Raw genomic sequence first — 57,671 nt, forward strand, 5'->3', positions numbered from 1 at the left:
GCCGGTACGTCCGCCGTCAAGCAGGCCGTTTACCTTGGCCACGGTAAGCAGCGAGAGGTAGCCTTGCAGCTTCACATCGCCGGATGCCTTGCTCAGGATGGCGCGTACCTGCTGGGAGTTGAGCACGGTTTTCGAAGCGCCCGATGGCGAAACTTCGTTCAATGCCTTGATCTCCGCTTCCGAAAGGGTGGTCGACACCTCTTCGGCTGCTTTGGTAACGCTCGCAGGAATGCTTGCCGACGTAACCGACCCCAGTGAGTTGTTCAATTCCAGGGTTTTAGCCGATGGCTCCACTTTGCCGGGCACCAATTTAATGTCCGGTGTTTCTTGCAGTGTGGTAGGGGCCAGTTCGAGCTTGTCGAGCTGGTTGGAAAGCTCGGTGTTGGCCGGTTCGAGTGAATCCGCTTCTTTATCCTTACAGTCATAAAGGAAGAATGTAAGGAAAGTCAGAAGGGTAAGTAACCGCAGTGTACGTGTTTTCATTACGAGTTAGATTTAGTGAAAAGATATTTGGCGGATTATTAATTGGTTTAATAGGTACAGTATTCTCCCGTGTCAGAAAGCTCGCGAAAGCCTGACCAAATGCTGGCTGATTACCGGATGTAAGCAGTCGGGTGTTTCCGTAGGCACAAACATGCCATGCAATGCCCTCTCAGGGCACGCCGCACAAGCGAACGGATACGCCTATATGTTTTCTGTCATGCCATGGTACAACCCGGTTGGTCGTTGTGCATGATCAGCGTCGCACATGCCTTTCCCGCATTCCGAAAGGAATTTCCGCAATTATCAGTAGGAGGAAGATGGTAGGACATTCCCGCAGCGGGCGTCCGTAAAAAAGAATAGCTAACAAGTAGGGTAGGTGTTTTCCGGCGCCCTGAACGGGGCGGCCCGGAGCAAGGCCGTATGGTGCCTTGAGGCGAAAGCCAGAGAAAACGATTTTCCATCATGTTCGTAACGTTGAGTAAGTTATTATCAGACAGAGTTTCCGCTCAAATTTGGAATTCCACCACCATTGTAGATGTTATTTTACTATAAACTACATTCATGTAAAATAAAATCTACAACAAGTTTAAAGCATTTGATTTCAATTTCAAAATAAAAATATCTCTACAAGTGTTTAAGTATCTGTAAATCAATATGATATTTTTGTATTGAGCTGAATATTTAAACTTGTTCTTTTAAAAGTCACATCCCGGCCGGGGTGCAAACCGGCCGCTTTTGGGGTGGTTTTTGTAGTATAAGCTTTACTTCACCGTTGGCGTGTGCCGCTCATCAATATTCGTTGGTATTGGCGTCCGTCGGCGATAGGATCATTGGCAATTCTCGCTTTTTTCAAAATGAGTGACTATATTTTAATGATCGGATGCTTTTTCTGGCAATTCCTGAATACCTAAATCCTAACCAACACCTTATGAACCTTTCTAAATTGCCCAGGCTCGCCTGGTTTACTGTCGCTATGCTGCTTGCACCGGTGTTCGCGGGAATGGCGTACTGCCAGTCGATCGATCTCCTGCTGAAAGGCGGCCACGTGATCGACCCGAAAAACCGCATCGACGGCGTCATGGATGTGGCTGTCACCGCCGGCAAAATCACCCAGGTTGCCGCCAATATTTCTCCTGCGGACGCCAAAAAGGTCGTCGACGCGAAAGGAATGTACGTTTCGCCCGGTTTTATCGACATGCATGCCCATGTTTTCAACGGCACCACGCCCGACGCCTACATTGCCAACGGGAATACCAGCGTGGCGCCCGACGGGTTTACATTCCGCACCGGGGTTACCACGGTAGTAGACGCCGGGTCGTCGGGCTGGCGCAACTTCAAAACATTCAAAGCGCAGACGATCGACCGGGCACAGACACGCGTCCTCGTATTTCTCAACATCGTGGGAACAGGTATGGCGAGCCGCTTCGAAGAGCAGGACCTGGACGATATGAATCCCATCATGACGGCCAACATGATCAAAAGACTGTATCCCAATATCATCGTAGGCATTAAATCAGCGCATTATTGGGGCGATTACAGCCAGGTGCAGCGCGCCGTGGAAGCCGGTAAGCTTGCCGACGTGCCCGTCATCGTCGATTTCGGCGAGCACCGGCCGCCATTGTCCATCGAGAAGCTTTTCCGTGAATACCTACGCCCCGGCGATATCTTTACACACACCTACGCGCACGGTCCCGCCGACCGCGAAACGGTGGTGGACGAGCAGGGCAAGGTGAAGCCGTTCGTGCTCGAAATGCAGAAGAAAGGCATTGTATTCGACGTCGGTCATGGCGGCGGTGCATTCGCGTGGCGCCAGGCAATCCCATCCATCAGGCAGGGATTTTTGGCGAATGTCATCAGCACCGACCTCCATACCGACAGTATGAATGGCGGTATGAAGGGGCTTGATAATGTCATTTCCAAGTTCCTGAATATGGGCGTACCGCTTTCCGACGCCATTTTACGCGTCACCTGGAACCCCGCGCAGGTTATCAAAAGGCCGGAACTGGGTAGCCTGAGCATCGGCTCGGAAGCCGATATTACGGTTTTCTCAGTCCGCAAGGGCGACTTCGGCTTTATCGACGCACGTCGGCTGAAAATGAAAGGGGACAAAAAGCTGGAAGCCGAGCTTACGATCCGCGCCGGCAAGGTGGTGTGGGACCTGAACGGCATCAGCGTGGCCGGGTGGGAGTCTGAAATGCAGGGTAAATAAGTATGGAAAGAATGATGGATTCCCTCCGCATCACTGCGTGGCTGGCATGGGTGGCATGGCTGCTACCAGGCCACATCGCGGCGCAGGATTATGATATGCTGATCAAAAAAGCGCACGTGATCGACCCCGCCAATACATTGAACGGCGTCATGGACGTCGCCGTGAGCCAGGGTAAAATCGCCCGGATAGCACCGGTGATCGACGGTAATGCTACACAGGTGATCGATGCGGACGGCCTTTACCTCACACCCGGCTTCATCGACCCGCATACGCACGTGTTCGTGGGCACGCAGGCGGGGTTGTTCGCCAATGGCGTCAATAGTGTTTCGCCCGACGATTTTACGTTTCGTTCCGGCGTGACGACGGTCGTCGATGCCGGCACTTCGGGCTGGCGGAGTTTTCCGGTGTTCAAAAAGCAGGTGATCGACCAGTCGAAAACACGTATTCTGGCATTTCTGAATATCGCGGGCGGCGGCATGACGGGCGCAGATCACGAGCAGGATTTGCAGGATATGAACGTAGATTCGGCGGTGGCGGTAATGCGGCAGTTCCCCGACGTGATTGCGGGCGTGAAAATCGGACATTATAATGGAAAAGACTGGACGCCGTTCGATCACGCATTGAAAGCAGCCGGGCAGGCAGGCAAGCCGTTGTTTGTAGAGTGTCATTTGCCGGAATATTCACTTGAAGACCAGCTCGCAAAAATGCGTCCCGGCGATATGATTACCCATACTTTTGAAAATATCAAAGAACGGATGCCCATTATCGGGGACGACGGTCGTGTGCGTCCATTTGTGGAAGCGGCCCGCAAGCGCGGCGTCCTGTTCGATCTCGGGCATGGCGGCGCGGGTTTCTGGTTCGATCAGGCGATGCCGGCCGTGAAGCAGGGTTTTTACCCCAACTCTTTCGGTACCGACCTGCACCGGTTCAGCATGAACTCGGCAATGAAGGATATGGCCAATGTCATGTCCAAATTCATGGCCATGGGCATTCCGCTTGAAAGAGTAGTGGAAATAGCCTCATGGAATGCCGCCGGGGCAATCGGCCATCCCGAATTGGGAAATTTGAAAGAAGGTAATGCGGCTGATATTGCGCTCTTCCGGGTGCGCGAAGGCCGGTTCGGTTTTATGGATTCAGCCGGGAGCGGGATCACCGGTACCCGCAAGCTGGAAGTCGAAATGACCCTCCGGCAAGGGAAAGTCGTGTGGGACCTGAACGGCCTGGCGGCAAAGAAAAAAGCTTTTTAAACATACTCACCATGCATCCTCATATGAAATTCAAAAGGTTGGGCATAGGCCTGAGCCTTACCCTGCTCATTCTGGCGCTGATTGGCGCACAGCATTTACACCGCGAAAAACTTCCACCCGGCGATCCCGACAATGGCGGCCTCACGACACCCGAAGGTTTCGAAACGCTCGTCGTGGCCGACAGTACCGGGCTCGCACGACACATTGTGGTCAACGGCAACGGCGATATTTACATTAAGCTACGCTATTTCGGCAAAGGCCAGGGCGGAGGTACCGTCGCTTTGCGCGATACAAATGGCGACGGAAAAGCCGATATCATGCGTAATTTCGGCAGTTACCAGGACCATAGCAGCCTTGCCAACGGCATCACGATCCGCAACGGCTACCTCTATTACAGCTCTTCGCTGGCCGTTTACCGGAGCAAACTCATACCCGGGCAGCTGCTGCCGGACGAAAAAACCGAGCTGATCCTGAAAGACGACCATGAGCACGGTGCCCATTGGCATATCACCAAACCCATGGCCTTCGACGACCAGGGCAATATGTTCGTGCCGTTCGGAGCGCCGTCGGATGCGTGCCAGGACATGGTGAACTCGCCGGGCGGTAAGCCGGGGAGCCCCGGAGTGGATCCTTGCCCCGAACTGGAAAAGCACGGCGGGATCTGGAAATTCAGCGCCGACAAGCCGAACCAAACGCAGTCCGACGGTACATTATATGCTACCGGGCTGAGGAGCATCGTAGGCATGCGCTGGAACCCTGCCGACAAAAACCTGTATGCCGTCGTGCACGGCCGCGACAACCTGCACCGGCTTTTCCCCGAGCTATTCACCTCCTGGCAAAGCGCCGTTCTGCCTGCCGAGGAATTTGTAAAAGTGACGCAAGGCACCCACGTAGGCTGGCCGTACTATTATTTTGACCAGATGAAGGGTAAAAAAATGCTTAACCCCGAATACGGAGGTGACGGTAAAAAAGAAGGCGAAGGTGCGAAATACCAGAAACCGCTTTTCGGTTTTCCGGGGCATTGGGCGCCTAACGACGTGCTTTTTTACCAGGGCAACCAGTTTCCGGCGCGGTATAAAAACGGTGCATTCATCGCATTTCACGGCTCCACCAATCGGGCGCCTTACCCGCAGGCAGGCTATTTCGTGTGCTTCGTGCCCTTCAAGGACGGGAAGCCGACGGGCAATTGGGAGGTGTTCGCGGACGGCTTCGCGGGCGTGGACCCGATCATTAATGTAAGCGACGCGAAATTCAGGCCAATGGGACTTGCCGAGGGCCCGGACGGCTCCCTGTACATAACCGATTCGCGGAAAGGAAAAGTCTGGCGTATGATGTTCAAAGGCGACAGAAACGCTTTTGGGAACAAACAACTTGCCGCGATGGAGCAGCACAAGCAGCTCGCGCACATACGCACGCCCGACGAGGTCGCCGATAATCTGGATGTGAAAACCACGGAACTCGGCCAGCGCGTGTACAATACCTATTGCACGCCCTGCCACCAGCGCAACGGCCTCGGCGACGGCAGCCGGTTCCCGCCACTGGGTGGTTCGGAATGGGTGACGGGCAACAAAAAGCGGCTGATAGAAGTCGTGGCGAAAGGACTCGAAGGCCCGATACAGGTCGCCGGAAAGCCCTATAACGATCTTATGCCCAAGCACGACTTCCTCAAACCCGAGGAAATGGCGCAAGTGCTGACCTACATCCGCAAAAGTTTCGGCAACGACGCCGACGCCATATCGGTAAGCGACATCCAGCGGGTGTTAGGTACAAAATAGAATGCCACAAAAATGGCCGCCAGAGTTGCTCTGGCGGCCATTTGCATTGCGGAGGAGTACATTTCAGGGCATCGCCACTTTCTTCGTGAGCTTACCGCCGTTGCTGCGCTGCAGCGAGAGCAAATACAGGCCCGAAGCCAGGCTATTTTTAGGTTTTATCACAAATTCATTCCCGGAACGACCAAGCGTAAACCGGATCGCTTTTCCCGACAGGTCATAGAGGCTCACATGCGCTGGATCTTCGTTTTTGAGCAGGAAACGGATTTCGCGGTTCGGCACCGGGTTGCCCAGCAGCTCGAATGCGACGCTGCCGGTATGGTTGTCGACGGCGATCACGCGCGAGTACTCGGACGTGCCATCGGCATCCACCATTCGCAGCCGGTAATAGTTATTCCCACCCAAAGGCCGGGTGTCCAGGAAGCGGTACTGCGTGGTCGCCGACGAATTGCCTTTGGCCTGCACGCGGCCCAGCTGCACAAATTCACGCGAATCGACACTTCTTTCAATGTCGAAATGGCTCGCTCCGGCTTCCTCGGCGGTCGTCCAGGAAAGGCTCACGGCGTTGTCGAGCAAAGTGCCGTTGAAGCGCGCCAGGCTGACGGGTAAAATGGTGTTGATACCCTGGAGCGCGCAGTGAACGGGCGGGGTTTTCTTGTCGTTGGATTGCGAAGCCCACACATCGCCCGTAATGTCGGGCAGCGAAGTACAAGCGCCCGGTACCGTAAAACCAATGTTGTCCACCGTTATCCTGAATTTTCCCCCGCCGAGGTCCGTCTGGCTGATCGTCAGCCCCGCGAAGATGGGCGTAACGGTTTCGTCCGGGCCGTAGGTGGTCAAGAGGCTGACAGGATCGTCCGTGCTGATCGCCACGGTAGCCAGCACCGGTCCCAATTCACCTTTGTCAGGGCCATGTTTGTACTCGGGATTGGGGTAACTGCTTGTAAGCCAGAAATGAATGTAGGCGAACTTGTTTCCTTTGTTCTTGTCGAGGGTGAAGGAATACTTCAGGTTGATAATACAATTTTCACCAGAACTTGAAACACTGTTTAGTTCAATTAGCTGATCGCTTAAGGTACAGGCATCACCGAGCGCCACACCTGTGGAGAGACCTATAAAAAGAATCCACTCCAGAAGCAAAAGTTTTTTCATGATAGAGGACGTTTAGTAAGGTATTTGACATACATTAATATACTACCTAAATCTTGAAATAGTTAAAATGTGGATGGTTTGAAATATTAATTTCAAGAGAATGGGGTGTACGCATCTACGGTGTAAAACTACATGGAATAACGGTGTAATAGGTCGCGTGTGAATCTAGAAATAGTTGCTTGGAAAATAATCGGCATTATTTTATAATATTGAATATAAAGCATTTATGTAAAATTGAACTTATTCGTATCGATTTTATGATATTAATAAGACCATTTACAGATAAGGGTTGGTGGCTGATGCCTGGAACGTTCGGGTGAAATGCATATGTTGTAAAAGTTCAATTTTTAAATCGCTTTCTTCTTAGCGGAATACCATTTGTAATTCTTACAGGGATTGCTGCAAAACCTCTCCGTAATGCTGCACTCGTCCGCCGCGCATCACAAGGCCCTGTTACCGAAGGTGAATTGGTTACTGCCGCTTGATTATCGGTTTTGGAACCACAGCTTTCACCGCTCATTTTCAGCTCGTCAAACCGCCTGAGGGCAATCACAATTTTTCGCAGATCAGTCATGATAAAAACCATTTTTATCGGTACCGTGATGGTACTGACTATGTCCATGAGCTTCGCCCAGGCTCCGCAGCAGTTCAGTTTTCAGGGCGTCGCGCGCGGCGCCGACGGCAAGCTGGTGAGCAATGCCAACGTGGGCATACGCATTACCATCCATTCAGAAAGCGTTTCCGGCACTGTCGCCTACCAGGAAACGCACACGGCACAAACGAACGGCGGCGGAATTTTCAATATTCCCATCGGCGGCGGCGCGGTACTGGCCGGAACCTTCGCCAATATCCCGTGGAAAACCTTCGCGCATTTTCTGCAACTGGAAATGGATGCCACCGGCGGCACAACGTATACGGACCTGGGCACGACGCAAATGCTGAGTACACCCTATGCATTGCAGGCGAAAGAGGCTACGAAATGGAGCGATGGATTTCCCGTGGTGCAGAGGATGGAGTTCGGGCCGGATGCTGATCCGAACGACCCGGATGTCTTGAACGATCCCGACCTTCAGAAATACCTGTTACCGGCTATTGGAGAAGGCAACGTACTTATTTGGTATCCATTCCAGGGAGCATTCCGTGCTGGCGGCTCTGTCAATGGAAAATGGGAAAGGGCACAATTAGGGACATACTCTATCGGGTTTGGAAGCGACAATTTGGCAAAGGGCTTGGCAAGTCTTGTCTCTGGTATTGGTTCGTCTGCCGCAGGAGATTTTTCCAATGCAATGGGATTCAATACGACTGCGTCGGGGTACGGAGCTTCATCTTTGGGACTCGAAACGCAGTCGAATTATAAGGGAAGTTTTGTTGCAGGGATGTTTAACTTTCCCCAGGGTATCGGTGGTATCAATTCTCCGTCGGCAGATGATGCCATTTTTCAAATAGGCAATGGTACAGGCAATAATAACCACTCGAATGCGATTTCCATTCTAAGAAATGGGAACACAGGTGTCAAATTGGGTCAGGATTCGCCCGCATTTGCCTTGGATGTGGGCGGACGTATGCGGGTGAGGCACGCCGGATCGACTTCCGGTATTCACTTCAATAATTCTCAAAACGTCGCATATGCTTTTGTGGGGATGAAGACCGACGCACAAGTCGGTTTCTATATTAACAATGATTGGCGCTTTTTTATTGATAATGCCGGAAACGGCACATTAGGCGGCTCACTTTCGCAATCCTCCGACCGCCGCCTGAAACGGGACTTCCTGCCCCTTTCGGCCAGCCTTAGCAAGCTTACCGGCATTCGGGGTTACCATTATTATTGGAAAGACAAAGACCGGGACCAGTCGCTGCAAACGGGGCTGATCGCGCAGGAGGTGGAGAAGTTGTTCCCGGAACTGGTCAAGACGGATGAAAAAGGTTTCAAATCACTCAATTACATGGGCCTGATACCGCATTTGATTGAATCGGTGAAGGAATTGGCGAGACAAAATGCCGGACTGGAAGCGGAAAATGCAGATTTCAGGAACGATAACAAGGCTTTCCTCGAAAAACTGGCAGCGATGGCGGCCAGGTTGGATCGGCTGGAAATGCCAAAGGTAGTGGAGGCGACTAAATAGGTGAGAGACGGTAAGTAAACAAGCGGTATCCGTGTGAATGCCGCTTGTTTTGTTATACAGGTCGGTGGATAACTGATACCTCTTCCGACGCCAGCCCGATCGCCAGCCGAGATTGATCCTTGAAATTGAACACATGGCCATCCCGACGTACTTCGTCGATCAACGCGAAATCGAGGTCGCGGAGCAGCCAGCCTTCCTGCTGGGCGGGCATCGTAGCGATAATGCCTTCTTCGGGCATACCTTTATCGGGCGTCGTGTAGAAGCCGGCAAATCCATAGTTGATATCGACGGCAGGCGACCATAATGCATCGCCCACAGTTTGCGATACGACGGTGAATGCCTGGTTTTCCAGCGCGCGGGCACGGGCACCCACATGTACGCGTGTAGCGCCGCGGATGGTTTCCGTGCAGCTCGGTGCGAGGATCAGCCCGGCACCTGCTTCACACAGTTTCTGCGCGCCGAGTGGAAATTCAACGTCGTAGCAGATCTGAATACCGAATTTCCCCCACGAAGCTTCAAAAACAGTGAGCTGCTTAGGCGCGCTTTCGACGCCCCAACGCTCGTGCTCGAAGCGGGTCATGAAAAATTTGTCCTGGTACCCAGCCAGCCCGTTCGCCGAAAAAACAAACGCCCGGTTCAGCTTTCTGCCTTCTTCAATCACCGGAATGCTCGGCGCGACGATGGTCACGCCGTATTTCCGGGAAAGTACTTCGAATGCTGCGCAAAAATCGGCCTTTAATGCATCCAGCTCATAAACCTGGCGCCGGATGTCGTTGCGGATCTCCTGGCCGAAAATGCTGACGAGCTCCATAGCGCCATATTCCGGGAAAAGCAGCAGTTGCGCGCCCTGGGCCGCGGCATCGGCTATCCATCTTTCGGTATGGCGCTGCCACGAGGCGAAATCGGCGTGTTCGGTAATGGGATATTGCGCGGCGGCAATGGTGACCTGTTGCATGTAATTGTCAGTCGTTGAGCGGTTTGGTCCATAAAGTCATGGTTTTGGGTGTGGAGGACGTTTCTCCGAGATCAGGCCATTCCATGGTACTTTGCAACGCTGGCTCCTTGCGGTAACCGCGCTTGATCCAGAATGCATCGTTCGGCCGGTAATCTGCCGGTTTCAGCGGATGGTTTTCACCCCGGTCGACGGAGCAGAAACAGCTGATCGTGAAGTCGCCAAAACTCCGTGCATATGCTTCCCGTTCGTCGAAAAAGCGGTGGCCCAGGCCCAGGCTGCGGTAGGCGGGCAGGAGAATGCTTTCGCCGAAATAGAAAACAGTAGAAATAACAAAACCGGCGTCCTCGAACGGCTTTCTCACCTCGGCTGTCTCATCGGCCAGTGGAATGCAGGTAGTGGCGCCTACCATCTGCGCACCGTCATATACCGCGAAAAGGAACGACCGCTCCGATTGCAGATAGGTTTGCAAATAGCCTTTTTCATAGTCCACGCTGCCCTCGTACAGGTAAGGATAGTCGCGGAACACGGCAATGCGGAGCTGGGCAAGGTCATCGAAGGCCCCAGCCATGTCCGCGCCGGTTTTGGTTATAAATGTGAGCGGGGTACTCATGGTTTCGACACGAGTTCGATCCAGAGCGGCAGATTGTAATAGGTGGTAACCCGGCTGATTTTACCATCCGTCACTTCCAGGAACGCACCTGCCGGCAGCACATACGACTGCCCGTGTGCCTCGGGAAGGCCTTCTTCTGCCTGTTTGTAAATCCCGTTCACGACAAATTCCACGGCCACGCGCTTGCCTTCCGGTTCGCTGAAAAACACCATTTCCGTGAGCGTTTCCTCGTAGGCTTCATCCATTTTTTGGAGAAATGCCGTGAATTTTTCAAGACCGATGCGTACATCTCCCTGGTTGGCCTCGTGCCTCACCTCGGGGTGGAGCAGGGCGAGCATTCCCTCCCAGTTTTTCGCGTTGAAAGCGGCATAATATTGCTGTACGGTTGCTAGTGCAGTCATTGTTTTGGGTAGTTATATCAAAATAAAAATCGGGGCAAATATAAGGGGCAGGGCCTCAAAAAGGCTTTTTCGTCAGCGAAACCTGTCCGTTCGGGTCCTTTTTATATACCGCCAGCACGTTCGCGGCGAACTTCCTGTCGAAATGCGGCTCGGTGGCTTCGAGGCCGGCCGGGAAAGGTTTCGACGCCGGGAAAAAATAGACGGTCGTGGAGCCGTATTTCGTGTATGGCATCAGTTCACCATATTGGTTGAAATCGCTGGTGAGCGTGTCGGCCACCGTCACGGCGTAGATGCGCACGATGGGGCCGGTGTTGTTCGGGTTGCGGTACATGGCCACTTCCCGGAAACCGCCGGAGAGGTCGTCGACGGTCGGTTGCGAGGTGGAGTCGTACACAATGTAGCCGATGATGGCTGCCAGGACCAGGAGGAGGATGTTTTTCTTACTTTTAAAGAACATATCAAATCATTTGGACGGAACATAGAGCCATTTGCCGTCGGCTTCCCATTGCAGCACATACCGCTGGCCGTGGTAGTCGAATGCCTGGCCGGCCGGTTTTTCGGCAATCACGACATCGGGGCGGAAGGCCGGGTCTTCCCGCACGTGCGACGGATTGGCAACACGTACGTGTGCGAAAGTGCGTCCCGGTTGCCGCAGCAGGTACTGGTAGGCGTAGTCGAAACTGGCTTCTGTAAAATCAAAACCGATTTTTTGCGGATTGCGTGCGTTTACCTGTGCTAAAAATACCTGCATTTCGGGCCAATGTTCGCCCCATAGCAACCGGCCGGGCTCTGCGGACAGGACGCTTTCCTGTTTCAGGTTCAGGTTGGCGGCGTCTATGCGGATATTCAAATGCAATGCGGAGTTGATCGGCGGGAATACTTTCTCGAAGAACCATTTGGTGGACAGCAGCGGGTGCGAGGAGCTGAGCAATGCAAACGGCAGCGCCGCCAGCCAAAGGAAAAGTGTAAGGAATTTGGCACCCCAGGCAGGTAATACCGATCCGAAAACCAATCCTACTAACGGCGCAGCAAGCAGGAAAAAAGCGATATGGAGCCGTGAACCATAGATTTGATAACCGATAAAAAAACAGAAAATAAGGAAGCTCATGAAAGTGAGCGCGCCGTACCACCGGGCTGTTTTGGACAGCCGGGCCGTAAATAGCAGCGGAATGCAGAGGATGATAAGCCAGATGCCGAAAAAGTTGTGGGCAAAGTCCTCGTTGAAATTCAGCTTATTCATTTTAAAAGCCATGCCGGTGCCGGGCGCATTGATATCGACGCCCATGGCTTGGTGCACGTTTTCGAGTTGGCTTTGGAGGAAATTATTATAGCTGTTACCGGGTGAAATGAAGCCCAGATGCAGGAAAAGGTGTTTTAATACATTCGAAACATAATCGCCCGGACCGAAAAACGTTGTTTGGTTCCCCTTGCTGATGGTGCCCACCGGCGTGCCGAACAGCTCATAGGTCCGGTACCAGAACGGCACGTTGAGAACGAGCGTGAGGGTGAGCGACGCCGCTGCGAACCCGGCTATTTGCTTCCGCAGATCCTGCTTTCTGAGCATGCCAATGAGCAGGTAGATACCGAACGGCAAGGCGCAAAAGAGGAATGTCCCTTTGGTCATCATCCCTAGCGCACAGCAAATGGGGATGAGGTACAGGCTCGGCAGACGGTTGTTTTTTAGATAATCGAAGGCAAAAAATGCGGTGGCGACAATGAAAAAAGCTACCACAAGGTCGTTTTGCGTGGTCATCGATTCGAGGACGACGATCGGCAGCGTGGCGGCGAAGCATAATCCGACGCGAAGGGCTATCCTCGAACCGGAAAAATGACAGATAATCATCGAAATCAATGCGAGAATACCTGCCTGGCAAAACCACTGTACGAGCTCGAAATACCGCTCCGAGCCGGAGAGCAGAAAGGTGTGCAAATGGATGTATTCCGAAAACGGGCTGAATGAAATGGAGCGCTCGATGTGCGATGCGTAATGCGCCACATTGCCCTGCTGGACCCAGTAGCCGATCCTGCTCAAATGGTAGCTGAGTGAATCCTGGTTGTTCGGCACGGCAATCACTGCCACCACGAGCGTGATCGCATACAGCAGCACGAGCATCGCGACGGTCCGCAGCCCAAGGGTTTGGCAAAAACTGCGGAGGCCTTTGAGCCAGCTTTGCGCGATGGCTCCAACCGAAGCATTATGCGTTTTTCGAAGCCTGAACCATAGAAAGGATAATGCCGCATTATACAGCACCCAGCTTCCGGTAATGGCCGGCCGGTTAACCTGATTGAATGCACCCAGCAACTCGGTACTGACCGCGATAAACAGGAAAAGCAGAATCGCGCCGGAGAGCAGCGAACGGCGCAGAGGCTGCCCGGAATCCTGGTAAAATGCCAGGTAGCAGTTGGCCGTAGCCAGTAATAGCGCCGTTGGGATCAGTAGCATCATGGGCAAGAAAATAGGTCCTGTTCGGCAATCAGGAGCTTAAAGCTAACTATTTCGCGGCAAAGAAATCCTATTAATTCGGGGTAAGAGGGCTTTAACGGAGTGGAAAAAGCGGGCGGATTTGCCGGATAAGTTCCTGAACGGAAGACACTTTGAATGCCAGGTTTTCAAAGAATATTTCCGCTTCGAAACCGTCCGGCGTGTCGGCAGCGCTGATGCGGCAGGGCGCATCACGGTAGCGGCTGATGCCCAGACCTTCGCGTTCGAGCGCGCGCCTGGCCCAGAAAACCGGCCCTACGGCACCTTCGAGGTAGATTTGGGCGGTGTCTACCGGCCGATGGATAACAAAAGTGCCCGTCGCGCGGTCGAATGAGAAGCCGTTCCGGGCAAAGGTCGTTTCAAACGAGCCATTCAGCACCAGGTCTTCGGGTAACCCGGCCAGCAACGTACCGTCGGCGTGCATGAGCCATACTTCGTCGGCGGTTTGCAGGGCCAGGTCGAGCTCGTGTGTGCTCAGGAGGATCGCCTTGCGCGTGTCGCGTGCGAGCGTGTGCAGGAGGCGCATCATTTCGACCCGGTTGGGCAGATCGAGGTGTGCGGTGGGTTCGTCGAGCAGGATCAGCGGGGTGTCCTGGGCGAGTGCGCGGGCGAGCATCACTTTTTGCCTTTCGCCGTCGCTTAACTGGTGCATATGACGGTCGAGCAGGGGACTAATGCCGGCTTGTTCAATGCTTTGAGCGATTTTCGAATGGTCGTTTTCGCTGAGCGAACCGAGCCAGCCGGTGTAAGGTGTACGGCCGAGGACGACCACCTCACGGGCGGTGAGATTACCGGCGTCGATGCGGTCGGTGAGCACCAGGCTCAGTTTGCGGGCCAGTTCGGCGGGTTTCAATGCGCCGAGCGGCTGCCCGTCGATGATGATTTGGCCGCTTAATGCAGGCTGTAAACCGCCAAGTGTACGCATTAATGTTGATTTTCCCGCGCCGTTGGAACCGAGCAAACAGACAAGATTCCCCGGTTGAAGGCGTACGTCGAGCTGTGCGGCAACCGTCCGCTCATGACCGGACGAGCGGTAGCCGATGGCCAGCGCGCGGGTTTCGAGAATGGCGGCGGGGTTTATCATGAGAATGCGGAACGAAGGTTATTGCGGCGGATAATGATCCAGATCACGACCGGCGCGCCGAGTAGCGAAGTGACGACGTTGATCGGAATGACGGTTTGTGAGCCGGGAAGCTGCGCGATAATGTCGCAAAGCAGCAGCAGTACAGTGCCCGTAAGGCAGGTGGCGGGAATGAGCACGCGGTGGTTGGACGTGCCGAGCAGCGAGCGGGTAATGTGCGGAATGGCAATGCCTACGAAGCCGATCGGGCCGCAGAATGCGGTAATGCTGCCCGTAAGCAGGCTGGTACTGAACATGATCAGCAGCCTGGTGCGGCCCACGGTAAGGCCCATGCTTCTCGCGTAATTTTCACCTAACAATAAGGCATTAAGTGATTTGGAAGAGGCAAATGCCAGTAGCAACCCGGCGATCACGACCGCGGAAAGGACATATAAATGGTAGCCCGTGACGCCGCCAAGCGACCCGAACGTCCACATAATATACTCCTGCAACTGCTCAGGCTGGCTGAAATATTGCCAGATACTGATGATCGAAAGCGTAATGGTGCCGATCATGACGCCTACGATGAGCAGGATCACATTGTCGCGGATGCGCCCGGCGATGAGCAGGATGAGCGACAGCACCGCCGCCGAACCCATCGAAGCCATGCCGATGATGAGCCAGCTCCCCGAAATGCCCAATTGGCTGATCGCGTACATGCTCGCGCTGCTCCCGCCTGCGAGCATGACTGCCGCCACGCCCAGCCCGGCGCCCGCGGTAATGCCTAGCTCCGACGGTCCCGCTAGCGGATTGCGGAACAATGTCTGCATTTGCAACCCACTGACGGATAGTGCACAGCCAGCGAGAATGGCGGTGATGGCTTTGGGTAAACGAATTTTTTCAATGATAAAAAGCCACGCCCGGTTGTCCGATTCGCCGGAGGTGATAATGCGAAATACTTCCTTAAAAGGGATTGCCACGGAGCCCAGCATAATATCGAGGCAGAAGAGCGCCACCGCCAACACGCCAAGAAATACGAACATCGAGCCGCTTCTTTGATCGCCCTGCATCATCTGGGAAGCTGTTTGTAGTAAACAAACCGATGGTTCGGCAGCAGCTCGGGGTGAAAAATCCGGATCATATCGGCCAGCACCTTATGCGGGTTTACGCTGCCCGATTCGAAGAAATCGTTCGAGCCGGTTTCGCTTACGACGCGGTTGTAGCTGTATAGTTTGCCTGTTTTAAATGCCTTGAAATCGCCGTAGCGGGCATCGAGGGCGAGAATGGCCGGCTGGGTGTCGCGGATGTCGAAACCGACATTGAGCCAGAAATCTGCTTTGAGTGCAAATGGGTACACGGATTCGAAACTGAGCGGCAAGCTGCCGGCATCGGGCGTATTGTTCCACGGGTAATAGGCGCCCGCGTCTTTGAAAAAACGGGCCATATAGCTGTTTCCACCGGGTATAAACCATGCATCTTTCGTGTTCAGGCCGGAGAGTACCGACGGTTTGGGCGTTGCATTTGCCGCCAATGCCGTCAGTTTGCCATACTCGGATTCCACTTCGGCAAATTTTTCGTTCACGAGCGCCTCCTTATCCAGCAATGCGGCCATGAGTTTCACCCATTCGGCGCGGGCTAGGGGTGTCCGCTCGACCCATTCGGAATTGATCAGCACGGGAATGCCGGCCTCTTTCAGTAAACGGTAGTGATCCATCTTACCACCCGGGTTACCGATCGTCATCACTACGCCCGGATGCATCTCAATCAGTTTCTCGTCGTTCAGTCCCTGGTCGCGCCCTACTTCCACCACTTTTCCGGCTTTTATCATTTCCACGACTTTGGGCGAATACACATATTGCAGGCTGCCGAGGCCCGTCAGCACATTTTCAGCATCGAGGAAACCAAGTAACCCCACATGCATAGACGACATAGCGGCCAGGCTCTGCACCGGAATTTCGATATGCTGTGCACGCGGGTAACCCTGAGGCGCATTCGCCCCCTTTTTTTGCAGGATATATTGCAAAGTATCCCCCTTCTCACCGAACGGATTGATAATGCTGACGAGTTTGTAATCTTTGAAATACTGAATAGCAAATCCCTTTGCATGGAAAATCTCGGTTTTGACAAACTGCGTAGCCGTATCCGCAGCCGCTGTTTCACTACCATGGTCTCCGCCCGATGACGTGCAGCTGTAAATGAATAATGTCAGGAAAAGGAGCAAGTGGGGAATTTGCGGCATGTTGGTTGAATGTTTGAACGACCGGCGACCGGTCGTTCAAAATTACTCAAAGGCGTGGAAAATTCGAGGTAATGCTAAATGTAGGTCAGCATTTGCCGGACACGGCTCATGCCGTTTTGTATCGTATCCACTGATCTGGTGCCATGGTAGTAGCCCGCCAGATGAAGGTCATCATACACGTTCGCGAGAATGCGAAGTAGTTTTTTGTCATGCTTTGTCAACCGTATCATGTAGTCTTCAATGCTTTTCGGTTTTGTAAAATGAATTCCTTCCCGCTGCCTGAGGTATTCGTCCAAAATCAGCAAAGCCGCCGAATAGGCCGTGCCGGAAGCCATTTTTACATATTTGATGTCTTTGTAGAGTCCATCTTTCTTTCCTGCTTTTTCACTCAGGATCTGACGCGCGTTTTCCAGGTAGCGTTCGGCTTCCTGCGCGGGTGTGAGGGCTGTATTTTGCGCTGAATGTGGCATAGTGTTGTATTTTGGTTAGGTCATATCCCTTGATACGAGCGATGCACAGGAAAGTAACACTCAATTTACCAATAAATTTCCGATGCTTTTCGTAACTGAACCGGCCATAGTTTTTTTGGTGACTTAAATAGCATATAAGTTACATCGCCTCTATCCCGAATGAATCATTTTTATACCAATTTAACATTTGCACGGATGTTTCGCGTGCCGTTCCAGAATTATCCCTACGGCACCCACGCGTTTTTTGACCACGATCAGAAACTGCTCGAAATCGCGCTGGTGCATTTGGCATACTTTTGATAAATTTCAAAATATGCCGAAACAGCCACTTCTTCAATTTACCGGGAAAAGTATATACTGCGCCGTTGCCGACGTCCATATCGACCCCTGGATACCCGTCGGGCGAGCGATCATCACACACGCGCACAGCGACCATGCGCGCTGGGGAAGCCAGCATTACCTCGCCCACAAGGACAGCGAGCCGATCCTGAGGCTGCGGCTGGGGCAGGATATCAACTTGCAGACGGTGGGTTACGGCGAGAAATTCATGATCAACGGCGTGAAGTTTTCACTCCACCCGGCCGGGCATATTATCGGCTCGGCGCAGGTGCGGGTAGAGTATCAGGGTGAAGTGTGGGTGGCCAGCGGCGACTACAAGCTGGAAAACGACAACTTTGCGACGCCTTACGAGCCCGTCAAATGCCACGTTTTTATCACTGAATCCACATTTGGATTACCTATTTACAAGTGGCAGCCGCAGCAGCAGGTCATGTCGGAGATCGACCACTGGTGGGCGCAAAACCGTATGGAAGGTAAAGCAAGCGTGCTGATGGGTTATTCGTTGGGCAAAATGCAGCGGATTTTGAAGAATATTCAGTTGCAGGATACGGTGCTGTATGCGCACGGGGCCATTTATACGGTGAATGAAAGGCTGCGCGAAGCGGGTTTTGACTTGCCCGAGCTGACATTGGTGACCAAAGAAACCGACCGGAAACTTTTCCGCGGCGCATTGGTACTGGCACCGCCCTCGGCAGATGGTACTACGTGGATCAAGAAATTTGCTCCTTACTCTGTGGGCTACTGCTCGGGCTGGATGGCCTTGCGCGGGGCTAAAAACCGCCGTGCCGTAGATCAGGGATTTGTGCTAAGCGACCACGTCGACTGGCCGGACCTGAACCGCGCCGTGAAAGAAACCTGTGCCGAAAAAGTGTTCGTGACGCACGGTTATACGAGCATTTTCTCCCGTTGGCTCAATGAAAATGGCATCGAAGCCGCGGAAGTGACGACGATGTACGGCAATGAGGATGAAAATGAGGAGGAGGAAGTGGTACAGGATGCCGCGGTGGCGACGGCGTCTTACGAGGAGCATAAGCAGGAGCTCGACGGAGAAGCGAAGGACAACGAAAACCGTTTGGAACGATGAAACAGTTTGCAGAACTCTTCATGAACCTCGACCGCACGAACAAGACGAATGCGAAAGTCGATTTGCTGAAAAACTATTTTCTCAGCGCGACCGACGACGATAAATTGTGGGCGCTAACGCTCTTTACCGGGCGCCGGCCGTCATTCAAAGTGAACCGCACGCAGGTGAAGGAATGGGCGGCCGGGGAAGCCGGTATTCCGATGTGGCTTTTCCAGGAAAGCTACCACAGCGTGGGCGACCTGGGCGAAACGATCTCGCTGCTTTTGCCCCGGACGAGCCTTGGCGGGTCGGATAAGTCGCTTTCCGAATGGTTCCGTTACCTCGGCATGCTGCCCGGCATGACCGACGAGGAGAAGCGCGATCACATTATGCAGGCCTGGATGCAGCTTTCGCAGCACGAGACGTTCGTGTTCAACAAGCTGCTGATGGGCAGTTTCCGCATCGGCGTCTCGCAGACGCTCGTCGTGCGGGCGCTCGCGGAAGCCACCGAAACCGATTCCAATGTGATCGCACACCGGGTAATGGGCCAATGGGACCCGCAGGGAACGACTTTCGAGCAGCTGATCCTCGATAAGGGTGAAAATGACAATGCATCACGGCCCTATCCGTTTTTTCTCGCTTACCCGATAGAAGGCGACGTGGCCGATCTCGGTGAGGCGCAGGACTGGTTTGCGGAATGGAAATGGGACGGTATTCGTTCGCAGATTATTTACCGGAACAAAGAGTTGTTTATCTGGACACGCGGCGAGGAACTTTCCACCGAAAAATTCCCCGAACTGCATTTCCTGTCGGACGTGCTGCCGGAAGGTACCGTACTCGACGGGGAGATCGTGACTTATGCCAATGGCCGGCCGATGCCGTTCAATGTGCTGCAAACGCGGATTGGCCGGAAGAATTTGTCCAAAAAAGTGCTCGAAGAAGCACCGGTGGCTTTCCTGGCCTATGATCTGCTGGAAGCTAACGGCGTCGACATTCGCGGTCTCACGCAAGCGCAGCGCCGCACGCAGCTTGAAGCGATCCATGCGAGTGTGCCCGTGCAAAGCCATTTTAACCTGTCGCCATTGATCGCGTTCACGAACTGGCAGCAGCTCCGTGAACTGCACCCGCAATCGCGCGAGAACATTGCCGAAGGGTTCATGATCAAACGAAAAGCGAGCACCTACCAGGTAGGCCGCAAAAAAGGCGACTGGTGGAAATGGAAAATAGATCCGCTCAGTGTGGATGCCGTGCTCATTTACGCCCAAAAAGGTTCCGGCCGCCGCGCGGAGCTCTTCACAGACTACACCTTTGCCGTGTGGGGTGACGACGGCAAGCTGGTACCCTTCGCCAAAGCCTATTCCGGCCTCACCGACGCCGAAATCGGCCAGGTAGATTATTTCATCAAACGTAACGTCCTCGAAAAATTCGGTCCGGTGCGGACGGTAAAGCCTGAGCTGGTTTTCGAAATCGGGTTCGAGGGGATCAACGAATCTTCGCGGCACAAATCGGGCATCGCGGTACGTTTTCCAAGGATTTTAAGGTGGCGGAAGGATAAGAAAGCGGAGGAGGCGGATAGTCTGGAGAGTTTGCGGGATATTCTTTCCAGTTATAAATGATCTGATACCGGTTTGAATATTTCCAATTCTTATTGAACAATTATAATATTGATGTACGGCTTGCATGGTTGTAGACCCCCCGACCGAAGTTAGCATACTCAGAATAGTTGATCTCATTTAAAAAATATAACAAACTTTCCCTTGGCCAAATCCCGCGGACATAGCATTGTTGAGCAATGGTTTAAAGATAAAAAGTGGAAGTGGGCGGCCTTTCAGAAGGAGGCGGCCGCGGCTTATCTGGCGGGGAAAAGCGGCTTGGTAAATGCGCCTACCGGCAGCGGGAAAACATATTCCCTATGGCTGCCGATATTGATCCGTCACATCAATTCTTTGCCCAAAAAGCCCCTGAAAACGAGAAAAGGGCTCCAAGTGCTCTGGATTACGCCGCTGCGCGCGTTGTCGAAAGACCTTTTCCGGAATATGGAAATGGCGGCGCTGGAAATGAACCTCTCGTGGCGCGTAGGCATTCGTACGGGCGACACGGGCACCCGTGAGCGCAACGAGCAAAAGCGCCAGATGCCCGATGCGCTCATTATTACGCCAGAGAGCCTCCACATGCTTTTTACCCAAAAAAACGCATCTGAGTTTTTCAAAAACCTGCACACGGTGGTGGTGGACGAATGGCACGAGCTCATGGGCAGCAAACGTGGCACGCAGACCGAACTCGCATTGGCCCGGCTCCGCACCATTAACCCCGACCTGCAAACCTGGGGCATCTCGGCGACGATCGGGAATCTCGGCGAGGCGCGCCAAGTGCTGCTAGGCATGCGGTTCCCGGAGGAGAATGCGGTGACGATCAAGGCGAATACGGATAAGAAAATTCTGGTCGAAAGTATCATTCCTGACCGCGTGGAGACACTGCCGTGGTCGGGCTTCATGGGGATCAGGCTGGTGGACAAGGTGGTAGAGGTCGTGAACAAGAGCCGTACGACGCTACTTTTTACCAATACCCGCTCGGGCACGGAAATCTGGTACCGCACGATCATTGAAAAGTACCCCGAATTCGCCGGCATCATGGCATTGCACCACGCCTCGCTCGACCGCGAAATCCGCGATTGGGTGGAAGAGGCATTGCACGACGAGCGTCTGAAACTCGTCATTTGCACCGCCAGCCTCGATCTGGGTGTTGATTTCCGGCCTGTGGACACGGTTATCCAGGTAGGAAGCCCCAAAAGTATTGCGCGTTTTGTGCAGCGTGCGGGCCGGAGCGGGCACCAGCCGGGCGTGGATAGCAAGATTTATTTTTGTCCTACCAATGCATTGGAACTGATCGAAGCCGTATCGCTGCGGGAGGGTGTGATTAAAAATATGATCGAAGACCGGCCGCCGGTGGCTCATGCATTCGATGTGCTGGCTCAATGGATGATCACGCTCGCAGTAGGCGAGGGGTTCGACGAGGCGGAGCTTTTCGAGGAAGTGCGCAATGCATATGGTTACCAATATCTCAACCGGCAGGAATGGGAATGGCTCTTGGGCTATATTACTACGGGCAGCTCCTCGCTGACGGTTTATGACGAATACAAGAAAGTAGAACGCGTAAATGGCCGCTATGTGGTGACGAGCCGCCGCATTGCACACCGCCATTTGCTCAGCATGGGTACGATCGTTTCCGAAGTTTCGATGAAAGTTAAGCTGCAAAGCGGGAAATACCTGGGCGCGGTGGAAGAGTCGTTTGTTACATGGATGAAGGCTGGGGACGTTTTTTTCTTCGCAGGCATGAGCGTGGAATTTGTGCGAATCCATGAAATGACCGTGACGGTGAAGAAGGCGGAAGGCAAGAAGGGCTTTCTCGTGCGTTGGGCGGGCGGGCGCATGCCGCTGTCGTCGCAGCTGTCCGCATTTATCCGCGAACGCCTCGCCGATGCCATCGAAAACCCGCATAAAGAGGTGGAGCTGGCCAAAATGCAGCCCTTACTGGAATTGCAGGAGAAGCGGTCCGTGATCCCGAAAACCAACGAGCTGCTCATCGAACAATGCGAAACCCGCGAGGGATATCATATCTTTATATTCCCGTTCGAAGGCCGGCTCGTGCACGAGGGCATGTCGATTTTGCTCGCTTACCGCATCAGCCAGCTGCGGCCGATCACATTCTCGGTAGCGATGAACGATTACGGGTTTGAGTTGTTAAGTGATCAGTATGTCGATATGGCCGAAATACTGGGCGAAACCGATCTATTTTCTACCAAACACCTCGTGGACGACATTTACCAGAGCGTGAATGCGACGGAAATGGCGAAGCGGAAATTCCGGGAAATTGCTGCAATCGCGGGCCTGATGTTTCAGGGTTATCCGGGTAAATATGTCAAAACGAGGCAGTTGCAGGCATCCAGCTCGTTGCTGTTTACGGTAATGAGCAAGTACGAAGACAATAATTTGCTCATCAAGCAGGCATACCAGGAGGTGTTGACTTATCAATTGGAGGAAGTCCGCATGCGGCAGGCGCTCGACCGGATTGAGCATCAGAAAATAGTGATACAAAATACCGACAGGCCGACGCCATTTTCGTTCCCGATCATGGTCGACCGGCTTCGGGAACAATTAACTTCGGAGAAACTGGACGACAGGATCCAGCGAATGATCAAACAGTACGGTAATGCAGATTGAGATCAGAGGCAACCATTTTATATTATTGACGCAGCGGGCGATTTTTTGGGAAGAAACACAAACATTATTGATCGGAGACCTGCATTTGGGCAAAGTGACGCATTTCCGTAAGGAGGGCATCGCGATCCCGAACAATGCCGCCGCCAACAACTTCGAGCGGCTCAACGAAATTGTCCGCCAAACCGGTGCCACGCGCATCATTTTCCTCGGCGACCTTTTCCATAATCAATACAATTCCGAATGGGAAACCTTCCGCGAATGGCGCGCCGACCATCATTACATGGACATGATCATCGTCATGGGCAACCACGACATCCTGCCCGTAAGCCTGCTTCTGGAATGCGAGCTGGAAGTATATGTGAATGATTATGAGGAAAATAACTTCATCTTCACCCACCACCCGAAAGTGGAATTCGACATCACCAAATTCGTCTTCGCCGGCCACGTACACCCGGTTTTCACCTCGTACGGCAAAGGGCGGCAAAGCGTGCGGCTTCCATGCTTTGTGATCGACAAATACCAGGCGATTCTGCCCAGTTTCGGGGTGTTTACGGGGGGATACCAGATGGGGTTGGCCGATGACCGTAAGATCTACATCACGACGGAAACGCGGGTTTTTTCGGTTTGCTAACGTTTGATTTTGAGTGCATTATGTAAAAACCGGAAAATCAGTGCATCATTGTTTTCTATAATCAGGTAATTCCTCGGAATTTGTACCGTGCGAAAATTCGATATGGTGGAAACGTACAAACCGTTGAAGGCAGACAGTTATGAAGAACAATCTAATCAAAAGAATAGCCACTGCCTTCGATGAGCTGAACTGCTTTTTTGTGGTTGTAGGCTTTCATGGTTATACGGCAATTCTTCAACAGACCCCTCACCCAATCACCGCATGCTTATGCGGTACCTTCACTTTCAAATGCTGATTAATAGCCCGGATCAGCTCATCCGCCTTAAACGGCTTCGTGACAAACCCGCTGAAATTGCAGGCCGCAATCTCGGGCGTCGTTTCGGCGAAGGTGTCGGCTGTGAGCGCGATCACCGGCACGTTTTTATGACGCGGATAGGAGCCTTGGATCTTCTTCATGGCCGTTACGCCATCCATGACCGGCATTTGGATGTCCATCAGGATCAGATCGAAGTCGTCGGTTTCCAGTGAATGCAGTACTTCCTTGCCGTTGTTGCAGATCACAAATTCGGCCTCCCATTTGTTAAGCAAATGTTTGAGCAAAATCTGGTTGGCCAGGATGTCTTCTGCGGCCAGGATCCGGTAACCTTTGAGGGACAACGTCAGCGGCGTGTCGGTTTTTTCCTCTCCATACGACGTGCTGCCTTTGCCGAAGCGGAGCACGACGGTGAATGTGCTGCCCTCGCCCAGCCGGCTGCGTGCCGAAATGGTACCGTTCATGAGCTGGGTGATCTTCCGCGTAATGCTCAGTCCCAGGCCGGTACCACCGAAATTCCGCGTCGCATTGTTGGCGTGCGCTTGTGAAAAACTATCGAAAATGACGCTCAGCTTGTCTTCCGAAATGCCTATGCCCGAGTCGGATACATCGATTTTCAGGTCCACCGTCTCGCCGTGGTCCTCGTCGAGGTGTACCGTTACTTTCACAAATCCGCCTTCTTCGGTGAATTTGATGGCATTGCCGATCAGATTCACCATGATCTGGTTGAGCCGGTAAGGGTCGCCCATGACGATCTGCGGCACGTCACGGCCGCAATGGAAGGTGAAGTCGATCGATTTCTCACGGGCGCGGATTTCGAAAGTCTTCATCAAATACCCCAGCTTCTCGCGGAGGTCGAATTCGAAGTTTTCCAAGCCGAACTTGCCTGCTTCAATTTTGGAAAAATCCAGAATATCGTTGAGAATAACCAGCAGATTATCAGCTGAGTATTTAATGGTATTCAAGTATTGCTGCTCCTGCCCGGTAAAGCCGCTGCCGAGCAGCAGGTCCGTAAACCCGATGATCGCATTCATCGGCGTGCGGATTTCGTGGCTCATCGTCGACAAGAAATCCGACTTGATGCGTGTCGCTTCCTCAGCGTCTTTTTTGGCCTGGATCAGCTCCTGTTCGGCAATTTTACGGGAAGTAATGTCGATCGCCGTGCCGAGTACTTCCTGCACCCGCCCCCGCGCATTGCGCTTGAACGGTACCTCGCGCGTGATGATCCAGACCTCCGAGCCGTCCTTATGTTTCAGCCGGAATTCCTTTTCCACCACTTCCGCGTCTTTCACGTGGTAACGCATATGGTTGTAATGCGTCCGGAAAGTATGCTGGTCCTGCTCGTTGATAATCCGCGCCAGGCCTTTTCGTGTGTCGGTTTCCACCTCGTATTCCGAGTAGCCCAATATCTTCCATATTTGTTTGTTATGGAAAATATTGGTCCATTTCTCGATGTCGATCACGTAAATGATGTTTGGTGAAAGCAGCGCGACTTTATTGATAAATTCCTCTTTTTCAGCCAGTTCATTCTCGGCTTCTTCCCGGCCTTTTTCCATTTCGAGCATCTGGCTCATGGTATGGAACGCTTTGGTGAGCTTCTCAGGATTAATCTCCGATTTGGGAAAATAATCCAGCGCGCCGGCCTTCATCATTTCGACGGCAATTCGTTCGTCGCCATGCGAGGTAAGCACGATCACGGGCAAATGCGGGGCGCGCTCCTTCACGGTTTTGAGCAATTCGAGGCCGTTCGTTTTGGGCAGCTGGTAATCGAGAAAAATACAGCCGGGCGTCCACGTGTCGAGCATCTGGAGCGCTTCTTCGGCATATTTGCATATCCGTATCTCCCCTATGTCAACCTGCGCCCTGCTGATCGCACGGCTCAGTTTCATAGCGTCGATATCGTCGTCTTCAACAAGCAGAATGGATAGAGGGGGCATAATGGGGCTTATAGTGGTGGATGGATGCTATTCAGGATATTCGCACAGCGTCCAGTAGCTGTTCAATGTGGAAACCGCTGCGATAAACCGGTCCATCGACAAGGGTTTGAGGATATAACCGGCGACATTCAGGTTAAATGCGTCGATTTTGTCACTGTCTTCATTGGAAGTAGTCATTACAAACACCGAAAGCGAACTCAGCGCGGGGTCTTGTCTGATCTCTTTCAGGAACTCGATACCGCCCATTTTAGGCATATTCAGGTCCAGCAACACGATTTTCGGCTTCGGGTATTCCAAAGTTTCGGAACGGAGCAGCGAAAGTGCCTCAATACCATTGGATGCGATCACAAGCTGATTGGAAATGTTGTTCTTCTTGAACGCCCGCTTGACATTCATCACATCTACTTCATCATCTTCTACCAGGAGTATGGTCATCGGAACAGGATTGGAAAGGGACATTGTGTAAATTTGAATGATAGTTAAAATGGGTTTTTGACATCCTAAATGTCTTTTGCTTCATTTTTTGGCCAGGTAAAAAAGAAGGTCGTGCCTTCGCCCATGACCGAGTCAATTCTGATTTTGCTATGTTTCTCGTCGAGTATTTTTTTCACGATGGCGAGCCCTACGCCGGTACTCTCCACCTCGTCCCGCGCCTGTAATGTCTGGAAAATGATAAATATCCGCTCGTGGAACTCGGGACTGATACCGGGGCCGTTGTCGCCCACGTAAAACTCAAACTGGCCGCCAAGGTCTTTCCATCCGACGGTAATGTCGATTTCGGCCTTGTCGTTGTACTTAATACCGTTGGAGATCAGGTTTTGTAAAATCTGGGTCAATGCGATTTTTTCGGCCTCAATGTCCGTCGCTTTATCGCCTTCAATGGTGAATTTCAAGGGTTTTTTGGTGCTGAAAGATTCGCACAGCTCGTCCACGAACCCGCGGATGTTGAACTTCTCGCGCACTGTTTTCATCCGCCCCGCGCGCGAGTAAGAGAGAATACCGTTGATGAGATTTTCCATCCGGTGCACGCGCCCGCGCAGAAGCCGGAACTGGTCCTTCGTTTCGCCTTCCAGCATGTCGCTGATGTCCTCCTCGATCCATTCCGAAAGGTTGTTGATTGCCCGCAGCGGCGCTTTCAGGTCGTGGCTCACCACATAGGCAAACTGGTCGAGCTCGGCATTGATCCGTTCCAGGTCACGGGTGTAGGATTGAAGCTTCGTCTCGGCCGTCACGCGCGCGGTCACGTCCGCGAGCGTACCTGTAAAGCCAATGTGCCCGCCATTGGAATAATAGGGGCTCAGCGACACGCCAAGCCACTTTTCCTGGCCGTTTGCGGTGATCAGCCGGATGGTTTCGTCTTTTGTATCGGTTCCCGGGGTGAGTATGTCAACCAGTTTGTCACGGGATTCGAGCGTCGGGAAGAAGCCTTTGAAACTTTGGCCCAAACTGGTGCTGACGGGGTAGCCGGTAATGCTTTCCCAGGCCTGGTTGAGGTAGGTAAAGTTCCCTTCCCGGTCCAGCTGCACCAGTACTTCGGAAATACTGCCGACGACTTCTTCCAGCCGTTTGCTCGTGTGCGCAGCCTCTTCGGTTTTCTCCTGGGCAATGCGGCTCAGCTCGCGGTTGGCCTTGAAAAGCTCGCCCGAGCTTTGTTCGAGGATGAGCTCCATGCGGGTGAGGTCGTCCTGGTATTCGGTATAGGCTTGGTTTACAGCCAGTAAGAAATCTTGTATATCAGAATGTTCGGCAAGTTCAGGAGGTAGCGACTTCCTGATCTGCCGTTTTAAAAGCCGGTGATAACTGGTTTCGGTCAGTTCAAGCGTTTGCATGGATCTTATTCACGAAAAGTAGTAATAGTCATCGTTTGGTTATGCAGCTCGCACAGCGAGCCGCGGTTGAATGGTGCCAGTTCTCCATAAGAGTAAAAACCCGTCATCACAGGCCCATCCAGCACTTCCGAAACGCATTCCACTTCCTCTTCCACCATTTGTTTCAGTACCAGCTTACGTCCTACGCAGCTTACGAGAATGGCAAACTCGGGGTTATTGTGCAGGCCCCGCGCTGCTTCCTGGGCGGCTTCTTCGGCGCCATTGATCAGCCGGTCGTTATTGGCTTTCATCAGACGCACAAAAGAGCCTTCCGGAATGTCGCCCGCGAACGTGAGGCTTTTTTCCTCCTCATTAATACCCAATATCGTCCGTACCACCGGCACACGGTCCTCATTGTCGCGCATACTCAGCGGGAACAGCAGCCCGGAGGCCGGCAAATCCTTCGCCTTTTCGCCAAGGAATGATTTATAAAGGTCTAATGCAGGCTGTCCGTCGATTTCGAACAGGATATTGTCTTTGGAACGCGTCACCTGCCGGTCGAGCCCGAAACTGTCCCAGCCACCGCGCGAGCCGTAACCGATCGACAATTTCTCACCATAAAAGCCGATTGCCGCCACACTTTCCGTCGCCACTTTTCCATCGGGCTCTATAATTATTGTACGGGCAAAATGCGAGCCGTCCCCAGCCAGACCGCCGGTAATGGTCACGCCGTCGGACAAGCCTTCCGACATGCCCTTCACGAGGTCGGTGCCATTGACTTTCAGCCCGTCGGAAATCACAAAAACATGTTTCAAACCTTCCAGGGGAAGTTTGGAAACGAGTTGCTTACCGGCCTCGGAGCTGTCGAAGCCGATGTCTTCGAGGCTGATCTTCGAGCTTTGGACCGTTACATGGTCGAATGCAATGCCCGTCACAATCACGGTATGGTCCCGCACCGACTCGTTGGCGATCTCGCCGGCCGTGGAGCATCCCGAGAAAATGGCATCTGGATATTGGGCGGCTAATTGTGCTGAAATACCCGTCGTTTCCAGCAATTCCCTGTCGCCGAAAATGAACAGTAATTGCGGTGAAAACGGGAATGAGATTTCAGACGGCTTATCCGAATAGACAAACTGTTCAATCTGCATATGTACAGGTGGTTGCGGCTATTTAATTCGATCTACAATTTACATAAAAACTTTTGAGAACGAACTATTTTTACGCTTGACGCTATACAGCTACGATGAACGCATTTCTGCTAAGAAATAGATGGGAACGAGATTCCCTTAATTTTTCGGAATAATTCTACCGCGTACAAGTCGGTCATACCCGACACGAAATCGAGGACCGTTTGGATTTTGGAATAGGTATCCGTTCGGGTAGTGATGAATTGTTTAGGGATCAAGTCGACGAGTTTGCGGGTGTAGTGCGAGTTATTGTTCAGATAAGCCGGTACAAATTCTTCCAGCAGCCCGCCCATGACCTTATAACCCGCCACTTCGATCTGTACGACCGAAGAATAGTTGTAAATTTTCTGGATTGAAATGCGTTCGATTTCCTTCATCGCCGAGCGGTGCGGCTCGGGAATGCGATCGGTCAGGCTGGCATTGAAATCACCTTTGAGAATGGTATCCTGCTCATTGATAAATAGTTCCGAACACGCGCCGATAAGGGTACTGATGGATTTCGCACGCAGCAGCCCGATTTTGGCATCATCGTCCTCGATTTCCGCCAGCCGGCCCGGCATCCGTGGATCGTTGCACAGTGCGAGGAGCAAAGCTTCCACTTCCTGGTAAGAGAGGATTTTGAGTCGGTGCGCGTCTTCGAGGTCGATGATATTGTAACAAATATCGTCTGCCGCCTCTACGAGGTATACCAGCGGATGCCTTTTGTAAACTACCGGCGTTTCCGAGACCTGCGCAAGCCCTAGCTCCGTCGCGATCTTTTGAAATCCCGCCTGCTCCGACTGGAAGAAGCCGTATTTTTTGGTATAAATATTCGCTTTCCGATGCCCTGCCAGCGATTCGCACGGGTATTTGGCAATGGCGGCCAGTGTAGAGTAGGTCAATGCGAAACTGCCGTAGCCTTTGCCTGCGTAAGGGTGCGTGAGGATGCGGATCGCATTGGCATTCCCTTCAAAATGCGTCAGATCGGCCCATTGCGCATCGCTAACCTCGTTTCTGTATTTCAAACCTTCGCCATCGGTAAAGTAATGCGAAATCGCCGCCTCTCCCGAATGCCCGAATGCCGGGTTGCCAAGGTCGTGCGCGAGGCATGCGGCGGACACGATGTTACCGATCTCGCTGATGAGCGGCAACGTGTCGTCGACATGCGGGTCGGTGGTTTTCAGGTGATTATAGAACATTCGTCCCAACGACTTGCCTACACTTGCTACTTCGAGGCTGTGCGTGAGCCGGTTATGGACGAAAATGCTGCCGGGTAAGGGAAAAACCTGCGTCTTGTTCTGCAAACGCCGGAATGGCGATGAAAAGATCAGCCGGTCGTAATCGCGCTGGAACTCCGAGCGGGCCTCGGTAGGATCGGAGTTGTACTTGTCTTCACTGCCCCAGCGTTTGGCGGACAGCAATTTTTCCCACTGCATCATATTGTTTCGAAATAAACCGCAAAACTAATGCCTTTCCCGGAAAATATGCGTGAAAGACGCGCGCGGGCGGTTTCAGGTAGAAACGCATGCGGCGGCGGCTTTTAAATGCGTAAAAAACAAGGATTTATTTCAAACCGAAACGATATGAAAAAGTTGCTCTGGTGTTTATCCCTGGCCCTGACGACGGCATTAACGAATGACCTTGCAGCCTTTGCCCGGCCATTGCCCAAGCCCGTTCCGACCCCGATCGACGACCGGCTCGCCCGTGAAATGCAGGCCGCGGTAACGACTTTCCTCAAAACCCTTTCCGCCGAACAGCGGAAGGAAACCGAGCTGCCCTACGCCGACCTCGCCCGTTTCGACTGGAATTTTACGCCCCGCGCCCGGAAAGGCATTACATTTAAAACCATGAACGCCGCCCAGCGCAAAGCGGCGATGGCGATGGTGCACGTCGTGCTCAGCCAGGAGGGTTACAGCAAAGCCGAGCAGATTATCGACCTGGAAAATGTGCTGCGCGTGGTAGAAACGCGCCCCGCCAACGATACTTACCGCGATCCGGAAAACTATGCATTCCTCGTATTCGGCACGCCGGGGAAAGATCCCTGGGGCTGGCGGGTGGAAGGGCACCATTTGTCGCTGCACTTCTCGTCGATCGGTAACCAGGTCACCTACACGCCCAGTTTCATGGGCAGCAACCCCGGCACGGTCATGGCCGAGGTACCGCAAAAAGGCAAGCGAATCCTGAAAGCCGAGCAGGATATGGCGTTTGAACTATTGCACAGCCTCGACGCCTCCCAGCTTTCCAAAGCGAACCTGGGCGACAAGGCCCCGAACGAAATATTCACTTCCAACACCCGGAAGGCCTCGCTGGCCAAAATGGAAGGCATCGCGATGGGTGAATTGAATGCCGCGCAAAAAGCGACGTTCAAAAAGCTCATCATGACCTATCTGCAACGCTACCACGTGACATTAAAGAACCAGCAATGGGCCGAACTGGAAAAGAACGGCCTCGACAAGATCCATTTCGCCTGGCTCGGCGACCAGCAACCCGAAATAGGTACCGGCCACGGGCACTACTACCGCATCCACGGCCCCACCTTCCTCATCGAGTTCGACAACACCCAGAACGGCGGCAACCACATCCATTCCGTCGTCCGCGACCTGACGAGCGATTTCGGGGAAGATTTGTTGCAGGCGCATTACGAAGCGGGGCATAAGAAGTGAGCCCGAAAACTTGTATATTCGGATAATCAAATTAGAAAGCAATGTCTGCAACAGGATTGAAGGAACGGTTGATCGACTGGATCAAAAGGAACAAGTCGAAAGCGTATAGCATCAGGTTGAACCGACTCTTCCAGGAAGCTGCACAAATCGTGTCCGAGCATCCTGGAATCGGGTAACGCACGGATATCGACCATGTTCGCATCAAGATTGTGCGCGACTATTTTGTGATTTACGAGGAAACAGAATCCCAAATCCAGATCCTGACCATTTGGAATAGTCATCAGGATCCGGAAAATTTGGAGTGGGAATTTTAACTACGCATGACTCCGACACCACGCCGCTACTTCATTATCAATAAACCGATCAATATGGTTTCCCAGTTTGTCAGCTCGCATGATGTGCGGTTGCTGGGGGCGCTGGATTTTGAGTTTCCAGAGGGCACGCATGCGGTGGGGCGGCTGGACAGCGCCTCGGAAGGATTGCTGATTCTTACGACCAATAAAAAGGTTACTAATTTGCTCTTTCTGGGCGAGGTGCCGCATAAGCGCACTTACTGGGTGAATGTGGGCCACGTCGTACCGCCAGAAACCGTAGCGTTGTTGCGCACGGGCATTCCGATCCGGATCAAAGGCGGCGGCTATTACACGACGGCACCTTGCGAAGTGGAGATCATCGACCGGCCGGCGATTTTGGAAAAACATCCGAGCGAAGGACATTCCGACGCGCCGAATACCTGGCTCAGCATTACATTGACGGAAGGCAAATACCACCAGGTGCGCAAAATGGTGCGCGAGGCAAACCACCGTTGCAAACGCCTCGTCCGCGCCAGTATCGAGAATTTGGAGCTGGGTGACCTGCCGCCGGGCGGGGTGCGGGAAATCGAAGAGGAAGAATTTTTCAGGCTGCTGAAAATAGATAACTGGAAGTCAGCGATTACGTCCGGTGATTGTGAACTGGCGCCGTCCATCGAAAATCAGGCACATTAGTTGCTGGCGGAATTAGTTTTAACCCGTTAGTCACACCCAAAATGAAAGCGTCATGAACTTTATCGGAAACATTATCTGGCTTATTTTCGGCGGATTCGTCGTTTTTCTCGAATATATGGTCGCCGGGCTTGCCCTTTGCATCACCATTGTCGGCATTCCGTTCGGTATCCAGTGTTTCAAAATCGGGCTGATGACGCTTTTCCCGTTCGGCCAGCATGTGCGCGAAGTTTCGGGGCCGACGGGCTGCCTTTCCACCGTTTTCAACATCATCTGGATCTTCATGGGCGGCATCTGGATCGCGCTGACGCATTTGGTATTCGGCATTCTGCTCGCGATCACCATCATCGGGCTGCCATTTGCGAAGCAGCATTTCAAGCTGATGAGCCTGTCGTTCGCCCCTTTTGGTAAAGAAATTTATTCATGAAAGCCATTGTCATTACCGAACCCGGCGGGCCGGAAGTCCTGCAAATCCGGGAAGTGCCTGCGCCGCAGCCGACTGGTTCGGAAGTACTCATTAAAGTATTCGCGGCAGGCGTGAACCGGCCCGACGTCTTCCAGCGAAAAGGCAACTACCCGCCGCCGCCCGGCGCCCCGCAGGATACTCCGGGCCTGGAAGTAGCCGGTATCATCGAACAAACCGGCCCGGACGTTACCGGATGGAAACCCGGAGACGCCGTATGCGCATTGCTGGCAGGAGGGGGCTATGCGGAATATGCGCTCGCACACGAGGGCCATTGCCTGCCCGTACCCGAAGGGTTCGGCAGCGAAGCATTTATACAGGCTGCTTCCTTGCCCGAAACCATATTTACCGTTTGGCATAATGTATTTCAAAGAGGCCGCCTGCTGGCAGGAGAGCGTTTTCTCGTGCATGGCGGCAGCAGCGGGATCGGCATTACAGCCATTCAAATAGCGAAAGCATTCGGTGCGGAGGTTTTTGCCACAGCCGGTTCGGATGAGAAATGTGCGGCCTGCGATGCATTAGGGGCTGATAGGAGTATCAACTACAAAACTTCCGACTTTGAAGAAGTGCTGAGAAAGCTGGGTGCGGACGTCATTCTCGATATGGTAGGCGGTGACTACATTCCCAAAAACCTGCGTTTGCTGCGCGAGGAAGGCCGGCTTGTTTTTATCAATACCATGAAAGGCGGAAAAGTGAAAGGTGCCGACGAGGTGGATTTCAGCCTGATCATGCGCAAGCGGCTGACGATTACCGGCAGTACATTAAGAAACCGGGGTACGGCATTCAAAGCGGCATTGGCTTCCGAAATCCGGGCGAATGTATGGCCTGTCCTGGAACGCGGGGCATTTAAGCCGGTGATCTTCCGCACATTTCCGCTCGCCGACGCGGCCGCGGCACATGCATTAATGGAAAGCAGCGACCATATCGGCAAAATCATTCTGCTGAATCAATGGACGTAAGCCGGTGGTTGAGGATTTTGGAAATCTGATCGGCTTGTGCATATACCATCAAATGCCCGCCTCCCTCAATGATAATGTCGGGCTTGACAATGACGATCGGGATCAGCTTGTCGGCCGTCCCGTGGATGTGGAACAGGTTATCGATGCGGTCCTTGCGGTCCCAGCCGCTCATGCGTACGAGGGCCCATTTCAAAAACTTCACGTCGGTGTCGTGCAGGATCGCTTTCAGGAGCTTTTTCATCTCGGGCGTTTCAGCGCCGAAATAATTGTAAGTAACGCGGTTGGCCGATTTCAGCAGCGGCGCCGAGAGCGGCGACATCAGTAGAAAACGGATCATTTGCTGGTAAAACCGGGAAAGCGGGACGCCCGTGGACATGCTCGATATGAGCGTAACCTGCTGCGGACATACGACATCGGCGATCTCCGAGGCCACCACGCCGCCGAACGACAAGCCCACCAGTTGAAACGGCTGCGAAGTGTCGATCTGCTTGCTCAAACGGGCCGCATAGTGCTGCAATGTCTCCCTTTTCTGCGGCTTCACCCATTTAATATGCCTGACATTCAGCCGAGGATCGAGTTTCAGTTTAGCGAAAACACGTTCGTCGGCACCAAGGCCGCTGATGAAATAAACATTCATTTTCCGGGCGGAAGGTTCTGCCGGGCTGATGTCTGTTCCGCCGGGTGCCTGTGATGAGGAAAATGCAAGGAATGCCAATAGAAAACAGGAGTTACGTATATTCCAAAACATAAGTGGGTGTATTCACTTTGAATATACGAACTCCTGCAAAAATAATGCCGTGCTATCGGCTGAAATTGAAACGGGCGCCGCCCATCACCCAGCGGCCGGGCATTACGGAACCGAGCACATCGCTGTACTGCTTGTCGAATGCGTTATCAGCCTGTATAAAAATGCCCAGCTGACGGTTCAGGAATGCGTATTCGGCGCGGGCGTTGAGGAGAAAGTAGTTTTTGGAAATAACCGCCTCGATGGCCGACGCTTCCCGTTCTGCCCGCTTCTTGTACAAACCATTCAAACTCAAAGAAAAGCCCGAAACCTGGTAAATGGCTGAGAAATTGGCGAGGAATTTGGCGTGCGACGACAGGTAGAATGACTGGATATTGCTTTTGTTGTCGCTGTCGAGCCAGGTAAGTCCGGCGTTGAAAAGCAGTTTCTGATGGTCGGAAATGGTATTGGCAGATTGAATATCCAGCTCAAAACCCGTGGTATTCACCTCGGCGATGTTCAATGCGAGCCCGAACGTGCCGGTAGGTGAGAGGTTCTCCTTGCGCGGCATTTGTGCATATGGCGTAGTCACGTAGTCGATCAGGTCTTTCTGGCGACGCTGGAAAAAGGTCGCCGATACTTTCAGTTGCGAAGCCGCATTGCTGGTAAGGAACCAGTCGGCACCGGCTTCGTAGCTGAACGAACGCTCCGCTTTCAGGTCGGGATTACCCACGCTGCCGCCCGTAACCAGTGTTTTCGCATAGTTGTTGAAACGCTCGGTGAAATCGGCGTCGCGGATGGTTTTGCCTGCGCTTGCACGAAGCTGCCAGCTAGCTTTTTTGTAGGATAAATTGATCTGGGGAGAAGCCTCTGTACCAATGCTTTCGCGCCAGTCGATACGCACGGAAGGGGTGACTGTGAAATGCTCCCCGATATTCTGTACCACCGACAGGAATGGTGCGAGCTGATTTAAAGTATGGTTGCCGCGGTCGTTGGAAGCGATGTTGCGCTGCTGGAAATTAACGCCTGCGATGAGGTTCGTACGCGCCGCCAATCCTTGCTGCAGGGTCGCAAGCCCCTGCCATAAGCGCGATTTGCTGCTGTTGGCAATGGAATGCGGGTTGAACAGGTAAGTGTCCTGCACCGACTTGTAGCCGCCGTCGATCGAAAACGCCGTTTTGTTCTTTTGATAAGCCACCCGCACCTGGTTCCACGACATTTTGACTTTCTCGCTGGCCGTGTCGGATTTCAGGACGGTGTAAAAGTTCTGCGCGGCAAAATCGCGGTGGTCGTAAGCGCTGCGAAGGGCGATATTCCAGTTTGGCGAGATGGCGTAACTGAGTGACAACGATGCGGTATTGTTGTGAAAATAGCCTTTGATGCCCCGCTGCTGCACGCCGGATGCATTATTGGACAGATACCCGCCCGAAATAGCCAGCTTGTTACGCTGCACGAATGCGCCGACATTGGCATTCAGTAATCCATACTCACCGGCGCTGATGCCGCCGTTCACCTGTGTTTTTTGGACAGGCTCTTCCGCATTGCCCGAAAGCCTTGCAGCGAATGTCTTGGAAATGACATGAATAACCCCGCCCACGGCATCGGAACCGTACAGCGCCGACGAAGCGCCTTTCAACACCTCGATGCGATCAATTTCGGCGGGTGAAATGGGGATATAACTGTTGAAATGACCGGTATTAGGGTCGTTGAGGCGAATGCCGTCGAGGATAACCAGTACCTGCTGGAAGGTGCCGCCGCGCAAAATAATATCGCTCTGCGAACCCTGCGGCCCGCGGGCCTGGATTTCGACACCTGGCACGTAACGCAGCAGATCGTCTATGCTGTGGACGGGGAGCTGCTGGAAATATTCGCCTTTGATCACGGCGATATTGCGGCCGGTTTGCGACGCGCGTTTTTCGACCAGCGAAGAGGTGACGGTAACGGGATCCAGCGATATCTCCTGGGCCGACCCGAGGTGGGCAAGGAGTAACAGCAGGAAGGTGGTTGCGTAATGGTGCTTCATTGTGCTTTTGATGTAACGATTTGTGTTTTTTTGACCGCATACGGCTGATCGTTGACCGCCGATGGCCGACCGCTGACCGCCGACCGCCGACCGTTGACGGCCGGACCGCTGACCGCTGATCGCAGACGGCCGGACCGTTGACCGCCGATGGCCGACCGCTGACCGCTGACCGCTGACGGCCGGGCCGCTGACCGCTGATCGTTGACGGCCGGACCGCTGACCGCTGATGGCCGACCGCTGACCGACGACCGCTGACGGCCGGACCGCTGATAGCCTGTGGCTGACCATAGACCATTGATTTGGCTTTTTGAATTGAAACGGTTTTAATTAATCGTCGGCCGAAGGCCTCTGGCCGTCGGTCAGCGGTCGTCGGTCAGCGGTCAGCGGTCAGCGGTCGTCGGTCGTCGGTCGTCGGTCATTTTTCAACACAAAACTATTATCTTGCCGGACCGTTTATATGCTCCGGTTTGAATCTAATGAGTAGTCCGGTTGGAATTCCTTTTAAAAATGTGATCCTGCTGGACCGTTCGTCCGGCACACCTGTTTATTTGCAAATCGCGCACCAGATGATCAACGCCATCCAGCGCGGCGTGCTCGTAACGGGCGTGCAACTGCCTGGTACCCGGGCGCTTTCGGAAATGCTGGATGTCCACCGCAAAACAGTGGTAGCGGCATACAACGAGCTCGACGCCCAGGGGTGGATCGAAATGCTGCCGAACCGCGGGACGTTTGTGACGCGGAAGAGCCCGGTAGTCCGGGGCAGCGCGTTGCCGGCCAGCGTGAACGATTTGAAACAGTACCCCCGGCAGACCGGCTTCGCATTCGAGGAAAGTATGCTGCTCGATCGCCCGGTGTCACTTTCACGCGTCGACCTGGAATTTACCGACGGCCTGCCGGATGTGCGCCTGGCGCCTATGGACAAGCTCGCAAAGGCCTATTCCAGCGTTTTGAGAAGAAATAATAACCGTAAATACCTCACCTACTCGCATGTGGAGGGTAATATCTGGTTCCGCGAGCGGCTGGCGACTTACCTGAACAATACCCGCGGCCTGCATATCGGTGCGGAGAACATCATCACCACGCGGGGCATTCAAATGGGGATCTACCTCGCTTCTACATTGCTGCTGAAAAAGGGTGACAATGTGGTCGTCGGGGATTTGAGTTACTATGTTGCCAACATGATTTTTCAACAGGCTGGCGCGAATATCCTGTCGGTGCCGGTTGACGACCAGGGTATTTCGGTGGAGGCCGTGCGGCAGCTTTGCGAGCAGCGGCCGATCCGGATGCTGTATATCACCCCTCACCACCATTACCCTACCACCGTCACGCTGAGTGCAGAGCGGCGGGTGGAATTGCTGAATTTGTCGGTGCAGTACGGTTTTATCATTCTCGAAGACGACCACGATTACGATTTTCACTACAACAGCAGTCCGGTACTGCCGCTGGCGAGCGCCGACGGGGCCGGTATGGTCGTGTATGTCGGCTCATTTTGCAAGGCATTGGCGCCGGGACTACGTTCGGGCTATGTGGTAGCGCCGCAAAACCTCATCCGCGAGTTGGGCAAAATGCGGCGGATCATCGACCGGCAAGGCGATCTGATGATGGAACAGGCATTGGCCGAGCTGCTCGACGAGGGTGAAATTCAGCGGCATATCAAGAAGGCGCAGAAAACATACCACCAGCGCCGCGACCTTTTTACCGGAATCCTGGAAACCGATTTCCGGGAATATCTTTCGTTTACCGCCCCGCCGGGCGGTCTGGCGATCTGGACTGAATGGCGGCGCGACATCAACCTTATGCGCGTGAGCAAGGAGTGCCTGCGCGAGAACCTGCATTTGCCGCAGACGCTGCTTTTCCAGACAGGCCGGCTCAGCGCGATGCGCCTGGGCTTCGGTAATCTCGATGAAAAGGAACTCTCCGAAGCGGCGCGCATTCTGAAAACCGCTTTGGAAAAGACGGCCTGAAACGGCAAGTCCGGGTTGGAATGCTGAATTATTCAATTAATTTGGGATAAATTCCTATTCGTGCATTTCAACCTGACTACCGCATGAACAAACGTACTTTCATTAAACTTTCATCCGCATTAATGACGGCTCCATTACTTTCTCCGCTGGCCGGCTGGGCCAATGGCGACAAGCTTCGCAACTGGGCAGGCAACCTGGAATACAGCACCGACAAGCTGGATTTGGGCAAAAATCTTCAGCAAGTCCAGACAATCGTGAAAAAATACCCGAAACTGAAAGTGCTCGGTACGCGGCATTGCTTCAACGACATTGCGGATACGAAAGACCAGTTTGTTACCGTGGTAGGTGCGGAAGAGGTGATTGATTTAGATACCAAAAATAAAACAGTGACCGTAAACGGGGGACTGAAATACGGCCAATTGGCGCCTTTCCTGCATCAAAAAGGCTTCGCATTGCATAACCTGGCCTCGCTGCCGCACATTTCGGTCGCGGGGGCGTGCGCTACGGCCACGCACGGGTCGGGGGAGAAGAATGGCAACCTGGCAACGGCGGTAACGGCGTTTGAGCTGGTGACGGCCGCGGGTGATGTGGTGCATTTCAGCAAAGAAAAGGACGAGGAAAAGTTCAATGCGGCGGTGGTGCATTTAGGTGCATTGGGCGTGGTGACGAAGGTGACGCTGGCCGTTCAGCCGACGTTTATGATGGGTCAATATGTGTATGAAAATGTCCCTCTAAGCCAGTTGAAAGCCCATTTCGATGAAATAGAAGGGAGCGGGGACAGTGTGAGTTTGTTCACCAACTGGGCTACCGACGACATTGCCGAGGTTTGGGTGAAATTTAAAACCAATAGTGAAAAGCCTCTGAAAACCCTACCGAATAAAGAACTCTTCGGCGGAAAACTGGCTACAAAAAACATGCACCCGATCCCGGAACTTTCGGCGGAAAACTGTACCGAGCAAATGGGCGTGCCGGGGCCGTGGTATGAGCGGATGCCGCATTTCAAAATGGGTTTCACACCCAGCAGCGGAAAGGAATTGCAAACGGAATATTTTGTGCCGCGGAAGAACGCCGTGGATGCGATCCTGGCCATTTCCAAAATGGGCGCGCAGATCAGCCCGCATTTGTTTACTTCCGAAGTGCGGACCATTGCAGCAGATAATTTATGGCTGAGCCCGTGTTACAAGCAGGATTCCGTAGCAATTCACTTTACCTGGAAGCAGGACTGGCCGGCTGTAAGTAAGTTGTTGCCCGTAATTGAAAAGGAACTGGCGCCATTCAACCCGCGGCCGCATTGGGGCAAATTGTTCACTGTTTCGCCCGGTTTGCTTGAAAAGCGGTACGAAAAACTGCCGGAATTCCGCGAGCTCGCCGCACAAATGGACCCGAAAGGAAAGTTTCGCAATGCGTTCCTCAATTTGAATGTGTTTTCGAATTAAATCGCCGTGGGAAGCGTTTACCTGAATGAGACTCATCTTCCATAAGTAAACCAATACTTCTGATGGCTACCAAACCGAAGGCATTACCACTTGCGACCGTGGAACTGACTGCCGATAAGATCACCGAGTTATACATGCATTACTGCCTTGAAAACAACAAAAAGCCGGAATCGGTGTATTTGTTTGCCAAGGAGCACGGCTTTACGGAAAAGGAATTTTATAAGTTCTTTACTTCCATTGATTCGCTTGAAAGACGCGTTTTTGTAAGTTTTCATAATCTGGCTGCGACGCTGATCAACCAGAGCGGGGAGATCGACGGCGTGGGTTTCAGGGACAAATTGCTGGCGTATTATTTTACGCTTGTCGAGATACTGACCGCCAACCGCAGCTATGTGGTTTTTGCCTTGAAACAGGACAAGAACAGGCTGAACGGTATTTTGAAACTCAAAGAATTCCGTAACAGTTTCAAGGAATATATCCACGAAATCAGCGACGGTTACCTCAAAGCCAAGAGCGAGCGCATCCGCAAAGCGCAGCAGGATGCGTTGGAAGAAGGCGCGTGGATTCAGCTGCTGCTGACATTGAAATTCTGGATCGACGACGAATCCGTAGGTTTTGAAAAAACGGACCTTTTCATCGAGAAATCCATCCGCGCCACATTTGACCTGATCGACACCACGCCATTGGAGAGCGTGATCGATTTCGGGAAGTTTTTGATTAAAGAAAAATTGAAGTAGGAATGGAGACAATTGACAGCATACCTACTTCCAAAATACGGCGCGCCACCCGGCTCATTTCAACAGGGGTCAAGATTGGGGGAAATTACCTGAAATATTACGGCGAGAAGATCACCAGCCCGGAGACGGCGCGGGATAACCTCAACAGCAACAATGCGGAGGATATTTATGATAGCCTCAAAAGTCTGAAAGGCAGCGCATTGAAGCTGGCGCAGATGCTTAGTATGGAGAAAAACTTCCTGCCGCAGGCTTATGTGGAGAAGTTTTCGCTCTCGCAATTTTCGGTACCGCCGCTATCGGCGCCGCTGGTAGTGAAAACATTCCGCAAATATTTCGGAAAATCGCCCCTCGAACTGTTTGACACTTTTAATCCGAATGCGATCAATGCGGCCAGCATCGGCCAGGTGCATAAGGCCACGCACAACGGCAAAGAGCTCGCGGTGAAAATCCAGTATCCGGGCGTGGCGGAAAGCATTTCGTCGGACCTGGCGCTCGTGCGGCCGATCGCGATGAAGATGTTCAATATCCAGGCGAAGGACTCGGACAAGTATTTCAAGGAAGTGGAAACGAAACTGACCGAGGAAACGAACTACATTCTTGAAATAGCGCAGAGCAGCGAGATCGCCGAAGCATGCAGCCACATCCCGAACCTGCGTTTCTCGAAATACTATCCGGAATTCTCGTCCGAGCGCGTGATCACGATGGACTGGATGAGCGGCAAGCATTGGTCGGAGTTCTGCAAAACGAACCCTGATCAGGCAACGGCTAACAAGATCGGCCAGGCATTGTGGGACTTTTACATGTTCCAGGTGCACCAGCTCCGCAAAGTCCACGCCGACCCGCACCCCGGCAACTTCCTGATCGACGACAACGATAACCTTATTGCCATTGATTTTGGCTGCATCAAAGAAATACCGGAGGATTTTTATTTACCCTATTTCGAGCTGGCCGAACCGGAAAATCTGAACAATCAGGATGTATTCGACGCCAAACTGCGCGAGCTCGAAATCCTGACAGACAAGGATACCGAAGCCGAGACCATTTATTTTTCGAATCTTTTCCGCGAAATCTTCGCATTGCTCACCCAGCCGTTCCAGGCCGAAACGTTCGACTTTTCGGACGAGGAATTTTTCCTGAAACTGGCGGCATTAGGCGAGAAATATGCCAACGACAAGGAGATGCGGAAGATGAACATGAACCGCGGCTCGAAGCATTTTATTTACATCAACCGCACATTCTTCGGGCTGTTCAGCCTGCTGCATGACATTAAAGCGGTGGTGGATACCAAGCAATTTGTAAGCTGACACCAATATAACCGGTCGTGATACTTGTCACGGCTGGTTATCCCCTTCTTCCGAGCCTGGTTTTTTCAGGTTTACAAAACGGAACAGATTGTTATTCGCCTGCTCGGGCGTCTGGTCGCCGAGCAGAATTCCCCACGGTTCCAGTCCTTCGACCCGGTCGAAAATCACCTTCATCATCGCAATGGCCGGAATCGAGAGGAACATTCCCGACAACCCCGCCAGCGCACCGCCTACGAGCACGCCCACGATGGATACCAACGCATTGATCCGCACTTTGGAGCCGACAATGAATGGGACGAGGAAGTTGTTATCAATCACCTGTACTACGACAAAAATCCCCACCACGCCCAGCAGCACGTCTATTTCGGGATGGCTGATGAACGTCACCATGACCGCCAGCGCTGTCGCGACGAGGCCGCCGATGTAAGGCACCAGGTTCAGGATCGCCGCCATCACGCCCAGCAAAATTGCATACTGGACATTCAGAACGAGCAGCCCCGCCGAGTTGAGCACCGCCACGGCCGTCGTTTCCAGCAGCAGACCCACCATATAGCTCTGGATAATGGATTTTATCTGCCCCAATACGTCCAGCACGCGCTGCTTGTGCTCTTCGGCGAAGAGTACCACGGTAAAATGAATAAGCATGGCGCGGTAATAGAGCAGCAAAAACGTATAGATCGGGATCAGGATCAGCGACGTAAGCGGCCCGGTGACGACGCCGAGCGTTTCGGGCCCCTGGAATGTTTCGAGCGTTTTGCTCTGGGCATTTTTCAGGTATTCGGCCTGCTGGCGGTAGCTCACGCTATATTCCCGGCGTATCCAGCGGCGCGCATCGCGGTAAAAATGGTCGATATTCCGTTTGAGCTTCGGCCACTCGTCGGAAAACTCGGCCAGCTGCATGGAAATAAGCACTGTCACCGCCGAAACGACCAATATTGCGATCGTCAATGCCAATGTGATTGAAATCACCTTTGGAATACCCAGCCCGGTGAGCCAGCTTTCCAGCGGCCGCAGCAAAACCGCCAGCAACCCGGCCAACGCCAGCGGCACAATAATATCCTGCCCCAGGTAAATCGCGACCATGATAATGCCGATCGCCAGGAGGGTCAGGGAGGCTTTTTGGTAGAAGGGTTGGGCTGTGTTTTCCACTTGATAATGACGTTTTACCGGCTGATAGAGGACGTTGGATAAATATAAATTTTTCCAGAAATTTTCAAAATAATCACAAGCATATACTGTATCCTTGTTTTATCTTAGAGCAAGTTTAGCACACTATTCCCTTCCCCAAACAAACACTCCGCGATTCTTCCGGGAATTCTCCGAAATGCGGAATGTCGGCGTACCCGAGCTTTCGGTACAGCGCGATTGCTTCCGGCTGGCCGATACCGGTTTCCAGGACGATGCTTTCATAACCCAGTTCGGTCGCCCATTTTTCCAGTTCAGCAACCATGAGCGACGCGATTCCTTTGCCGCGGAATGCGGGTTTGACGAACATTCTTTTAAGTTCAATGGTCCCGGCGTCGTGGGCTTTGAAGCAACCGCAGGCGATAGGGGCACCGTTCTCGTACGCCAGCACGACGGTCGGGAGGCCGGTAATGCGGTTGTATTCTTCATAATCTTCTTTTCTCGTGTTGTAAATGCGGCAGAGTTCGGTATCGAGCTCGTCGGTGAGGGACTGGAAATGAGGATTATCGCTCGTCGTGCGAAGGAATTCGGGCATCGGGAACCGGTTTTATCTTTCAAGACTGCGAAGATAGGTATTTGCATTGCGTATATGCGCTTGCTTCTTTTCTTCGGGCATCTGGTCGAAAGTTTTGAGGAGCATGCCGAGGCGCGGGTTTCGGAGGAAGAATTTGCGGTATTTATCCATAAATCGCCAGAAAAGCCCGTCCCATGTTTCCTGCCATTCCCCTTTCGGGAAGTCGCTCATTTTTAAGAGGTAGTTGCTCGCGCTGATGTACGGTTTGGTGACCATCAGCCCGCCGTCGGAAAACTGGCTCATACCGTACACATTCGGCACCATCACCCAATCGTAAGCGTCGATAAAGAGCTCCATAAACCAGCGGTACGCATCGTCCGGGTCGATTTCGCAGAGCATCATGAAGTTTCCCATCACCATCAGACGCTCGATGTGGTGGCAATAGCCCGTGTCGAGGACTTTCTGAATGGTGATGTCGAGCGGAGCGATGCCTGTGGACGCATTCCAGAAGCTTTCGGGCAGTTTCCGTTTGAATTGCCAGTAGTTGCGCGTCCGTTGCTGGCTACCCTTGATCTGGTACACGCCCCGGACAAACTCCCGCCACCCGATGATCTGCCGGATGAATCCTTCCAGCGAATTGAGCGGTACGTGGTGCTCGTGTGCGTAGGCCAGGGCCTTTTGCACCACCTCCTGAGGGGTAATCAGTCCGGCGTTCAGAATGGGAGACAGTACGCTGTGATGCAGGAAATGCTCGGTCGAGACGATCGCATCCTCGTACGGGCCGAAATGGGAGAAGCGCTTTTCCAGAAACTGGTCGAGCCACGCATGGCTCTGCGCGAAGGAGACCGGGTAGCGGACCTCGTCGGAGATTTGCCCGTAGTTTTCGGCGAAATGCTTGTCCACATATTCCCTCGCTTCCTCCCACGCGTCGGATTTCCGGGGAAAGCAGATCTCCGGCGGCTGCTGCTTTTTGGGGAATTTCAACCGGTTCTGGTCGTCGAAGCTCCATTTTCCACCTGCGGGTTCACCGTTGCGGACAATGAGGATATCTCGTTTTTTGCGCTCTTCGGCATAAAAGTCGGCCATGAAGTAGCGGCGTTTGTTCATGAAGTAATCGTCGAGCTCGTCTTTTGAGAGCAGGAACATCGGGCTGGGATATTCGTTGACGGCCATTCCGGCTTTGGCAGCGGCGCGGCGGAGGCGGGCGGAGAGCCAATCGTCGGTAACGTCGGCGAAATGGATCTCCGAAAATCCTTTTTTGGCTAAGTATGCAGGCAATTTCCGCACATCGGCGTGCTTTTCCTGCGCATCCACATATTCGACCTGAATGTGATGTTCTTCCAGAAAGCCCTTGTAGTTTTGCATGGTTGCGCGGTGGAAGAGCAGTTTTTGTTTATGAAAATAAAACTGCCTGAAAAACAGGGCTTCTTCCACCATCACGACGGGCCGGTCTTTTTCGATCGCCGGGTGCTTCTGGAACAACTGGTGCGGGAAAACGAGCGTGACAGCTTTCATGAATTTTTAGACCCTTTTAAATGAACCTTCGATTAATATTACCAGCCATTCTCCTGCATTTCCTAACCGTCGCGGCCTTCGCACAAAATGGCTTTAAAGTCGTGCCACTGGGCGTGAAGGGCGGTACTGCCGACGGAAATCTTTCCGCGTACATGCTAGCGCCTGCGGGTTCGGATGCGTATGTGTGCCTGGATGCGGGCACGGTGAGCAACGGCATTGCGCAGGCGGTCGCGCGGAAGGCTTTCGATGCCAATGCGGAAACTGTTTTGAAAAAATACATCAAAGGCTACCTCATTTCCCATCCGCACCTCGACCATATTTCCGGGATGATCATCAACTCCGTGGACGATACGGTGAAGCAGGTTTACGCGATGGAGCATTGTATGAATGTCATGAAAATGCATTATTTCAACTGGCAGACCTGGCCGAACCTCGCCAGCGAGGGTAATGCGCCCGCATTGAAAAAATACCAGTACCAACTACTGACCGCCGGCACCGAAACGCCGCTGGCAGGGACTGAAATGACGGTGCGGGCTTTCCCGTTGAGCCATTCAAAACCCTATTCCAGCACAGCTTTCCTCCTCCGCAGCGGCGATGTTTATGCACTGTATTTCGGCGATACCGGACCCGACGAGGTCGAGCAAACGACGCATATGCAGCAGGTATGGGAAGCCGTGGCGCCAATGGTGAAGTCGGGGAAGCTGAAAGGGATCTTTCTGGAAGTGTCCTATCCCAATGCGCAGCCCGACCGGCATTTATACGGCCATCTCACGCCGAAATGGTTTACGAAAGAGCTCCAAACACTGGGTAACCTGGCCGGTAAGGATTATTTGCGCAACCTGAATGTGGTCGTCACGCACATCAAACCTACGGGCAACAACGAGGCGGTTATCCGAAAAGAGCTAGCCGACGCCAATACGCTCGGACTGAGCCTCATTTTTCCGGAACAGGGCGTTCCATTCATTTTGAAATAGTATACCCAAAACAAAGGCGGGTGAAGTGCCCGCCTGTCTGATTATTTGAATAAAGTCACCTGCCCGCTGGCGACCCTCGGGTCGTAAGGCACTTTGAGGTCCATGCCGAGCTCGTTGTTGATCTTTTGGATCAGGTACGACGATAGCAGCGGCGACGCTTCCTCGTGATTTTGGTGCACGAAAAAGTAAATGTTGCGGATCCCTTCCTCAGTCCACAGTTTCAGGCGTTCGAACCAGTCGTCGAGGCGGGTGTAGTCGGAATCGACGTTGGCGCCGTTGTAGCGGATGAATGCCGTGGGCGTAGTCAGGCGCATATGCAGCAGGTCGCGGCGGCCGGCCGAGTCGGTAACGATATGCGTGATGTTTTTCTTTTCGAGCAGGCTGTACAGGTCTTCGGTGTTGAATGTATCGTCGTACCAGCCCGTGTGGCGGAGTTCCAGCGCGAGCGGGAAGCCGGACGGCCATTCTTCGAGGTAATCGCGCAGTGTTTCCCAGTTTTTAGGGCCAAAATTGTCGGGCATTTGCAGGAACAGCATACCAAGCTTATCCTGTAAATGGGCGATGCCGTCGAGGTAAACTTCGGTGGGCTCTTTGGCTTCTTTCAGCCTTTTCCAATGGCTGATGCCCTGGTGAAGTTTCGGGAAGAATTTGAAACCTTCGGGCGTTTTGGTATACCAGGTTTCGATCGTCTCGACCGGAAAGTTGTTATAAAAGGTCGCATTGAGTTCGATGCTGTTGAACTGCGTCGCGTAGTACGCCAATTCGTCTTTGGTGCCTTTCGGATAGAAACCTTTGAGGTCGGTTTTGTTCCATTTGGCGCATCCGATGTAGATTCCGGGCTTTTCGGCCGTTTTGGCCGCATTCAGAAGTGCCTTGTTGGCGGCGGCGTCTTCCGGCAGCTTGAAATCTATGTCATCGGGGTTTTCAACTTTTCCGAATTTCATAACTGGCTAATTTAGGATGAATATAATGCAACTGGCAAGCCGGTATGGCTTGCCAGTCGGTAAGGCGGATTATCTCCCGAAATCGTCCTGCACGCGAACGATATCGTCTTCGTCGGACGGGTTGGAAGGGTCGGTGTGCTGCCAGATCTCGGCTACGAAGCCCCATTCGTTCACACCTACCAGGCGGTGGCGTTCGCCTTTTTTGAGGTTCACCACGGTACCGATGGGTAGTTGCTGCAATTCGGTTTCCTCGTCGGTGTCGCTGATCACGATGCCGGCATTACCGCCGATCACTTTCCAGATTTCGGCGCGGCGGTGATGGTACTGCCACGAAAGGCGTTTGTTAGGCGCTACCACGAGGATCTTGGGGCTCAGCTTTTCATAACCGGCAAAGTCGGCGAGCGACAAATGCGGGAAGAATGTCGAAATGAATTTGGGCGCCTGGCTTTCTTCGAGTACAAAGAAACCGCCCCAGGGACGGGAGTGATCTTTGGCTACGACGGTAAAACCCTGCTCATCTATAAACTGCTGTACTTTTTCGAAAACCTCATTTTTATCGGCATCAGCCGTGAATGATTGTATCATAACCGGGATTAATTAGTGAATCAGGTGAAGTTCAAAATTAGGATAAAAAACAAAAAGATGCCCCAAAATATTCAGGGCACCTTTTGAATTATATCTACTAATTTATACTATTTGTCCCACCATACTTTGGTGGTGAAATCGTCGGGCAGCGTGGCGCCTGTCTGATAATTCGGGTTGCCTGCCACTTCGTTGGTCGGATAGCGGAGTCTTACGGGAATGGTTCCATTGGTTACGTTGCCTGGGTAGTTGGTGGCCGTGAGTTTGGGGAAGCCGGTCCTGCGCCAGTCGCTCCACGCTTCCCACCAGTTGAAGAATTTGTTCACCCACATTTGCTCCCCGATCATTTCCAGCGCCGGCTTGGTGGTGCCGTACGGGTAGGCGGTGAGGTAGGCAGCCACGGCGGCGTCGGAAACAGTCAGCGAGGCGTCGTACGGGGTGTACATCTGCATCGAAGCTTTCACGCCGGCGTCATAATGCGATTTCGCCGTGCCTGCAATGCCGGTGCCGATCTTTCTTTCGATTGCTTCCGCCAGCAAAAATTCTACTTCGCCGTAATTCATAATCATGTAGGGGTCGGAATCCTGCAACATTTTCACATTAATGCGCGAGTAGGTTTTAGCCAGGTTCACGGCCCCGCCTTCCAGCTTGTCGAGCATGGCCTGGTCGTAGCCGTTCGGCATACCTTTCTGTTTCAACGGGTCAACACTGATGGGTGTAAAGCCTGCGGCCGTCCATTCGCCGATACCGCCGCTGAGTATCATCAGGCGCGGATCATCATCGGCCACAGCGCCTTTGTTGGTGCCTTTCAGGAAGTCGATCAGCGTCGCGCTCATGTACGAGGGCTGCCCGCCATCGCCCGGGTCGAATGCGCGGGAAATACCGTTCTGGTTCACCCATTCGCTCGGGCCGTCGGCCATCGCTACCCACACGTTGTCGGCATTGCTGGCAAACACACCGCCGGCAGCCGCTTTGGTTACATAAGTGGCTGCTTTTGCGGCGTCCACGTTGGAAATACGCATCGCCAGGCGTAGCATGAGCGAGTACCCGAACTTCTTCCACTTGGCAATGTCGCCTTTGTAAATGAAGTCGGCCGCGGCGAAGCCTTCGTCGGCATTGCTGGTGCTCAGTGCGGCGGACGCTTCATCGAGTTCTTTCAGCAAATCGGCGTACACCACGTCCTGGGTGTCGTATTTTGGGAAGAAAATGCCTTCGGTGCCTTTGTTGGCTTCGCTATACGGAATGTTGCCGTAAAAGTCGGTCAGGCGCGCAAAACTGAATGCTTTCAGAATGCGGGCCGCATTGCGCATGTTGACATACTTACCTTCCGCAAACCCACCGGGACCCGACTGTTTCAGGATTTCGGCGATGTTTTTCAACTGGTCGTTGTAGGTAAATTCAAACGGCGCGGCATTCGTTTCCGCATTCACGGTGTATTTGTCGCCCGGCGCGATGCCGCCGCCTGCATTGGCGAGCTGCTGGATCGCGTACGAGCACCAGCCGATATTCGTCCGCCAGTCGATGTAGCGGTTATCGCCCGTAGAGCCGTTGGAAGCAATACCCAGCTCCACGGTTGTGAACATCAGGTTGAGGTTCACCTGGTTCAAGGCCTGCGGGTTAATGTTCAATTCATGCAGTTCATCGGTGTCGCACCCCGTCACCAATAGCACCGCCAAACCATATTTGATGTATTTATTGAAATTTTTCATGTCGCGATAATTAGAATGTTGCTCTCAGATTGAAACCGTAACTGCGTGTGGAAGGGAAACCGAAGTAGTCGAAGCCCTGCGAGTTTCCGTTCGAATAGGTCGATTCCGGATCTACGTTATCGATGTTTTTGAACAGGATAGCGAGGTTACGGCCTACGAATGAGATGCTCAGGTTTTGCAGCGGGGTTTTTTCAAGCAATCGTTTCGGGAAGGTATAGCCGATCGTCATTTGTCTCAGTTTGATAAACGACGCGTCGTAGAGGAACATCGGGGTCACTGCGTCCGCCTCGCCGCCTACCGAGTTCCAGTAGTCGAATGCTTCGCGCGGGGTGAGTGTTTTGCTGAAAGGCTTATACTCTGTTCCTTCCTGTACTACACCGGTGACGGTCAATGGTGCTTCGCCTTCTCGGCCTTGCAATGATTGCTTGCTCACGCCCCATTGCGTCAGACGCATGTTGGTGCCGGAGAGAATATCGCCGCCCCATTTGAAGTCAACGAGAAACGAAAGGTCTATGCCTTTGTAGTTGAATGCGTTAGTTAAACCGCCAGTCATTTTGGCAATACCATTACCAATGACTTCATAGCCCGCCGATCCGACAGGACGGCCATCGTTGTAAAATACGGGTTGGCCATCGGGTGACAGTTTCTGCACACGGCCGGTGATCATACCGAACGGTTGGCCGACGATGTTCTTAATGAATGCATTACGTGTCCTCGGCTCTTCCATTACCAGCTCTTTGGTGCCTTCGATGAGCGATTTCACCTTGTTGTTGTTTTTGGCAAGGTTCAAAGTCACATCCCAGGTCAGGCTGTTGCTTTTGAATGGCGTAGCTGTGATAAGGAGCTCGATACCGCGGTTTTGCAGTTTACCCAGGTTCACGGAAGTGCTTCCGAAACCGCTGGCGCGGGAAATGGTAGCATTCAGGATATCGTCGGTCGTCTGCTGATCGTAATATGTGAAATCGACGCCCAGCTTGTTATTGAACACGCGGAAATCGATACCGAACTCTTTTTCGGTCACGGTCAGCGGTTTCAGGTTCGGGTTGGGGATGTTACCGCCGTTACCCATTGCCTGCGAGAACGAAGCCATCGGGTAGCCCAAATGCGGGTTGCCGTTCAGCGAATAGGTCAGGTTGGTAGAATACGGGTCGATCGTTGCATTACCCACCTGCGCCCACGAAGCACGGACTTTACCATACGACAGCCAGGACGGCAATCCCTTGAATGCATCCGAGAACACGAAGCTCGCTCCGACAGACGGGTACAGAATGCTGTTAGTCGCCGGGTTCAATACCGAGAACCAGTCGTTACGCGCCGTGGCGTTCAGGAAGAGGTAGCCATCCCACGAAAGTTCGGCCGATCCGAGCAGGGAGTTGATACCGCTTTCGGAGAAGTTATAATCCCAAGATTTACCTTTCACGTTGTTGATCGCCGGGAAGAACTGCACGTTGAAGCCATTTCCGTAGATATTCTGGTACTCGTATTTCCGTCTCATGCGGTTACCGCCGGCAAATGCGTTGATACCGATTTTACCAAATTCCTTGTTGAAGCCAAGGGTGTATTCTAGGTTCAGCTCCTGCACGTCCCACGTACCCATGCTGCGCGCACCACCGCGCTGGTAGCCCGTGCCTTCGGGCGTGAGGGCTTCGCCGCGGCGCTGGTATTTGTCCAGACCGGCCCGGCCCTGGATGTACAGCCAGTCGGTGATCTGGTATTTCAATGCGCCGGAGGTAATGATCCGGTTTTTCTTGTCGGTTTTGATAAACTGGTGGGTTACCCAGTATGGGTTCTGGCCCCAGTTGTTGTTGGCTTGCTGGAACTCCTCACCAACTGTTTTTCCGAAAATACTGAGGCTGTTGGCGTCGGTTCCGGCAGGGATCGCACCCGGTTTGTTCGGATCGCCGTAGTAGTCGAGGACACTGTAATTGCCCGGCGTGCGCCAGAGTGCCTGGATCGCGTTACCGGGCGAGTCGGATACGTTGGGGCGGTTTTTGGCTTTTTCTTCCGAGTAGAGCACTTTCGCATCCAGCGTGATCCGTTTGCCGAACTTGGCATTGGTGGAAAGCGAAATGTTGATCCGGTCGTAACCCGAATTCGGGATGATCGTCGAGCTTTTCAGGTTCGTTACCGACGCGCGGAAGTTCTGGTTTTCATTGCCGCCGGACAGTGCGATGTTGTTGGTAAATGCATGACCGGTTTTGTAGAAACGGCTGAAATTATCGCCCTGGTAGGAGTATGGCCGCATTTTGCCGTCGAAACCGATTACCTGGCTATTGTCGTATTTAGGGCCCCACGAATCGTCGCCCCATTCGTAAGCCTGTTGCTGGGTAGCCGGTTTGGAGGCCACGCCATTCACGTAGGAGCCGCTTCCGTACGAATGCTGCAGGTCGGAGAGGTCGTTCAGTTTTTCAAAAACATAGTTTGAACCGATCTCGATGCCGATGCCTTTCCGCTTGGTACCACGCTTGGTCGTCACGTTGATAACGCCGTTCGCCGCGCGTGAACCGTAAAGTGCCGCCGCATTCGCACCTTTCAGCACCACCACCGATTCGATATCGTCGGGGTTGATGCTCGACAGACCGTCGCCCTCATCGGAACCGCCCCAGAGACCGGCCTGGCCGAAGTTGTTGTTGTCCATCGGGATACCGTCGATCACGTACAATGGCTGGTTGTTGCCTTGCAGCGACTTATTGCCACGGATGATCACGCGCGAGGAACCTGCGGGACCGGAGGCGATTTTGCTCACGTTCACCCCGGCTACACGTCCGGCGAGTGCATTACCGAGGTTGGCTTCGCGGGCGGCGGTCATATTCGCGCCGGCCACTTCGGTAATGGAGTACGCCAGCGAACGTTTTTCACGGCTGATACCCAATGCCGTTACCACCACCTCGTTGAGCGCGGTGGCTTCGGCGGTAAGAGAAATGTTGATGGTGGTGGCATTGGCTACGACCACCTCGCGGCTTACGTAACCGATATAACTGAATGTTAAGGTTTTGCCTTTATCCACGGTGATGTTGTACTCACCTTTGTCATTAGTGGTGGTACCCCTGGTGGTACCTTTTACGACTACGTTGACGCCGGCAATTTCCCCGCCGGCAGCGTCGCTTACTTTCCCGGACACCGTCATTTCCTGCGCGTACCCCCTGAGGGAGAGCACAGTGAACAGTATCAGCATCTTAACTAGTAGATTTTTTTTCATACAGTCCGTACTTCTGATAGGTTAAATTGGATACTTAAATAGAGGTATTGGTAAACAAAAACTCAGGTCAAATATACCGCCGCCAACTCCATAACTGTATAGTGCTTTTTTATCTAAAAATAACACATTTTTAACACTTTTTTAACTTGTATGTTAAAAATATTCTATTGAAAAAGTGGACTATTGTGCGCTATTGTCTGAATATGGGATATTAACTACATGCTCTCGAATAAATTCGAAACAGCATGCTGAACAAAAATTGATCTCTTTGTCCGATCATACATATACGTTATTGATTCCAGGTGCTATTTTCGGGAAGGCTTGCGGCGTGTTGGGACGAAAGAAAACGGAGGTTTTTTTCGATCAGAAGTGACAGCTTATTTCGGGAAGAAGCGGTGGTGAACCCGTCGGGTGCGGTTTGGGTGACGTAATCGAGCAGGCGCTCTACAGAGGTGGCAGCTACGTGCAGGCGCGTGTCCGAAGAGCCGTAGTAGATAAATATAGTGCCGTCGTCATCCATTATCCAGCCGTTTGAAAAAACCACATTGGATACGTCGCCAATGCGCTCGCCGCCTTCAGGTGCCAGAAAATAGCCGGCGGGTTTGAAGGTAACGCGGGATGGATCGCGAAGGTCGGTCACGAAAAGATACAGCACATACCGCAGCCCCGCGGCCGTATGGCGCACGCCATGTGCAAGGTGCAGCCACCCCAGCCGCGTTTTGATCGGCGCCGGGCCCTGGCCGTTTTTGGCTTCATACACGGTATGGTACCGTTTCGGGTCGATGATCGTTTCCGTGGTGATCACCGCACGTTCTATGCAGGGCGACAGTCCGAGCGCGATCCCGCCGCCATTACCGGCTTCGATGAACGAATCCTGCGGGCGGGTATAAAATGCATATTGACCGTCGATGAACTCGGGGTGTAAAACAACGTTCCTTTGCTGGGCTGAACCGGTTTGCAGGTCGGCGAGACGTTCCCAACTCTCCAGATCGCGGGTGCGGGCGATGCCGCATTGCGCAACGGCCTGCGACTCGTTGCCGGGCGCGGCGGCCGGATCCTTGCGTTCGGTGCAGAAGAGGCCGTAAATCCAGCCGTCTTCGTGGGCGGTGAGCCGCATGTCGTACATATTCACGTCGGGGTCGGCGGTGCCGGGCATGATGAGTGGATAAGGCCAGAATTCGAAGCCGTCGATACCGCTGGTGCTTTCTGCGACGGCAAAAAACGATTTTCTGTCGTAACCTTCCACCCGCGCCACGAGCAGGTATTTGCCATCCAGTTTAATGGCTCCCGCATTGAAAACTGCATTGATCCCGAAGCGTTTGGCGAAGAACGGGTTGCTGGCCGGATCGAGATCGTATTCCCAGAAAACCGGCACATGCCCGGCCGTGAGTACGGGGAATTTGTACCGGTCGTAAGTCCCGCTGCCAGGGCCGAGCTTTTCGTTGGGAGTTTCAAAAAGCCGGCGCTTCTCGCTTTGGATGCGCTGGAAACGCTCGTTGAAGATGGTCATGAGATGTCGGGGGAGTTTTGTCCGGTACTTATTCTTGCGGCAGCCTGCGGTACCATGTTTTCCAGAGAATGGCCGAGCAACCGAGGAAAACAATGGTGGCAATGGCCGTTTCGGAGGGTAATTTCAGGATCAGGAACACCGGGGCCACGGTAATGGCCGTCTGCGCGACAATGCCTATCATTACATTGAATAAATCCTGCGAAAACTGCCGGTTCGGCACGAATGATGGCTCATCTTTTTGTACTTCCTCGCGAACAGGCGCCCAGAAACCCCAGGGATTGACTGTGCGGTAGAACTTTTTCAACACTTCCATTTCCGTCGGCTTCGCGGCAAACGACCCCGCAATGGCACCTGCGACGGAAATGCCGAGTATGAGCGGAAAGTAGCGGAGCGGCAGCGTGCCTTCGAACACATGCGGGCATACGAGCGCGCACACGATCCCGGCCAGCATTCCCCAGAAAAACCCGGAGCTGTTGAACCGCCACCAGTACCATTTCAATACGTTCGAGGCAATGTAGCCGCCGTATAATGCCGACACGATCCATTGCAGAATGCTGTTCACGTCCCGCGCCAGCAGGCCGAGCAGGATGCTGACGCAGACGATCACTACGCCGGAAATATAGGTTACACGCGTGATTTCGCGGTTTCCTGCGCCCGGATTGACCGAGCGCAGGTAAATATCATTCACAAAATAGGCCTGCGCCGCATTGAATGTCCCGGCAAAGGTGCCCATGAATGCACCCATTAAGCCTATTAGCACCAAACCCAGCAAGCCCGACGGAATATGATTGTTGAGCACAGCGGGGAGCACCTTTTCGAAGTCGGTATGAACTGCATTGGCGATGCCCGGTTCATTGAAATACAGCAGTGCGAGCACGGCCACGCCGGTAATAAAGAGGTAGCGCGTGGGCAGGAGTACAATGTTGACGATCATGCTCATTAATGCGGCTTCGCGGGGCGAGCGGGTCGACAGGATTTTCTGCATGTCGTAGTTAGGCGCGGGGCCGGCGAGACTTGCGAGAATGCCTTTCGCAGCCATGAGCGCGAAGAAGTAGCCAAAGGGGGTGAAATTGTCCTTTTTCAGCTTTTCGGCGGCAGCGGGAAGCCGTTTTGTCCAGTCGAGATCAAGGTCTTTGCCGAAGAATAAGTCGGTCCAACCGGTGGGAACATGCAAATGACCGGCATCCGGGAGTGCCGAGTAGGCCATCGCGGCGACGGCAATGCACACGATCATCATAATCAGGTAATGCAGCATATCGGCCCAGACAATGCTTTTCATCCCGCCTAGCAAGGCATAGCAGGCCGTAAAAATCGTGAAAAGGACACCATAGCAATGGGCAGTATAACCGGCTGGGACATCGAACGGCACGAATGGCGCGACGACCTGCCAGGGGATGAATATTTCGATGAATTTGCCCAGCCCGATGAAGCCGTAGGCCATAAAACTGAGGCAGCTGAGCAATGCGAACACGATGATGATCTTATGCGAAAGGCCGGCCCCATGCCGGTCGCCGAAACGGAAAAGCATCCATTCCGCGCCGGTAGCCGCATTGGAGCGTCTGAGCCACATCGAGAGATACACCATCATGAATATCTGGTTAAATACCGGCCACAGCCACGGCAGCCAAATGCTTTTTACGCCATATACCACCATTATCGCAACCATCCAGGCCGTGCCGGAGAGGTCGAACATGCCCGACGCATTGGAAATGCCGAGCATCCAGAAAGGCATGGATTTGCCGCCCAGCAGATAATCGTTCTTGCTTTTTGCCGCCTGCCGTTTCAGGTAAAACCCGATCAGCAGGACTGTTGCCAGGTAAAGGAATATGACGAGGAAGTCGATCGCCCGGATGTTCATCGGTTTACCGGGCAATCGATCCGCGTGTGGTACAAACTTATCGACAAATGCGCCGCAGGATATAATACTTTTTTATCCATGATTAGACCAATACTAACAGTTTATAGGATTTTAGGAAGGGTGTCGGATGGAAGAATTAACAATAAATCTCTAAATTGTTACCACAATATAACATCGCCGCGCACAACCTGAAACCTCATTTTTCGATTTAATTTAAAAGATCCCATTTAGCCTATGAGTGAAATTTACCGAGAAATTACGCCATTGACGCAGTACGATTGCTTCACGGTTTTCGACCGACGGAAAATTATCTTCGATTTCCCGCTGCATAGCCATGAAGAGTACGAATTGAACCTCATTTTGTCGGGCAAAGGCGTGAAACGGGTGGTAGGCGACCACACTGAGGTGATCGACGACGCCGAACTGGTGCTGGTTGGCAACAATCTGCCGCACGGGTGGTTAACCCATAGCTACCGGTGGGAAGAAGGTATGCCGGAAATCAACGAAGTGACGGTGCAGTTTCACCGCGACCTGTTCGACGAAAAATTCCTGAAACGCAACCAGTTGTTCTTTGTCCGCTCATTACTGGAAAAATCGGCCAAAGGCATATCTTTTTCCAAAGAAACGATCGAGCGGATCAAGCCGAGGCTGACTACGCTGGCGCAGAAAAGCGGTTTTGATTCGATGCTGGAACTGATGTCGATCCTGCACGACCTGTCTGTTTCGCGAGATATGCGGACGTTGTCCAACAGCACATTCTCCGACGAGAACGTCAACTACAACAGCCGGCGGATCGAGAAAGTGTTCGCATTCATGCGCGACAATTACGATAAGGAAATCAACCTGGCCGATGTGGCGAAGCTGGCGGGTATGTCGGAAGTGTCGTTCAGTCGCTTCATAAAAAAGCGGACGGGAAAGACGTTCGTGGAAAGTTTAAATGAGATCCGTCTGGGGCACGCCTCGCGGTCGCTGATCAATACGACGAACACGATTTCGGAGATCGCTTACAAATGCGGGTTCAATAACCTGTCGTATTTCAACCGGATTTTCAAAAGCAGGAACGGCTGCACGCCGAAAGAATTCCGGGATAATTACTCTGGGACGCGGACTTTTGTGTAGGAATGATTGAATGACCGAATGATTGAATATTCATTCATTCGGTCACTCAATCGTTCGAAATTCATTAAACTTTCAGCATCCAGCCGAAGATATCCTCTTCTTTGCCGGTGCGGAGGTCGGTCAGATAAGCTTTTACTTTGCTTACGAACGAATCTTCCTTGATTTCGGGCAATGCGTAATCTACGCCTTCGTACGCGATGGTCGCGAAAGGAGAGATCACTACGGCAGTACCGGCACCGAATGCGGCTTCGAGCGTTCCGGCTTTCAATGCGTCGATGATTTCTTTCACGCTGATGCGGCGCTCTTCCACGGGGATGCCCCAATGCTCGGCGATTGCTACGATGCTTTTGCGGGTGATACCATCCAATGTGGTTTCAGAAACGTGCGGGGTGAGCAGCTTCCCGTCGAGCATGAACATGATGTTCATTGTTCCTGACTCTTCGATGTAGGCGTGATCGCGGGCGTCTGTCCAGATCAGCTGATCGTAACCTTCCTGCTGGGCGAGTTTGGCCGGGTAGAGCGAACCTGCATAGTTACCTGCGCATTTGGTAGCGCCCACGCCGCCTTCCGCGGCACGGATGAAATGTTGTTCCACTTTCACGCGCGGCGGTTTGGCATAATAAGTG

General features: G+C 53.0%; 49 protein-coding genes (2 of these 49 only partly in view). 20 read left to right on the forward strand and 29 right to left on the reverse strand.

The window, feature by feature from the left end; genetic code table 11:
• Nucleotides 1–483, reverse strand: the 5' end (the start) of a protein-coding gene (locus H144_RS0125900) for a hypothetical protein (protein WP_019945024.1). The gene continues 552 nt to the left of window position 1, outside the view; the window shows 483 of its 1,035 coding nt (coding positions 1–483); its start codon is at nucleotides 481–483; its stop codon lies off the left edge, out of view.
• Nucleotides 484–1,411: 928 nt separating this feature from the next.
• Between H144_RS0125900 and H144_RS0125905 the strand changes: the two genes are divergently transcribed.
• Genes H144_RS0125905 through H144_RS0125915 form a run of 3 tightly spaced genes read left to right on the forward strand, consistent with a single transcriptional unit; the run spans nucleotide 1,412 to nucleotide 5,714 of the window.
• Nucleotides 1,412–2,692 (forward strand): amidohydrolase/deacetylase family metallohydrolase, encoded by a 1,281-nt coding sequence (locus H144_RS0125905; protein WP_211220709.1) that lies wholly within the window; start codon nucleotides 1,412–1,414, stop codon nucleotides 2,690–2,692.
• Between the two features lie 11 nt (nucleotides 2,693–2,703).
• Nucleotides 2,704–3,939, forward strand: coding sequence for an amidohydrolase/deacetylase family metallohydrolase (locus H144_RS0125910; protein ID WP_308425748.1), 1,236 nt, complete (start codon nucleotides 2,704–2,706; stop codon nucleotides 3,937–3,939).
• 23 nt (nucleotides 3,940–3,962) lie between these two features.
• Nucleotides 3,963–5,714, forward strand: a complete 1,752-nt coding sequence (locus tag H144_RS0125915; RefSeq protein ID WP_019945027.1) for a PQQ-dependent sugar dehydrogenase — start codon at nucleotides 3,963–3,965, stop codon at nucleotides 5,712–5,714.
• A 63-nt stretch (nucleotides 5,715–5,777) separates the two neighbouring features.
• On the opposite strand, the gene H144_RS0125920 is transcribed toward H144_RS0125915, so the two are convergent.
• Nucleotides 5,778–6,863, reverse strand: a complete 1,086-nt coding sequence (locus tag H144_RS0125920) for a T9SS type A sorting domain-containing protein (RefSeq protein WP_019945028.1) — start codon at nucleotides 6,861–6,863, stop codon at nucleotides 5,778–5,780.
• Between the two features lie 340 nt (nucleotides 6,864–7,203).
• On the reverse strand, nucleotides 7,204–7,437 hold the full coding sequence (locus tag H144_RS34440) for a hypothetical protein (RefSeq protein ID WP_157505145.1): 234 nt from the start codon (nucleotides 7,435–7,437) through the stop codon (nucleotides 7,204–7,206).
• Here H144_RS34440 and H144_RS33480 point away from each other — a divergent pair.
• Nucleotides 7,436–8,986, forward strand: coding sequence for a tail fiber domain-containing protein (locus H144_RS33480; protein WP_019945029.1), 1,551 nt, complete (start codon nucleotides 7,436–7,438; stop codon nucleotides 8,984–8,986). The genes H144_RS34440 and H144_RS33480 overlap by 2 nt on opposite strands.
• Nucleotides 8,987–9,038: 52 nt before the next feature.
• On the opposite strand, the gene H144_RS0125930 is transcribed toward H144_RS33480, so the two are convergent.
• The 9 genes from H144_RS0125930 to H144_RS0125970 all read right to left on the reverse strand — a co-directional run bounded on the left by H144_RS0125930 (nucleotide 9,039) and on the right by H144_RS0125970 (nucleotide 17,203).
• Complete coding sequence (locus H144_RS0125930) at nucleotides 9,039–9,941, reverse strand: carbon-nitrogen hydrolase family protein (protein WP_019945030.1); 903 nt, start codon at nucleotides 9,939–9,941, stop codon at nucleotides 9,039–9,041.
• Between the two features lie 7 nt (nucleotides 9,942–9,948).
• Nucleotides 9,949–10,551: a GNAT family N-acetyltransferase gene (locus tag H144_RS0125935; protein WP_019945031.1), complete on the reverse strand. Its 603-nt coding sequence runs from the start codon at nucleotides 10,549–10,551 to the stop codon at nucleotides 9,949–9,951.
• On the reverse strand, nucleotides 10,548–10,952 hold the full coding sequence (locus H144_RS0125940) for a ketosteroid isomerase-related protein (RefSeq protein WP_019945032.1): 405 nt from the start codon (nucleotides 10,950–10,952) through the stop codon (nucleotides 10,548–10,550). The genes H144_RS0125935 and H144_RS0125940 overlap by 4 nt, the downstream gene beginning before the upstream one ends.
• A gap of 55 nt (nucleotides 10,953–11,007) precedes the next feature.
• Nucleotides 11,008–11,409, reverse strand: a complete 402-nt coding sequence (locus H144_RS0125945; protein WP_019945033.1) for a hypothetical protein — start codon at nucleotides 11,407–11,409, stop codon at nucleotides 11,008–11,010.
• A gap of 6 nt (nucleotides 11,410–11,415) precedes the next feature.
• Nucleotides 11,416–13,398 (reverse strand): ArnT family glycosyltransferase, encoded by a 1,983-nt coding sequence (locus H144_RS0125950; RefSeq protein ID WP_019945034.1) that lies wholly within the window; start codon nucleotides 13,396–13,398, stop codon nucleotides 11,416–11,418.
• Nucleotides 13,399–13,489: 91 nt separating this feature from the next.
• On the reverse strand, nucleotides 13,490–14,518 hold the full coding sequence (locus tag H144_RS0125955) for an ABC transporter ATP-binding protein (protein WP_019945035.1): 1,029 nt from the start codon (nucleotides 14,516–14,518) through the stop codon (nucleotides 13,490–13,492).
• Nucleotides 14,515–15,567: a FecCD family ABC transporter permease gene (locus H144_RS0125960; RefSeq protein ID WP_019945036.1), complete on the reverse strand. Its 1,053-nt coding sequence runs from the start codon at nucleotides 15,565–15,567 to the stop codon at nucleotides 14,515–14,517. The genes H144_RS0125955 and H144_RS0125960 overlap by 4 nt, the downstream gene beginning before the upstream one ends.
• On the reverse strand, nucleotides 15,564–16,733 hold the full coding sequence (locus tag H144_RS0125965) for an ABC transporter substrate-binding protein (protein WP_019945037.1): 1,170 nt from the start codon (nucleotides 16,731–16,733) through the stop codon (nucleotides 15,564–15,566). Before H144_RS0125965 ends, H144_RS0125960 begins: the two co-directional genes overlap by 4 nt.
• Before the next feature lie 74 nt (nucleotides 16,734–16,807).
• Nucleotides 16,808–17,203 (reverse strand): DUF5618 family protein, encoded by a 396-nt coding sequence (locus tag H144_RS0125970; protein ID WP_019945038.1) that lies wholly within the window; start codon nucleotides 17,201–17,203, stop codon nucleotides 16,808–16,810.
• A 159-nt stretch (nucleotides 17,204–17,362) separates the two neighbouring features.
• Between H144_RS0125970 and H144_RS34445 the strand changes: the two genes are divergently transcribed.
• From H144_RS34445 to pdeM, 5 genes are all read left to right on the forward strand, one after another.
• Complete coding sequence (locus H144_RS34445; protein WP_157505147.1) at nucleotides 17,363–17,503, forward strand: hypothetical protein; 141 nt, start codon at nucleotides 17,363–17,365, stop codon at nucleotides 17,501–17,503.
• 13 nt (nucleotides 17,504–17,516) lie between these two features.
• Nucleotides 17,517–18,626 carry a ligase-associated DNA damage response exonuclease gene (locus tag H144_RS0125975; protein ID WP_019945040.1) on the forward strand — a complete coding sequence of 370 codons (1,110 nt, stop codon included), beginning with the start codon at nucleotides 17,517–17,519 and terminating at the stop codon, nucleotides 18,624–18,626.
• Nucleotides 18,623–20,221 carry an ATP-dependent DNA ligase gene (locus H144_RS0125980; protein WP_019945041.1) on the forward strand — a complete coding sequence of 533 codons (1,599 nt, stop codon included), beginning with the start codon at nucleotides 18,623–18,625 and terminating at the stop codon, nucleotides 20,219–20,221. The genes H144_RS0125975 and H144_RS0125980 overlap by 4 nt, the downstream gene beginning before the upstream one ends.
• 141 nt (nucleotides 20,222–20,362) lie before the next feature.
• Entirely contained in the window at nucleotides 20,363–22,825 is a 2,463-nt protein-coding gene (locus H144_RS0125985) for a ligase-associated DNA damage response DEXH box helicase (protein WP_019945042.1), read from the forward strand.
• A complete protein-coding gene (gene pdeM, locus H144_RS0125990; RefSeq protein ID WP_026351006.1) occupies nucleotides 22,815–23,456 on the forward strand; it encodes a ligase-associated DNA damage response endonuclease PdeM in 642 nt (213 codons plus the stop codon). Before H144_RS0125985 ends, pdeM begins: the two co-directional genes overlap by 11 nt.
• Before the next feature lie 246 nt (nucleotides 23,457–23,702).
• On the opposite strand, the gene H144_RS0126000 is transcribed toward pdeM, so the two are convergent.
• From H144_RS0126000 to H144_RS0126020, 5 genes are all read right to left on the reverse strand, one after another.
• Nucleotides 23,703–25,706 (reverse strand): response regulator, encoded by a 2,004-nt coding sequence (locus tag H144_RS0126000; protein ID WP_033403259.1) that lies wholly within the window; start codon nucleotides 25,704–25,706, stop codon nucleotides 23,703–23,705.
• Nucleotides 25,707–25,733: 27 nt separating this feature from the next.
• Nucleotides 25,734–26,141 (reverse strand): response regulator, encoded by a 408-nt coding sequence (locus H144_RS0126005; protein WP_229207995.1) that lies wholly within the window; start codon nucleotides 26,139–26,141, stop codon nucleotides 25,734–25,736.
• Nucleotides 26,142–26,206: 65 nt separating this feature from the next.
• Nucleotides 26,207–27,535: a sensor histidine kinase gene (locus H144_RS0126010; protein WP_019945047.1), complete on the reverse strand. Its 1,329-nt coding sequence runs from the start codon at nucleotides 27,533–27,535 to the stop codon at nucleotides 26,207–26,209.
• Between the two features lie 5 nt (nucleotides 27,536–27,540).
• Nucleotides 27,541–28,662: an FIST signal transduction protein gene (locus tag H144_RS0126015; RefSeq protein ID WP_019945048.1), complete on the reverse strand. Its 1,122-nt coding sequence runs from the start codon at nucleotides 28,660–28,662 to the stop codon at nucleotides 27,541–27,543.
• 110 nt (nucleotides 28,663–28,772) lie between these two features.
• Nucleotides 28,773–30,119, reverse strand: coding sequence for a deoxyguanosinetriphosphate triphosphohydrolase (locus H144_RS0126020; RefSeq protein ID WP_019945049.1), 1,347 nt, complete (start codon nucleotides 30,117–30,119; stop codon nucleotides 28,773–28,775).
• A 144-nt stretch (nucleotides 30,120–30,263) separates the two neighbouring features.
• Between H144_RS0126020 and H144_RS0126025 the strand changes: the two genes are divergently transcribed.
• The 5 genes from H144_RS0126025 to H144_RS0126040 all read left to right on the forward strand — a co-directional run bounded on the left by H144_RS0126025 (nucleotide 30,264) and on the right by H144_RS0126040 (nucleotide 33,748).
• Entirely contained in the window at nucleotides 30,264–31,343 is a 1,080-nt protein-coding gene (locus H144_RS0126025) for a DUF3500 domain-containing protein (RefSeq protein ID WP_229207996.1), read from the forward strand.
• Between the two features lie 41 nt (nucleotides 31,344–31,384).
• Complete coding sequence (locus H144_RS34970) at nucleotides 31,385–31,519, forward strand: hypothetical protein (RefSeq protein WP_262485422.1); 135 nt, start codon at nucleotides 31,385–31,387, stop codon at nucleotides 31,517–31,519.
• Nucleotides 31,520–31,663: 144 nt separating this feature from the next.
• A complete protein-coding gene (locus H144_RS0126030) occupies nucleotides 31,664–32,329 on the forward strand; it encodes a pseudouridine synthase (protein WP_019945051.1) in 666 nt (221 codons plus the stop codon).
• A gap of 52 nt (nucleotides 32,330–32,381) precedes the next feature.
• Nucleotides 32,382–32,753, forward strand: coding sequence for a YccF domain-containing protein (locus tag H144_RS0126035; RefSeq protein WP_019945052.1), 372 nt, complete (start codon nucleotides 32,382–32,384; stop codon nucleotides 32,751–32,753).
• Nucleotides 32,750–33,748 (forward strand): NAD(P)H-quinone oxidoreductase, encoded by a 999-nt coding sequence (locus H144_RS0126040; RefSeq protein WP_019945053.1) that lies wholly within the window; start codon nucleotides 32,750–32,752, stop codon nucleotides 33,746–33,748. The genes H144_RS0126035 and H144_RS0126040 overlap by 4 nt, the downstream gene beginning before the upstream one ends.
• Here H144_RS0126040 and H144_RS0126045 read toward each other — a convergent pair.
• Together H144_RS0126045 and H144_RS0126050 are read right to left on the reverse strand one after the other, a co-directional pair.
• The gene (locus H144_RS0126045; RefSeq protein ID WP_051100177.1) at nucleotides 33,723–34,496 is read right to left on the reverse strand and encodes an alpha/beta fold hydrolase; all 774 of its coding nucleotides are present in this window, start codon (nucleotides 34,494–34,496) and stop codon (nucleotides 33,723–33,725) included. The two genes, H144_RS0126040 and H144_RS0126045, sit on opposite strands and share 26 nt — an antisense overlap.
• Nucleotides 34,497–34,548: 52 nt before the next feature.
• Nucleotides 34,549–36,495, reverse strand: coding sequence for a TonB-dependent receptor plug domain-containing protein (locus tag H144_RS0126050; RefSeq protein ID WP_019945055.1), 1,947 nt, complete (start codon nucleotides 36,493–36,495; stop codon nucleotides 34,549–34,551).
• 476 nt (nucleotides 36,496–36,971) lie between these two features.
• Between H144_RS0126050 and pdxR the strand changes: the two genes are divergently transcribed.
• The 4 genes from pdxR (at nucleotide 36,972) to H144_RS0126070 (ending at nucleotide 41,936) form a co-directional block, all read left to right on the forward strand.
• On the forward strand, nucleotides 36,972–38,459 hold the full coding sequence (gene pdxR / locus H144_RS0126055) for a MocR-like pyridoxine biosynthesis transcription factor PdxR (RefSeq protein WP_019945056.1): 1,488 nt from the start codon (nucleotides 36,972–36,974) through the stop codon (nucleotides 38,457–38,459).
• A gap of 83 nt (nucleotides 38,460–38,542) precedes the next feature.
• Nucleotides 38,543–39,895 (forward strand): D-arabinono-1,4-lactone oxidase, encoded by a 1,353-nt coding sequence (locus H144_RS0126060; protein WP_019945057.1) that lies wholly within the window; start codon nucleotides 38,543–38,545, stop codon nucleotides 39,893–39,895.
• Between the two features lie 62 nt (nucleotides 39,896–39,957).
• Entirely contained in the window at nucleotides 39,958–40,632 is a 675-nt protein-coding gene (locus tag H144_RS0126065; RefSeq protein WP_019945058.1) for a TetR family transcriptional regulator C-terminal domain-containing protein, read from the forward strand.
• Nucleotides 40,633–40,634: 2 nt separating this feature from the next.
• Complete coding sequence (locus tag H144_RS0126070) at nucleotides 40,635–41,936, forward strand: ABC1 kinase family protein (RefSeq protein ID WP_019945059.1); 1,302 nt, start codon at nucleotides 40,635–40,637, stop codon at nucleotides 41,934–41,936.
• Between the two features lie 27 nt (nucleotides 41,937–41,963).
• Here H144_RS0126070 and H144_RS0126075 read toward each other — a convergent pair whose 3' ends face one another.
• From H144_RS0126075 to H144_RS0126085, 3 genes are all read right to left on the reverse strand, one after another.
• Complete coding sequence (locus H144_RS0126075; RefSeq protein ID WP_019945060.1) at nucleotides 41,964–43,085, reverse strand: AI-2E family transporter; 1,122 nt, start codon at nucleotides 43,083–43,085, stop codon at nucleotides 41,964–41,966.
• A gap of 115 nt (nucleotides 43,086–43,200) precedes the next feature.
• Nucleotides 43,201–43,656, reverse strand: coding sequence for a GNAT family N-acetyltransferase (locus H144_RS0126080; RefSeq protein WP_019945061.1), 456 nt, complete (start codon nucleotides 43,654–43,656; stop codon nucleotides 43,201–43,203).
• Nucleotides 43,657–43,668: 12 nt separating this feature from the next.
• Nucleotides 43,669–45,150: a cryptochrome/photolyase family protein gene (locus H144_RS0126085; protein ID WP_019945062.1), complete on the reverse strand. Its 1,482-nt coding sequence runs from the start codon at nucleotides 45,148–45,150 to the stop codon at nucleotides 43,669–43,671.
• Between the two features lie 20 nt (nucleotides 45,151–45,170).
• On the opposite strand from H144_RS0126085, the gene H144_RS0126090 reads away from it, so the two are divergent.
• On the forward strand, nucleotides 45,171–46,124 hold the full coding sequence (locus tag H144_RS0126090; protein WP_019945063.1) for an MBL fold metallo-hydrolase: 954 nt from the start codon (nucleotides 45,171–45,173) through the stop codon (nucleotides 46,122–46,124).
• A gap of 41 nt (nucleotides 46,125–46,165) precedes the next feature.
• On the opposite strand, the gene H144_RS0126095 is transcribed toward H144_RS0126090, so the two are convergent.
• The 6 genes from H144_RS0126095 to H144_RS0126120 all read right to left on the reverse strand — a co-directional run bounded on the left by H144_RS0126095 (nucleotide 46,166) and on the right by H144_RS0126120 (nucleotide 55,926).
• Nucleotides 46,166–47,068: a DUF72 domain-containing protein gene (locus H144_RS0126095; RefSeq protein WP_019945064.1), complete on the reverse strand. Its 903-nt coding sequence runs from the start codon at nucleotides 47,066–47,068 to the stop codon at nucleotides 46,166–46,168.
• A 69-nt stretch (nucleotides 47,069–47,137) separates the two neighbouring features.
• The gene (locus H144_RS0126100) at nucleotides 47,138–47,653 is read right to left on the reverse strand and encodes a cupin domain-containing protein (protein WP_019945065.1); all 516 of its coding nucleotides are present in this window, start codon (nucleotides 47,651–47,653) and stop codon (nucleotides 47,138–47,140) included.
• A gap of 107 nt (nucleotides 47,654–47,760) precedes the next feature.
• Nucleotides 47,761–49,359 (reverse strand): SusD/RagB family nutrient-binding outer membrane lipoprotein, encoded by a 1,599-nt coding sequence (locus H144_RS0126105; protein ID WP_019945066.1) that lies wholly within the window; start codon nucleotides 49,357–49,359, stop codon nucleotides 47,761–47,763.
• A 10-nt stretch (nucleotides 49,360–49,369) separates the two neighbouring features.
• On the reverse strand, nucleotides 49,370–52,534 hold the full coding sequence (locus tag H144_RS0126110) for a SusC/RagA family TonB-linked outer membrane protein (protein WP_229207997.1): 3,165 nt from the start codon (nucleotides 52,532–52,534) through the stop codon (nucleotides 49,370–49,372).
• 313 nt (nucleotides 52,535–52,847) lie between these two features.
• Nucleotides 52,848–54,068 (reverse strand): glycoside hydrolase family 130 protein, encoded by a 1,221-nt coding sequence (locus H144_RS0126115; protein ID WP_019945068.1) that lies wholly within the window; start codon nucleotides 54,066–54,068, stop codon nucleotides 52,848–52,850.
• Between the two features lie 28 nt (nucleotides 54,069–54,096).
• A complete protein-coding gene (locus H144_RS0126120) occupies nucleotides 54,097–55,926 on the reverse strand; it encodes a sodium:solute symporter family protein (RefSeq protein WP_033403290.1) in 1,830 nt (609 codons plus the stop codon).
• Nucleotides 55,927–56,160: 234 nt separating this feature from the next.
• Between H144_RS0126120 and H144_RS0126125 the strand changes: the two genes are divergently transcribed.
• Nucleotides 56,161–57,045 (forward strand): AraC family transcriptional regulator, encoded by an 885-nt coding sequence (locus H144_RS0126125; RefSeq protein WP_019945070.1) that lies wholly within the window; start codon nucleotides 56,161–56,163, stop codon nucleotides 57,043–57,045.
• A gap of 64 nt (nucleotides 57,046–57,109) precedes the next feature.
• Here the strand turns inward: H144_RS0126125 and H144_RS0126130 are convergent, their stop codons facing one another.
• Nucleotides 57,110–57,671, reverse strand: the 3' portion of a protein-coding gene (locus H144_RS0126130) for a branched-chain amino acid aminotransferase (RefSeq protein WP_026351010.1). The gene runs 506 nt beyond the window's last position; 562 of the gene's 1,068 nt are visible here — the last part of the coding sequence; its start codon lies beyond the right edge, outside the window — the gene reads right to left on this strand; its stop codon occupies nucleotides 57,110–57,112.

Source organism: Dyadobacter beijingensis DSM 21582, assembly GCF_000382205.1.
GTDB classification, from domain to species: Bacteria; Bacteroidota; Bacteroidia; order Cytophagales; family Spirosomataceae; genus Dyadobacter; species Dyadobacter beijingensis.

Coding starts and splice junctions, on each gene's coding strand:
- H144_RS33480 (WP_019945029.1), top strand. CDS start 7,436: ATGATAAAAACCATTTTTATCGGTACCGTGATGGTACTGACTATGTCC.
- H144_RS0125940 (WP_019945032.1), bottom strand. CDS start 10,952: ATGACTGCACTAGCAACCGTACAGCAATATTATGCCGCTTTCAACGCG.
- pdeM (WP_026351006.1), top strand. CDS start 22,815: ATGCAGATTGAGATCAGAGGCAACCATTTTATATTATTGACGCAGCGG.
- H144_RS0126065 (WP_019945058.1), top strand. CDS start 39,958: ATGGCTACCAAACCGAAGGCATTACCACTTGCGACCGTGGAACTGACT.
- H144_RS0126080 (WP_019945061.1), bottom strand. CDS start 43,656: ATGCCCGAATTCCTTCGCACGACGAGCGATAATCCTCATTTCCAGTCC.
- H144_RS0126100 (WP_019945065.1), bottom strand. CDS start 47,653: ATGATACAATCATTCACGGCTGATGCCGATAAAAATGAGGTTTTCGAA.
- H144_RS0126035 (WP_019945052.1), top strand. CDS start 32,382: ATGAACTTTATCGGAAACATTATCTGGCTTATTTTCGGCGGATTCGTC.
- H144_RS0126010 (WP_019945047.1), bottom strand. CDS start 27,535: ATGCAAACGCTTGAACTGACCGAAACCAGTTATCACCGGCTTTTAAAA.
- H144_RS0126050 (WP_019945055.1), bottom strand. CDS start 36,495: ATGAAGCACCATTACGCAACCACCTTCCTGCTGTTACTCCTTGCCCAC.
- H144_RS0126115 (WP_019945068.1), bottom strand. CDS start 54,068: ATGACCATCTTCAACGAGCGTTTCCAGCGCATCCAAAGCGAGAAGCGC.
- H144_RS0125930 (WP_019945030.1), bottom strand. CDS start 9,941: ATGCAACAGGTCACCATTGCCGCCGCGCAATATCCCATTACCGAACAC.
- H144_RS0125980 (WP_019945041.1), top strand. CDS start 18,623: ATGAAACAGTTTGCAGAACTCTTCATGAACCTCGACCGCACGAACAAG.
- H144_RS0125975 (WP_019945040.1), top strand. CDS start 17,517: ATGCCGAAACAGCCACTTCTTCAATTTACCGGGAAAAGTATATACTGC.
- H144_RS0126120 (WP_033403290.1), bottom strand. CDS start 55,926: ATGAACATCCGGGCGATCGACTTCCTCGTCATATTCCTTTACCTGGCA.
- H144_RS0125960 (WP_019945036.1), bottom strand. CDS start 15,567: ATGATGCAGGGCGATCAAAGAAGCGGCTCGATGTTCGTATTTCTTGGC.
- H144_RS0126085 (WP_019945062.1), bottom strand. CDS start 45,150: ATGAAAGCTGTCACGCTCGTTTTCCCGCACCAGTTGTTCCAGAAGCAC.
- H144_RS0126060 (WP_019945057.1), top strand. CDS start 38,543: ATGAACAAACGTACTTTCATTAAACTTTCATCCGCATTAATGACGGCT.
- H144_RS0126110 (WP_229207997.1), bottom strand. CDS start 52,534: ATGCTGATACTGTTCACTGTGCTCTCCCTCAGGGGGTACGCGCAGGAA.
- H144_RS0125915 (WP_019945027.1), top strand. CDS start 3,963: ATGAAATTCAAAAGGTTGGGCATAGGCCTGAGCCTTACCCTGCTCATT.
- H144_RS0126090 (WP_019945063.1), top strand. CDS start 45,171: ATGAACCTTCGATTAATATTACCAGCCATTCTCCTGCATTTCCTAACC.
- H144_RS0126045 (WP_051100177.1), bottom strand. CDS start 34,496: ATGTTTTGGAATATACGTAACTCCTGTTTTCTATTGGCATTCCTTGCA.
- H144_RS0126030 (WP_019945051.1), top strand. CDS start 31,664: ATGACTCCGACACCACGCCGCTACTTCATTATCAATAAACCGATCAAT.
- H144_RS0125920 (WP_019945028.1), bottom strand. CDS start 6,863: ATGAAAAAACTTTTGCTTCTGGAGTGGATTCTTTTTATAGGTCTCTCC.
- H144_RS0126125 (WP_019945070.1), top strand. CDS start 56,161: ATGAGTGAAATTTACCGAGAAATTACGCCATTGACGCAGTACGATTGC.
- H144_RS0125905 (WP_211220709.1), top strand. CDS start 1,412: ATGAACCTTTCTAAATTGCCCAGGCTCGCCTGGTTTACTGTCGCTATG.
- H144_RS0126095 (WP_019945064.1), bottom strand. CDS start 47,068: ATGAAATTCGGAAAAGTTGAAAACCCCGATGACATAGATTTCAAGCTG.
- H144_RS0125950 (WP_019945034.1), bottom strand. CDS start 13,398: ATGATGCTACTGATCCCAACGGCGCTATTACTGGCTACGGCCAACTGC.
- H144_RS0125970 (WP_019945038.1), bottom strand. CDS start 17,203: ATGCCACATTCAGCGCAAAATACAGCCCTCACACCCGCGCAGGAAGCC.
- H144_RS0125910 (WP_308425748.1), top strand. CDS start 2,704: ATGATGGATTCCCTCCGCATCACTGCGTGGCTGGCATGGGTGGCATGG.
- pdxR (WP_019945056.1), top strand. CDS start 36,972: ATGAGTAGTCCGGTTGGAATTCCTTTTAAAAATGTGATCCTGCTGGAC.
- H144_RS0126000 (WP_033403259.1), bottom strand. CDS start 25,706: ATGCCCCCTCTATCCATTCTGCTTGTTGAAGACGACGATATCGACGCT.
- H144_RS0126040 (WP_019945053.1), top strand. CDS start 32,750: ATGAAAGCCATTGTCATTACCGAACCCGGCGGGCCGGAAGTCCTGCAA.
- H144_RS0125945 (WP_019945033.1), bottom strand. CDS start 11,409: ATGTTCTTTAAAAGTAAGAAAAACATCCTCCTCCTGGTCCTGGCAGCC.
- H144_RS0125955 (WP_019945035.1), bottom strand. CDS start 14,518: ATGATAAACCCCGCCGCCATTCTCGAAACCCGCGCGCTGGCCATCGGC.
- H144_RS0126025 (WP_229207996.1), top strand. CDS start 30,264: ATGAAAAAGTTGCTCTGGTGTTTATCCCTGGCCCTGACGACGGCATTA.
- H144_RS0125965 (WP_019945037.1), bottom strand. CDS start 16,733: ATGCCGCAAATTCCCCACTTGCTCCTTTTCCTGACATTATTCATTTAC.
- H144_RS0126005 (WP_229207995.1), bottom strand. CDS start 26,141: ATGACCATACTCCTGGTAGAAGATGATGAAGTAGATGTGATGAATGTC.
- H144_RS34970 (WP_262485422.1), top strand. CDS start 31,385: ATGTCTGCAACAGGATTGAAGGAACGGTTGATCGACTGGATCAAAAGG.
- H144_RS0126015 (WP_019945048.1), bottom strand. CDS start 28,662: ATGCAGATTGAACAGTTTGTCTATTCGGATAAGCCGTCTGAAATCTCA.
- H144_RS0126105 (WP_019945066.1), bottom strand. CDS start 49,359: ATGAAAAATTTCAATAAATACATCAAATATGGTTTGGCGGTGCTATTG.
- H144_RS34445 (WP_157505147.1), top strand. CDS start 17,363: ATGAATCATTTTTATACCAATTTAACATTTGCACGGATGTTTCGCGTG.
- H144_RS0125935 (WP_019945031.1), bottom strand. CDS start 10,551: ATGAGTACCCCGCTCACATTTATAACCAAAACCGGCGCGGACATGGCT.
- H144_RS34440 (WP_157505145.1), bottom strand. CDS start 7,437: ATGACTGATCTGCGAAAAATTGTGATTGCCCTCAGGCGGTTTGACGAG.
- H144_RS0126070 (WP_019945059.1), top strand. CDS start 40,635: ATGGAGACAATTGACAGCATACCTACTTCCAAAATACGGCGCGCCACC.
- H144_RS0126020 (WP_019945049.1), bottom strand. CDS start 30,119: ATGATGCAGTGGGAAAAATTGCTGTCCGCCAAACGCTGGGGCAGTGAA.